This is a genomic window from Paenibacillus sp. DCT19, assembly GCF_003268635.1.
Taxonomy (GTDB): domain Bacteria; phylum Bacillota; class Bacilli; order Paenibacillales; family Paenibacillaceae; genus Paenibacillus.
On the sequence record NZ_CP029639.1, the window covers coordinates 352501 to 410171 of the forward strand.

Below are 57671 nucleotides of genomic sequence, written 5' to 3' on the forward strand. Positions count from 1 at the left end.
GCTAAGATCCATTGTCAAAAGGGAAACAGCCCAGACCATCAGCTAAGGTCCCCAAGTGTGTGTTAAGTGGGAAAGGATGTGGAGTTGCACAGACAACCAGGATGTTGGCTTAGAAGCAGCCACCATTTAAAGAGTGCGTAATAGCTCACTGGTCGAGTGACTCTGCGCCGAAAATGTAACGGGGCTAAACACACCACCGAAGCTATGGCTTGATGCTTGCATCAGGGGTAGGGGAGCGTTGTATAAGGGTTGAAGGTGTACCGTAAGGAGCGCTGGACATTATACAAGTGAGAATGCCGGTATGAGTAACGAAAAGATCAGTGAGAATCTGATCCGCCGAAAGCCTAAGGGTTCCTGAGGAAGGCTCGTCCACTCAGGGTAAGTCGGGACCTAAGGCGAGGCCGAAAGGCGTAGTCGAAGGACAACAGGTCGAAATTCCTGTACCACCGTAAGCCGTTATGAGCAATGGGGGGACGCAGTAGGGTAGTGACGCAGACTGATGGATGTCTGTCCAAGCAGTGAGGCTGATGTGTAGGCAAATCCGCACATCGTTAAGGCTGGGCTGTGATGGGGAGTGAAAATTAAAGTAGCGAAGGTCATGATCTCACACTGCCAAGAAAAGCCTCTAGCCAGGTGATGGTGCCCGTACCGCAAACCGACACAGGTAGGCGAGAAGAGAATTCTAAGGCGCGCGGAAGAACTCTCGTTAAGGAACTCGGCAAAATGACCCCGTAACTTCGGGAGAAGGGGTGCCCCGGTAGTGTGAATAGCACGAGGGGGCCGCAGTGAAAAGGCCCAAGCGACTGTTTAGCAAAAACACAGGTCTGTGCGAAGCCGTAAGGCGAAGTATACGGGCTGACGCCTGCCCGGTGCTGGAAGGTTAAGGGGAGCGGTTAGGAGCAATCCGAAGCTGTGAACCGAAGCCCCAGTAAACGGCGGCCGTAACTATAACGGTCCTAAGGTAGCGAAATTCCTTGTCAGGTAAATTCTGACCCGCACGAATGGCGTAACGACTTGGGCGCTGTCTCAACGAGAGATCCGGTGAAATTTTAATACCTGTGAAGATGCAGGTTACCCGCGACAAGACGGAAAGACCCCATGGAGCTTTACTGCAGCTTGATATTGAATTTGGGTACGATCTGTACAGGATAGGTGGGAGCCTTTGAAGCCGGAGCGCCAGCTTCGGTGGAGGCACCGTTGGGATACCACCCTGATCGTATCTAGGTTCTAACCTGGTACCGTAATCCGGTGCGGGGACAGTGTCAGGTGGGCAGTTTGACTGGGGCGGTCGCCTCCTAAAGAGTAACGGAGGCGCCCAAAGGTTCCCTCAGAATGGTTGGAAATCATTCGAAGAGTGCAAAGGCATAAGGGAGCTTGACTGCGAGACCTACAAGTCGAGCAGGGACGAAAGTCGGGCTTAGTGATCCGGTGGTACCGCATGGAAGGGCCATCGCTCAACGGATAAAAGCTACCCTGGGGATAACAGGCTTATCTCCCCCAAGAGTCCACATCGACGGGGAGGTTTGGCACCTCGATGTCGGCTCATCGCATCCTGGGGCTGAAGTAGGTCCCAAGGGTTGGGCTGTTCGCCCATTAAAGCGGTACGCGAGCTGGGTTCAGAACGTCGTGAGACAGTTCGGTCCCTATCTGTCGTGGGCGTAGGAAATTTGAGAGGAGCTGTCCTTAGTACGAGAGGACCGGGATGGACGTACCGCTGGTGTACCAGTTGTTCCGCCAGGAGCACCGCTGGGTAGCTATGTACGGACGGGATAAGCGCTGAAAGCATCTAAGCGTGAAGCCCCCCTCAAGATGAGATTTCCCAGTATGTAAGACCCCTTGAAGACGACGAGGTAGATAGGCTGGGGGTGGAAGTGCAGTAATGCATGGAGCTGACCAGTACTAATCGGTCGAGGGCTTATCCAATTAGCACGTTATAAATCGCAGACTTTCGTTTCGAATCTAGTTTTCAGAGAACAACACTCTGAGATGTAAGCTACGCGTTTGGTGGCGATGGCGGAGGGGTTCCACACGTACCCATCCCGAACACGACCGTTAAGCCCTCTAGCGCCGATGGTACTTGGACCGCAGGGTCCTGGGAGAGTAGGACGCCGCCAAGCGAATTCCCTTTGGGGTATTTTTTTTGCCCCCCTCGTAGAGAAAAAAGGGATATATATGTGGGCCCTTAGCTCAGTTGGTTAGAGCGCACCTCTGATAAGGGTGAGGCCGGTGGTTCGAGTCCACCAGGGCCCACCATAAATACAATAGTAATACCGAAGAATGGGGCCATAGCTCAGCTGGGAGAGCGCCTGCCTTGCAAGCAGGAGGTCAGCGGTTCGATCCCGCTTGGCTCCACCATTCCCTGATAGCTCAGTTGGTAGAGCACTCGACTGTTAATCGAGTTGTCACAGGTTCGAGCCCTGTTCGGGGAGCCATATGGAGAGGTGTCCGAGCTGGCCGAAGGAGCACGATTGGAAATCGTGTAGGCGTCACAAGCGTCTCGAGGGTTCGAATCCCTCTCTCTCCGCCAGATAGTTTTTAGCAAGGCCCGTTGGTCAAGGGGTTAAGACACCTCCCTTTCACGGAGGTAACAGGGGTTCGAATCCCCTACGGGTCATAACAATTTTTATTGTTTCAATGAGGGATGACAATCCCAATATGGAGGCTTAGCTCAGCTGGGAGAGCATCTGCCTTACAAGCAGAGGGTCGGGGGTTCGATCCCCTCAGCCTCCACCATATATATTTTTTCTAACGACGCGGGGTGGAGCAGCCCGGTAGCTCGTCGGGCTCATAACCCGAAGGCCGCAGGTTCAAATCCTGCCCCGCAATTATACTTTCTTACGAAAGTGATCTGGAACCGTGGTGTAGTTGGCCTAACATGCCTGCCTGTCACGCAGGAGATCGCGGGTTCGAATCCCGTCGGTTCCGCCATTTTTAAATTCCACCTTACACCGTGCCGGTGTAGCTCAACTGGTAGAGCAACTGACTTGTAATCAGTAGGTTGGGGGTTCAAGTCCTCTCGCCGGCACCATTTGTACCTTAACATCTGAGTCTGGAATAGCATGTATATTTAAGATAAAGATGGGTATACTGAATTACTCTAAGCAAGTTATGAGATGTAACTATGGCGATCGTGGCGAAGTGGTTAACGCACCGGTTTGTGGATCCGGCATTCGGGGGTTCAATTCCCCTCGATCGCCCCATTATCTCATTGGGGATTAGCCAAGCGGTAAGGCAACGGACTTTGACTCCGTCATGCATAGGTTCAAATCCTATATCCCCAGCCATTTACTTGAGTCATTAGCTCAGTTGGTAGAGCACCTGACTTTTAATCAGGGTGTCGAAGGTTCGAGCCCTTCATGACTCACTTTTATATTTTGCGGTCGTGGCGGAATTGGCAGACGCGCACGGTTCAGGTCCGTGTGGGCTAACCCCCGTGGAGGTTCGAGTCCTCTCGACCGCACCAATTATTATGCGGAAGTGGCTCAGCGGTAGAGCATCGCCTTGCCAAGGCGAGGGTCGCGGGTTCGATTCCCGTCTTCCGCTCCATATTTGCGCCCTTAGCTCAGCTGGATAGAGCGTTTGACTACGAATCAAAAGGCCGGGAGTTCGAATCTCTCAGGGCGCGCCATTATTTTTTTTCTATATCGGGATGTAGCTCAGCTTGGTAGAGCACCTGGTTTGGGACCAGGGGGTCGCATGTTCAAATCGTGTCATCCCGATTTTATCTTGTGCGGGTGTAGTTCAATGGTAGAACTTTAGCCTTCCAAGCTAATAGCGTGGGTTCGATTCCCATCACCCGCTTAGTGAAATACATGAAAGAGCTCTTGCGCTTAGCAAGGGCTTTTTATTTGTTTAAAATGATATTTCTAAAAATAAAGCCGAACGAGTTCATTCCGTATTTTTACGCTAACTATGGATCGGATCATAACGCTCGATGTAATGCTCGCCATATCACCATGGTGAACCAATAAACTGGATAGTTTGATTATTTCAATAATGTTTGTTTAAATGGAATAACTTCAACTTTAGAGATACATCTCTACATGTTTTTTTCTATATGCTTATATACCTTTTACACTATGGAGGAGGAATCGTATGAAAAAAGCGCTGGTTATTGGCGGAAGTGGGACGTTAGGGAAGGCTATTGTTGCTAAGTTAAAGGATTTACCTGTAGAAGTGATTACAGCAGGTAGACAGTCTGGTGATTATCAGGTGGATATGACTTCAACGGATAGTATTACTGCGTTATTTGAGTCCGTTGGCTCTATTGATTATGTCATTGTGGCGGCAGGTCAGACGCATTATGCCAAACTGGAAGAGTTAACGCCCGAAGATAATATGATCAGTGTCCACGGAAAATTGTTAGGGCAAGTCAACATTGTGCTGATTGGTCAGCACTACGTTAATGACAAGGGTAGCTTTACCTTAGTTAGCGGAATCATCAAGGATCATCCGATTGTGAAGGGTGCTTCAAGTGCCATGGTTAATGGTGCAATCGATTCGTTTGCAAAAGCAGCAGCTTATGAACTACCCCGAGGCATACGGTTGAATTCAGTTAGCCCTAACTTATTCGAGGAATCGGCAGAGAAGTATAAAGGTGTCTTTATCGGATTCAATCCCGTACCTGTGGAGCGTGTAGCCAATACGTTTATTCAAAGTGCACTTGGCATTGAAACGGCACAGAACTTTAAAGTATATTAACAGACTTCATCTCAATCCCGTTTCTGTATTGGACACGTAGACTAGGCTACATGGCAGGTCAGTGTGATGCACCAAACTCATTATAGTGTGCTCTAATGATTCAACCATCTCTGGATCCCAAGTGGATAACATGAAATACACCACACGATCAAAAATAAAAGGACATGAACTGGAGCGAACTCCAATGCATGTCCTTTAACGTTTACCTCTACAAAGTGTGTCTCTGATGGGTACATTAATTAATACGCTTACCTCAACCTCAACCTGAATCTCAACTCGAGCCTCAACTTACTTAGCCCTTTATTCTTACCGTATTCTTACCTTACGCTTACTCATACCTATATTCGTACTGCATATTTCATCTGTACCTTGCTATACCTGCAACTTAGTATCTCTCCAGAATAAGCTGTGTTTTCAAGCCATCTGCTGGAAGCAGCCACTGTTTGTTTTCAAGTACCTGCATTAGTTGATTACGGAGATCGGAGACGGTTGAAGCGTTATCTGTTTTGAAAGAAACCTCAACAATATTCTCTACTCCAGTGCCAGCTGCATTACGGATAGGCCATACTTCTAAGGTCATCTCCTGTCCATTCCAAGTTCCTTTGTACCGCTGGAAAGTTACTGGGCCATAGACACGGGAGTCGGTCAGCTTTTGTTTACCCCAGTTGGAGGAAGACCATTTGTTCAGCTTACCTGGTAGCTTGTCCAACAACATCTTCAATGCTTCTTGATCTGAAGGCAGGTTAATGCCGCTATTTTTAGGGGAATCTACTTTTTTGGTATTCGAGAAGCTAAGTGTTTGTTTGCCATATCCCCAATCAATCTCAGCCTCATAGTTATCATCTGAGGAATCGAATCCCTCTTGGTTAGCCAGTGTAAGAGCTGCATTTACATCTCCATTGATGATCGGGTAGCGCTTCTTGTATGTCAGTTCATAATTATTTTTATCTTCTTTTTTGCGAAAACGTACGTTCCAACCTTCTTCGTCCAGCTCCCGCGCATTGGTGTCAAAGTACTCTGTCTGAATGGCAGTTGGCGTGGAATCAAGACCAAGCGTCTGAACAACTTCAGTACGTGGAGTACCATCTGCATTCAATACCAGTTCAGGTTTAGCCAAAAACTTAACCTCATATGCAGGAACCGCATTTGCTGCAGCAGAGGCCTGTGGTGCTTCCAGTACCGTAAGTCCACTTCCCAATGTCACGATGCTTAGCATCAACGACGCCGTTACCTTTTTCCACTTTTTCAAAACCAATCACTCCCTAGGTTGAATTATTGTACAGACCCCACTTTATCGTTCGAGTATGTCGAAGTGATTAACGGGAGAAGCACATTGCGTTAACCCTGCATAGATTTGATGAATGGTGAACGATAGTTTCTCTAGGTGATCTGTTGATAACGTAATAGGGAACCTGTGATCAGCGTGTACAACGTCAGCACTTTATGAATGGCTTAACTTCATTAGGTTAGTACTGCACGCAGACTCCACTCACGTAAAACTTCCTCGAAACGATGGATCTGAACGGAGGGATGCCGATCCTTGTTATGAACCATGTACATATGGCGAGGTGCCAGTTCCCCGGGAATGGGAAGAACCCGAATGAGTCCTTGGCTCTCCTCCCACTTAACAGCCATACGTGAAGTAAATGAGATATGACCTCCTAATAGTACTAATTGTTTGATTGCTTCCAGCGAGTCCATCTCGACCGTACCACGTAATCGAACCTCATGCTGCTCCAGCCACTGATTCGTTATGCGGCGGGTATTGGATTGATTCCCATGCAGGACAAACGGCACTTGAGCAATGTGCTCAGGCTGTAGGTCTTCCTTTTGAACCAGAGCATGCTGGGGTGTGCAAATGAGAACGAGATTATCTTCGCACAACGTCTCTGTCTGAAGCATCGGACCGACAAACGGCTCAGATGAAATGATTCCTAGATCGATCTGGTGTCGTACTAACATATCTCGGATGACAGGAGCCGGTTTAACCGATAAATGAATCCGAATGCCCGGAAACTCTTGAGAGAAAGCATTCAGTATCGGAGGTAATAGGTACGTTGCAGGTACATAACTTGCTCCAATGTGCAGGGTTCCCCGGTAGAGACTGTCATATTCCCGAACGACTCGGCGAGCCTCTTGGGTGAGGGCATTGATTTTCACAGAATAATGGAGCAGCGCTTGTCCCGCCTCGGTCAGAAATGTTTTCCCACTTCGTGATTCAAATAACCGCACACCCATCTCTTCTTCTAATGACTTCATATGAAATGTAACTGTAGGCTGCTTAATGCCTAAAATTTCAGCAACGCTGGTCATGTGATGATGCTTATCAATCAGCTCAACAATTTGTAATTTGATCAGATTCAATAGATACTCACTCCTCTCATTTTTTCAAACTCGTAGTCCACTAAATAGAGAACAAACTATAGAAAACATCATTAGGTCGCCTTATATAGATTTAATCTATGAACATCAACAGAATTCATCTAAAAAGTTAATTATCATTTTACATTCCTAACATACAACTCTCGAAGGCGAACGTTAGACTGATAACAGTACTAGAAGACAGGCAGGGATGCTTATGAAATTAGAAATACGACAGGTTCAAAAATCATTCAATCGTACTCCGGCGTTATTGCCTACTGATCTCACGCTTGAACACGGACAGTTTACAACGCTGCTCGGCCCATCAGGCTGTGGTAAGACAACACTGCTACGTATGCTGGCAGGACTTGAACAGCCGGATGCGGGAGCTATATACGCGGATGGCGAGTGTATCTATTCAGCAGAGAAGCGGATTGATGTGCCAACACATAAGCGGAATCTGGGCATGGTGTTTCAAGACTTCGCCTTGTGGCCGCATATGACGGTATATGAAAATGTAGCGTTTGGCTTAAGGGCTGGTAAACAGAAGTCCGATCTGCGGCAAAAAGTAAAAGAAGCACTCGATATGGTACGCCTGCAAGGGATGGAGGATCGTTATCCTCACCAGTTGTCCGGTGGACAGCAACAGCGGGTTGCTTTTGCCAGAGCCGTGGCCGTTCGACCAGGTGTGATCTTGTTCGACGAACCACTAAGCGCACTAGATGCTGTATTACGGGAAGAGATGCGGATTGAGATGATGTCACTGGTACGAGATATGGGATTGACCGCATTATATGTGACGCATGATCAGGTTGAGGCGATGTCGATGTCGGATGAGATTGTCGTGATGGAGAAGGGACGAATATTGCAAAAAGGCAGTCCAGAAACCATCTACGCTACACCGAGCGAAGCCTTTGTTGCTTCATTTATCGGTAAATCGAACTGGCTGACGCCGAATCAATCTATGGTTCGACCGGAATATGTCTCCTGGAACAAGATCAGTCATGACGATCTCCGATATCACGGGGTCGTGCTCAGTGTTAGTTATGTAGGTGAGCGATATGAAGTTCGGGTGCAGATGGATGGGCTGGGCGTGTGGACGGCATATCGGAACAACAGAGTAGGTATAGGCGAGCAGGTAGATCTCTATGTGTCTCCTGAACGCATACATCGAATGAATATAGAGGGCGAGACAAGCTTTACGAGAAATAAGATCGCAGCAGTAAATTAAGTGATTGACCACAACTATAAAACCAACTAAGGGAGATGTAATAACATGTTTGGAATGAATACACGTAAGAAAAGCGCAATGCTGATTTTATCCGCGGTAATGAGTATCAGCTTGTTTGGATGTAGCACAGGTAATACGACTACAGGTTCAGCGGCTCAACCGGCAGGCGAGGGTAACACGGCAGCTGCTGCAGAAACAACGGATAAAACAGGCGGCAAACTGGTATTGTATAGCGCAGGGCCGCAGAAGTTGGCTGATAATATCGTAAGTGGATTTACAGCGAAAACGGGCATTGAGGTGGAAATGTTCCAAGGAACGACAGGTAAGATTCTGGCTCGGATGGAAGCTGAAAAATCAAATCCGGTAGCAGACGTAGTCATTCTTGCTTCTTTACCCTCCGCGCAGGCGTTGAAAGCAGATGGACTAACCCTGCCTTATCCAGAAGCGGCGAACGCCGATAAATTGAACAAGGATTGGTCGGATGCCGAAGGCAACTATTTCAGCAGCAGTGCATCTGCTCTGGGGATCGTCTACAACACCAAGCTCGTATCCACGCCGCCTACTTCATGGGCTGAGCTCGCTACACCTGCATGGAAAGATGCAGTGAACATTCCCGATCCAACGCTCTCCGGTTCTGCACTGGACTTTATCACAGGTTACTTGAGTGCGAATGGAGACAAGGGTTGGGATCTGCTAAGCAGTTACAAAGCTAATGGCGTAGCTATGGCAGGAGCAAATCAGGAAGCACTTGATCCAGTTATTACGGGTGCGAAGAGCATCGTAGCAGCTGGTGTAGATTACATGGCGTATTCCTCCAAAGCCAAAGGTGAGCCACTGGATATTGTGTATCCTGAAGAGGGAACAGTGATTAGCCCAAGACCGGCAGCTATTTTGAAATCAAGCCCGAATGTAGATAATGCCAAAGCATTTATCGACTATCTCTTGTCTGACGAAGCACAAAAGTTGGTTACCGATGCTTACCTGATTCCAGGACGTGAAGATATTGAAGCAACGAATCGCGCAAACGTGAAAGATATTCCACAACTCAAAGTGGATTGGACTTGGATGAGTGAGCACGGAGATGAGACGGCAGCACGCTTCTCTGAAATCTTCAAATAAGATGAATAATCAAACTATTCTACGGAGGGTCGGCGTGATTCTGGCCCTCTTTCTGTTGACGGTAAGCATTGGCGTACCTCTGCTTTTTATTTTCTGGCAAAGTATATATCCGGATGGCCAGTGGGACTGGACGGCTCCTATTCGTACAATCACAGGGCATCATTTATCCGGGTACTGCTAAATTCCATATGGCTTTGTGTCTGTGTGGTTATTGGAACAACACTGCTCGCCTTGCCGCTCGCATGGATGATGTCTAAGACTCGAATGGGTCAGCATCGCTGGGTAGACGTAATCTTGATGATCCCGTTTATGACTCCACCGTACATTGGTTCTATGGGCTGGATTCTGTTCATGCAAAAAGGGGGCTATCTCCAGCAATGGATCCCTCAGCTTCGAATTGGAGTGAGCTGTTCTTCAGTTTCTGGGGAATGGTGCTCATTATGAGCCTGCATCTATTCCCGTTCCTATACTTACTGCTTCGGGACGCATTGATCCGCATCGGCGGCAATCTGGAAGAAGCGGGAGCAGTACACGGTGCGCCTGCGAGCTATCGGTTCCGGCGTATTATTCTTCCATTGTTACTGTCTTCTTATGGTATGGGCATCATGCTAGTATTTGTCAAAACGATTGCGGAATTCGGAACACCTGCCACCTTCGGTAGAAAGATTGGCTACTACGTTATGACTTCAGAGATTCATAAGTATATCTCCAGTTGGCCGATTGACTTTGGTAGGGCAACGTCACTCGCTTCCATCCTGTTGTCAGTCTGTCTCGTTATGTGGTACATGCAGTCTACAATGTCGCGCAAGTTCACCTACCGCTTAATAGGAGGAAAGGGACAACGTTCCAAGCGCTATTCTCTCCGGGGCTGGACTGGAGTGCTCTGCGGTTTGTATCTCGCTCTACTTTTGATTCTTTCTGTAGGTATTCCGTATTTCTCCATTATTGCAGCTTCAACGATGAAGCTACGCGGAGTCGGGTTGGCTTGGGATAACTTAACGCTAGAGCATTACCGTGATCTCTTGTCGTGGGGTTCTGTTAGTTTGAAGGCGATCGGAAATAGCTTAGGGCTGTCGCTCGCGGCTTCAACGGTCGCAGTGTTCATCGGTACGGGGCTTGCGCTGACCATCGGCAAATCATCTTCATGGATGCAGCGTATCATTGATTTGTTCAGCCTGCTGCCGAACACTGTGCCGGGGATCGTCATGGTTGTCGGACTGATTTTGTTCTGGAATTCACCTTGGATGCCATTCACGCTCTATAACACCTATGGCATGGTTGTTCTCACCTATGTTGTGCTGTTCCTTCCTTATACCGTGCAATATGTAAAATCAAGCTTTACTCAAATTGACGGATCGTTATTTCAGGCAGGTCAGGTATTTGGCGGCAAGCCGCTGTACATCCTACGGCGTATTCTCGTTCCCTTAATTATTCCTGGCATGCTTGCAGGGTGGATGATGACCTTTACGATTGCGACAAGAGAACTGGTCGCCTCGTTATTAATTCTTCCGCCGTCGATGCAGACGTCGGCGACGTATATTTTTGCCCAGTTTGAACAGGGTCAGGTTTCATTAGGTATGGCGATGGCAGTCGTTACTGTAGGGATGACGGTACTTATGTTGCTAGGGATTGAAATTCTGAATTCGAAGAGAAAGTGGAATGCATCATGATCAAACTGAACGTATGGGGCGGTGCAGGGGAACATGGCCGCTCTTCGTATCTCCTTAGCGGGAGTACACAACGTCTATTACTGGATTGTGGCGTCAAAAAAGGTGGAGCAGGGGAGTACCCCCTCCTTGATAAACAGATTGTACCGAAGCTCGATGCCGTGCTGTTGTCTCATGCACATGAGGATCACTCTGTAGCCATCCCTCTGCTGTATAACCTGGGCTATCAGGGTGAAGTGTGGACAACGCGTGAGACACGAGAACAGTTGGACACGTACTTCAAGGCATGGCGAAACAATACAGAGCGTGCAGGATATGCTGTGCCCTATGCAGAGAGTGACGTGCAGTCTATCCGGTATCGTTATTTGGAACAAGAGGCAGCGCGTGGAACTTGGTTTGAGCTTATCCCTGGTGTGTGGGCGATCTGGGGGCGTACGGGTCATCTCGCTGGCTCTGTTTGGTTTGCGATTGAGATGGAGGAACGACGCATATTTTACTCTGGCGACTACACTTCTGAATCCATGCTGCTACAAGAGGATGATCCTTTAGCGACTTTACGTGGCGCCAATCGATTGTATAGCACGCAGAGGAGCAAACCGATGCGCAGTCGGGTGGATCAAACGGCATTAAGAGGCAACCTCGCTGTGGGTCAGGAAGCCGAGTTTGCAGGTGATCAAGCGATCAATGCGTCCTTATCTACGTCGTTTAGAGAAGCGGAGCAAGCGGCTCCTGCCCATGATTCGATAGCAATGGACGATAAACAGTTCTTGAGCTGGCAGTCAGCACCTAATGCTAAGACAGTGGAGGCCACTACCTCTAGCGAGAGCAGAGCCTTGTCGATACAGCCTATGAAACCGTTGGAAGAACTACTGGATCTCGCTATCATGGATGCTGCTTACGGTACAGATCGGGATACGCAGGCTGATAAGTTACAACAGTTGGATCATGCGATTCGTGGGACGATTGCGCGTGGCGGGAAAGTGCTGTTGCCTATGCCTGTGGTAGGGCGTGGGCAAGAGATCATGTTATGGGCAGAGCAACAGTACCCTGACATTCCTTTATTCGTCGAACAGGGATTGATGAAGGGCATGAAGCAGCTTCTACATTCACCGTACTGGCTGAGAGAGAGCGAAGTAGCGAACAAGAGATCGCTGACCGAAGCGATTACGGAATGCTTGAACGGAACTAGGTGGCAGATACCAGTGACGCAAGAAGAGCGGGAGCAATGGTTGGAGCAGCATGGAGCCTCGCTATGGTTTATTCCGGATGGCATGATGCAGTCTGCACTTGCCCGTTGGTATTATAGTCAGTTAGCCGGAGATCAGAACAATATGGTGCTGCTTACTGGACATGTGTCGGAGGGCACCTATGCAGGTCAACTGTCACGAGCTCCTGAAGAGCATGGGAAGTGTGAGGTACGGAAGGTTCGTTACAAGGTTCATCAAGGGTGGATGGATGCAGCCAGAATGATACGCAGACTTCCTGCAAGACACACGATTCTAGTGCACACCAATCGCGAAGAGACGGATAAACTTAGGGATCATCTTCTAAGCGATAATACGCTTAGTGAAGCTAGGTTAAGTGAAGGTGAGGAAGCTGCGCCTAATAAGATGATTCATTCGCTATCACCTGGGGATGAGCTTGTGCTGTGATTGGCGAGTGGGATCTAGATCGTTAATGAGAGATTCGTGAGATTCATGATATAAAGAGAACGCCCTTACGGGGCGTTCTCTTTATATCATGAAAATATAAAAACACGATGACAAGCATTGCTTGCTTATCATCGTGTCAGCCAATGATTCAATGCTGAATCATTACATTCCTTTGTAGCTATGGTGTACGTTGAATGGGGTGTTCCAGTTCAGAATGTCCCATCAAGCTCTCGGATGCTTCGCCATCCACTAACACATCAATACTGCTGACTTCATCGAATTGAAACATCGTTTGGGTCAGTGCATCAAGTGCAAGCAGTTCTCCACTGGATCCCAGGCTGGCTTCCTCTGGAATATGGACATCTAGCGTAAGTGCACCATCCTCAAACGTTGTGGAGAGTAGCTCTACCTGATCCCATAAGGAAATGAGATTTTCATCCGAGTTGCTCTGTAATGCTTCGAACGTCTTTTGATACTTCTCTGTTTCTTCCTTGAAATCAATGGTTTGCTTTTGTTGCTCCAGCCCCAGTAATTCTGCATCTGCGTAATAGACCTCCACAGCTTGTGAGATTCTTGTCTCTGGTTCTACTGTGGTTTCCGCTGGGCTCGGGGATTGTCCCTGGCCTTGGACACTGCTTGGTTCATTCGATCCGGATTCAGTAACAGGCTTCTGAGCACAACCGATTCCAACAATCATTAAAATGGACAAGATGAGTGCACATCCTAACTTAGCTCTCAATCGAGCACATCCCTTCTAAGTGATATTCAATATGATTTAGAGCCCGAGGTATTCCTTGATTCCATCTACAATCGCTTGAGCAGCCTTCATCTGCATGTCCTCGGATAACAGAGCAATTTCTTCTTCGGCATTACTGAGGAAGCCGAGTTCTAACAGTACCGCAGGCATCGTGGTGTTCCGAATGACCTCTAGATTACCATTTTTCACACCGCGGTCTTTAAGCCCCATAGATTGAATCAAATGTTTATGGATAACGTTCGCCAAATCCTTGCTGCTACTGCGTTGGTAATAAAATGTCTCTGTTCCTGATACTTTGGGAGCAGACTCTACACTATTGCCATGGATGGATACAAACACATCTGCATTCAGATCATTGGCGAGTTTGACACGTTCAGGGCGTGTGGGATATACATCCGTAACACGTGTCATAACCAGTTGAATGTTTTCCTCCTGTTGCAGGAGTGCTTGTACTTTCAGCCCTACAGCGAGGGTGAAGTCTTTCTCAGGTTTATTCGTAATGCTTATTGTTCCTGGATCATTTCCGCCATGCCCTGGATCAATGACGACCACTTTGCGTCCTGGTTCACCTACTGGCGTGACAATGACGGGGATGACGTTCTCACCGGAAACGTTCAGATCCACGATGAGTTTGCCAGCGACCTGCTCCTGGCTGAACTGAACACTTTTGACTTGATTCAATTCGACGACAATTCGGACTTGACCCGGATCTTTTTTGAACAGTGAATATCTTACATCGGTCACATTCGGGAATCCACTTACATCTAACTTTCCATTCATCCCTTGATCCAGAGGTTGTGCCATATTACCGAATACGGTTCTTGGTAAATCAACAACCAGCCGGTCAGGGTTCTTCAGTGTGGTAATGATCGGTTGCACATCTTGATCCATAGATACCAAGAGTTGGTTGTTTGTAAACAGGATATCTGTCACTTGGGCTAAGGTAGAGCTATCATCTTGCCCTGTATTTGTGTTGGGTTCTTGGGCAGGAGTTTTGATGGTATTCACTAAGTATACGATTTTGTCTTGGTTGTTCCACTTCACTGTTAATCCCATCTGTTCACTGACAAATCGAATCGGTACCACGACTGTATTGTTGATGATCTGCGGGGCGGTATTTAAACTTACTTCCTTGCCACCCACCATGGCTTTCTTCTGATTAACGGTTAAGGCGAGTATTTGGTTATCTTGTTGAATCTTCACTTGGCTTGCTTTCTGATTCCAGTCGACCTGGAATTTTAGATTTTCGGCAACGACCCGGATGGGAATCATCACGTTTTTATTGACGATTGTCACTTGAACATCATTAGGTAGACTTAATTGCTCACCATCCAAAAAAATCTTTGACGTGTTCGCTGCAGCATGTCCAGGACTTGGTAGTAAGAACAGCAGGAACAGGCTCATCCATAAGAGTAGCAAGGTCTTCTTCATTACACACCTCTATTATTTAGATCTAAGAGCTTGATTAAGCTTGATCCATTCTTGGAATTCTTGTCGTTTCATTTTCTTTATCGGTTTTACCTTGTTACTGGCTAACGTGTATCTGTACATAATGAACTGATCTGATGGATATTCACTGATGTAATCTAACCATGTGCCGTCCTTTTGCCACAGGATTATTGAGGTCGTGATGTAGTTCGTTGGCCTGGGTAGCTTCGTCAATTGGTCTTGTTGTGCATCGTAGATGGATATGGAGCTTCTGGAGGTATCTCCGTAAGAGAAGGCGATCTGATCCTCGGAAGGTGCCCAGGCATAAGCCGTGATGGTTTCTACGTTTTTCTGACCAGTCTGGTGTAATCGATCCTGAAGATTCTTCCACTCGCCCGTTTCAAGGTTCAGGAGAATCAATGAACTTCCTGCGCTACGTTCAGCTTGTATGGCAATCCATGTCTTCGAGTTAGAGGCAGCGATACTTGTAATCTGGAGCAGCTTGTCCTCCCAATCCGCGGACTGGATTATATATTGCTGTTTCCCTTGGGTAACGACGATGGACTGAATGACATGTTGCTCAAAAGCTGGAACGCCTTCCCGCTGAACAGAAGTTGTGGTTAAGGTAACGTTTCCTCCCTTCCAAAGGAAGGGGTTATTGCTGCTTTTTTGGAACGTACGGTTACTGGCATACACAGATGGAGCGGCCGTAGCGCTTAGAACGGAGTGGGTTTTCACAGACTCGGATATGTTCTGTTTAGCGTTCACTATAGAGGGTGCTGTGGTCGTCAATCCTGCTAAGAGCACGCCGACCAATAACCAGCCAGCTATCTTTTGCATCGCATCTTCTCCTTTATTGCCTATTGAAATGCACGCATCTCCTTTTTAATTCCATAATATCCCTACATTATATAAACGGTAAAATTGTAAAAATGTTTCTATCTGATCAATATTTAAAAGTTTGTATATCATCAATGCATCCTTCGATCAGTATGATATATATTTAATGGATCAAACGGACAAACCGATGTAGGATATGGACATAAGATTGATCACGCTTCATATTTTCATATGATGGACAATGGTTTATCGGGAGGAGAATGGAGATGAGTGAGCAAGGGGAAAGGTATCAGAGCATTCTGCAGTCTATGAGTTTACGGGAAAAGGTTGGGCAAATGTTATTGATTGGATTCCATGGCACAGAGGCTGCCGGAGATATTGAAACGTTCATTCAGCAGTACCCGGTTGGTGGCGTTATATATTTTGCACGTAATGCGGAATCGCCTGAGCAGGTAGAGAAACTTTCACAGGGACTACAGAGCATTGCTTCCGCAAGTGACCATATTCCACTCTGGATTTCCATTGATCAGGAGGGCGGCATGGTATCCAGGATTACGGAGGGGATCGCGTTAATGCCTGGACAGATGGCGATTGCTGCTGCCGGTTCCCAAGATGACGCTTATCAAGCGGCATATATAAGTGGCATAGAGTTGAGATCTATGGGGATTAACATGAATTTTGCGCCAGTCTTGGACGTTAATAATAATGCGGCTAACCCTGTCATTGGTGTACGCTCATTTGGTGAGAAGGCTGATGCCGTGGCAGAGTACGGGGTTAGAGCCGTAATGGGTTATCAGGATGCTGGAGTGGTAGCAACAGCCAAGCATTTCCCAGGTCACGGGGACACCGACACAGATTCCCATCTTGATCTACCCGTTATTCATCATGACCGAGAGCGGATGAACCAAGTTGAGCTGGTTCCGTTTCGTGCCGCTATAGCAGCTGGTGTGGGCGCGGTGATGTCGGCACATATTTATTTTCCTGCACTCGAATCAGAGCGTCTACCTGTCACTTTGTCACGATCCGTACTTCACGGGTTGCTCCGCGAGGAATTCGGTTATGAGGGTATGATTGTAACAGACTGTATGGAGATGGATGCCATTGCTGTACACTATGGAACGGTTGAAGCGGCAGTGATGGCTGTAGAGGCTGGAGCAGATCTGGTACTCATTAGTCACACGCCGAGGTTACAGATAGAGGCGTATGAGGCGCTAATCGCTGCGGTACAGCAGGAGCGAATTAGCGAAGAACGTATAGATGAGTCGGTGATACGGCTGTTGAGGTATAAGAGCAAGCATGGTTTATTAGATAATGGAATGAATGAAGACAATCGAAGTGAGGGTGCTAATCGATCTCTCGCACAGCCGGATATGCCCGCTTTGGATACTGGAACAGAGCGTAACAGTCCGCTCTATCAGGCTGTAGCTCAGCGGATCAGTGAGAGGAGCATCACACTTGTACGTGATCAGATTGGGATGTTGCCCCTGAAAATGCAGCGTACATTGGTCATCACGGTTGCATCATCGGTGACCAGTGCTGTTGATGAACAATTAAGTGAAACATCCACGTTGGGTGCTGTATTGTCGCGTTATGGGCTGGAGGTTATTGATCTGTATGTTAATGTAGAGAATGTCTCCACTTCCTCTGCGAGTATGTTACAGGCTGCGAGAGCGCAAGAAGTGGAGCAAATTATCGTGGGTACTTACAATGCCAGTAGTGCGTCTGGCGAATCACAATGTAGATTAATTGAAGCGTTGCAGCAAATCGGAAAACCGCTAGCAGTTGTAGCGCTACGCAGCCCGTATGACCTGCTTGCTCTACCTATCGTGAAGGTTTATGTAGCAGCTTACGAGAGTCGGCCGCTCGCAATGAATAGTGTTGCTCAAGCGCTCCTAGGTCAGATTCCTTTTCAGGGGAAATCACCTGTGTCGATCGAGTGAAGTGAGATAAAAACGATGATGTAACTTGAACTGATGTAGACTGTAGTGTGTGATATAGAGTGCGTGGTTATAGCTATTACACATAGCAAAAAGGACGAATCCATGAGAGTCATTTCCCTGTTACATAGATTGGGAGATGGCTAATCAAGGAGACGTCCTTTTTTGGTGATACATCAATGTAGTTTTATAAAATGAAGAACATTATTATTGCAAATGCAATGCTTTGGCTGTCTCGGCTTCTACCTCACTCATCAGAGTAGTCATATCCATGCCTGCATGATTGCCGAGCAGGATGATCGTGATGTCATCGGATAGATTGCGAGAGAACGCAGTGGCGAAGCCACCACCACTACCGTTATGGAAAACGGTACGGTTCTGATCATTTTCTTTCAGAATCCAAGCGTAACCATAGTTTTTGCTGGAGTAAGGCTTATACATTTGTTCAATCGTATCTTGGCTCAAGATCTGATCGGTGTAAAGCGCACGATCCCATTTCAACATATCGTCTACCGTGGAGTAGATCGTTCCTGATCCAGACTGCGAAACGTAATAAGGTGCAGGCACCCAAGCGTTATTTTCGGAAACAAATCCACTGATGGTATGAACTTGACGGGAGGCTTCTCCTGAGTTTTTCATTCCGAGCGGTTTCAGAATCGTTTGTTGTACATAATCAGCGTAGCTGCTGCCGGATACTTGCTCAATAACATAGGCGAGTAACACATAGCCGCTGTTGCTGTATAGATAAGCACTACCTGGTTCAAACTTCAGCGTTTTGTGCCGAATCTCCTCTACCGTTTCCTCCAGAGAAGTCCCTTCTCCTCGGCCAAATGCGGAAGGAATACCGGAAGTCTGGGATAACAACATATGTAGCGTAATTTTATCCCCTTCTGGAATGCCTGAGATGTACTTGGAGATCGGGTCTTGCACATCGAGCAACCCTTCTTCTGCTAAGTGCAGGATAGATGCAGCGGTGAATGACTTACTCAGTGAAGCGATACGAGTCTTCTGATCCGGACGATTCAATGTGTGTTCATCAGCAAGGCCGTAGCCTTGGCGCAGTAACACCTCGCCATCCTTAGCAATCAATGCCATGCCAGGAAACTCAGCTTCGCGCAGATACGTATCCACACTCGCAAGTTCAGCATTTAATACACTGACTTGATCTGTCTGTACGTTTACACTCATCTGTCCGGAGGCGGTACGTTGTACCTTGATATCTGCCTTGAGTGCATTGGCAAGTGGACGAACCGGAATCATCAATGTACCATTCACCGTCCGGGATTTAACGCCTGTAGATAGTTGAACGTGATTAACTTGAATGGAGCTGCTGCTTGCCTGATGAATGAGGGTGTCTCTTCCAACCGTAATGGTCGCTGTCTTCGTAGGCGCATCCCATTTGAGCGTACCCTTTAAGGATTGCACAACATCTCGAAGCGGTACGAAGGTTGACCCTTGAAAAATAAGCGGCTGATTCTTCCAGGTCTGTTCTTGACCATTCACTTCAATATGAACAGTGTTAGCCGCTTGAGCGGCCGAAGCGACATTCCCGGCCTGTCCCAGCACGGGGCTAGCACACAACATAAGTACGAGCATGATACGGGATAACGAGATAAATAGCTTAGAAACAGGTTGTTGCACTTGCGACTTGCGTATAATTTGAATCCTCTCCTTCCAAACGTTTCATGAATAACCAGCTTTATGAGCAATTGTAAACGATCTCGAACAAGTGGTCAAAATTAAGTATGCTCATGTTGCCATCTTGTAAATATGACACCCAATCTCCAAAATCCGAACTATTTAATATCTATGCGTAATATTTTTCGTATGTCTATCCGATAAAAAGAAGGGTGATGAATTTAATGGAGGATAGACATAATGAAGAAATTAATGAAAAACTGGTTTACCTTGACTGTCAAAAAACGGCTAATCGCTTCATTGCTCTTGTTCCTGATTATACCGAGCATTAGCGTAGGCTGGTTATCCTACACAAAGGCAGCAGAGCGGGTTAACGAAGAACTCATTCATTCTGCACAAGCCAAAACAGAAATGCTTAGTTTACAGATTAATGAAATGCTCGATATGGAGAAGGATAATGCTGCACAGCTAGCTGCAGGGGTAACGTCTAGCGATGTAATTAACAAATCGCCTGCGCTGCAAAAACAGATGGATCGCATGTCAGAAAACCATGATGAACTCGCTGTACTGACTATAGGTGCTGAGGATGGTAGTTGGATGAAATCGCCTGACCCAGGTGCACAGATATACGATCCGCGTGAGCGAAGCTGGTACAAACAGGCTATGGCTGGATCGGAGCCTATTATCTCTGACACATTCCAATCTGCGACAACAGGGGAGTGGGTTGTGACGGCGGCGGCCAAACTAGCTGATGGTAAAGGGGTATTTGGTGCCAATGTAAGTCTCAATCATTTGAAGGAATCGGTAGATAACATACATATCGGTAAAGAAGGTAAGCTGTACATGCTGGATAATGGAGGAAAGTTCCTCTTCCATTACAATATTGAATCTGGGGTACAGTCTGATGCAAGTTATATTAATGAGATGTACACGCAAGACCGGGGTACCGTGAAATACACCTATGAAGGTCAGGAATTGCAAGCTGTATATTTCACAAATCCAGCGACGGGGTGGAAGATTGTTGGCGAGCTGGTTCCTTCTGAAGCGGCTGAAGCAGTAAGACCCATTTTGATTCGGACGTACATGGTTGTAGGCGGTTCGCTCTTGATCGGTACTATTTTGCTGATCTTTATCATCCGTAGCATCCATCGTCCATTGACGCAGCTTACCCAAGCAGCTTCGCAGGTGAGTGCAGGGGATCTTACCGTTCATATCGGCATGAAGCGGAATGATGAATTTGGTCAGTTAGCGAATAGCTTTGACACGATGACCTCGTCTCTGCGTGAAGTTCTTGGCGAAGTTCACGGCACATCGAGTCAATTGGCAGCTTCATCGGAAGAGCTGATGGCGAGTTCAGAACAGACATCCAAAGCGACGGAGCAGGTGGCTGAGCTGATGCAAGGCGCGGCGGAAGGAACGACGAAACAAAATCACAGTCTGTCGGCTACAGGGCAACTAATTGGAGAGATGTCCTTAGGTGTTAAGGAAATTTCAACGAGTGCCGAAAGTACTGCGCGAATCGCACTGGAAGCATCTACAAAATCCGAGGCAGGCATGGTTACAGTAGATGGAGCGGTAGCATATATGCACCAAGTCAATGATGAGAGTAAAGCAGTGGAGGCTGTGATTGAGGATCTGCGTGCCAAAAATGATGAGATCATTCAGATTGTTACGGAGATTACGGCAATCGCTAAACAGACGAACATTTTGGCGTTGAATGCAACAATTGAAGCGGCACGAGCAGGTGAGCAAGGTCGCGGCTTCGCCGTTGTTGCTAATGAAGTGAAGATACTTGCCCAGAGCTCGGGAAGTTCGGCTGAGCGTATTAATGAGTTAATGCAGGAAATGCAAGAGAAGACCAATGCCGTACAGTCAACCTTTGCCCAAACAGGCGAAAGTATGATGAAGAGCTCGCAGATGATTACGGAAGCGGGAGGAGCCTTCCAAGATATTCGGGATGCTGTTCAGCAGGTGGCGGCACAAGCAGAGGAAGTATCGGCTGCGTCCCGTCAGATTGATGGTGGAATGGGGCATGTAACCAAAGCGGTGAATGACACGATCCTTCTGTCGGATCAGATTGCCTCAGGAACCGAGGATGGTTCAGCCGCTGCGCAGGAGCAACTGGCAACGATGGAAGAGGTTGCGGCGTCCTCTGCGGCTCTATCCCGTATGGCAGAGGATCTTCAAAGCATGATTGAGCGTTTCAAACTATAGAACGTGTTGTAGAAAAAGATGTTTAAGGCTGTGGGGTTGTAACCCTGCAGTCTTTTTTTGTTTTCCAGCTTATAAGTTGAAGTGGGGACATACTTCCGGGTACATGTTCTGACCAATAGCTTACTTCTATGAGTAAGGGTGTTTGTTGACTTTGTATAAACTTAATTATATTATATCTATAAATAAACAAACGTAATTAATTTTTGTCTATAATACTGTGTGATCAATTTGGTTTGAACCAGTCTAAGCGATAAAGTAATAAATTCATTCTTATGAGTTTAACGATAGAGGATAAGGGGAGAGTTCTTCCATGAAATCAACGGACGTTATATTGCAGACCGCTTCATTAGAAGAGATCAAGCGAGGATACTTGAAGGAAGCATCGAGTTATGCGTGCATCTGCTGCGGATACAGCACAGAAGTAGGCATCATCTATCCCGAAGACGGCGTGTTGTATGAGGCAGAGCGTTACATTCGAGTTCATTTGGAGAAAACGCACGGATCGGTATTTGAATATTTGCTGGAGCAGGACAAAGCGATAACCGGATTATCGGATGTGCAGCGTAGCTTGCTCGCTCAATTCTATGCAGGGAAGAAAGACGCTGAAGTGCAGGAGGCGCTTGGGATCGGCAGTGCTTCCACTATTCGCAACCATAGATATATGTTGAAGGAAAAAGAGCGGCAAGCGAAAATTTTTCTGGCATTGATGGAGCTTCTCAAAAGTAAAGATACCCATGCACCGGCTGAATTCGTGACACCTGTGAACAAACAAGTAGGTCAAATGAATAGAGGATCATTCGATATATCGGATCAGGATCGAGCCAAGGTGTTAACTAAATATTTCCCCGAGGGTACGGACGGCATGTTAACGACGTTCCAGATGCAGCAAAAGCATAAGTTTATTGTGCTGACTGAAATCATCCAACGATTCGAAACTGGGCGAACCTACACGGAAAAACAAGTCAAAGTGCTGTTAAAGCAGGTCTATCATGATGATGTTGAGATCCGTCGTTATCTCGTTGACTATGGATTTCTTGGCCGAGAAGCGGATGGCAGTCAATATTGGCGGGAAGTTGATCAAGTTGATGGAGCACAGAGCAGCACGGGTGCAGCATCCAATGATGCACATTCAACAACAGTTGAAGAGAATAAAGTGAAGAAAGGGGAGTTGGAACGTATGAATCGCCGCAAAGAACTTCAAGAACAGGCCAAAGAGGTTAAAATTGAGGCAGGTGTATATCAAATTCGCAATGAACAAAATGGTAAGGTGTTTTTGGATAGCACCCCTAATTTGAAAACGATGAATGGACAGAAGTTCATGCTTCAGATGGGAACTCATCTTAATCGATCATTACAGGCAGAATGGAATGAGTATGGGGAGTCTGCCTTTACGATCGAAGTGGTGGAGAAGTTGAAGAAGCAAGATAATCCGTTTTTTGATACAAAAGATGCGCTGGCGAAGCTGTTGCAGGCATGGATGGAGAAGCTTCAGCCATATGGGGAGCATGGTTACCATGGAGACAGTAAAAATAGCTGATCCAACCCAGGCATAAATTGAGGCAACAGAGACAAGGTATAAATGGAAGTGAAAAAGGTAGAACATGTATCTATATGATGTAACATGTGAACCTGTTGTTTTATAGATCGTCTTATGGATTGTTCTATCCAAAGGAAAATGCCCCGCTTGGCTAACTCTAGCCGGCGGGGCATTTTGTATTGTAACACTCCATTATGAAGTATTCATAACACCATAACTTTAACGATGCCAAGCGAATGGATCAGAAGGATTATAGTTTGAATTGGTCAACCAGCTTCTGCAGTCTGTGCGCTAAGTGTGCAAGAGAGTCAGCTGAGGATGAAATCTCTTGCATTGAAGCGACTTGTTCCTCTGTTGCTGCGGATATATTCTCTGTACCATCTGCATTTGCTTCAGAAATAGAGTGAATGTGGTCGATGGATTGAACCACTTCTGCTGTACTTGCAGCCATCTGCTGTGAAGCAGCAGCGATACTCTCCAGCTGGTGATTGACTACATCTACGGCTTGATTGATCTGTGCAAAAGCTTCATCGGCAGAGCGAACTGCACGAATACCGCTAGCCACATCCTGTTGCCCAGCTTGGGCATCCTTGTTCGCCTGCTCAATCTCCTGTCTAATGGAAGCAACGCGCTCAACAATACGTTGGCCAGACTCGCTGGATTGTTCTGCGAGCTTGCGAACCTCACTAGCAACAACGGAGAACCCGCGTCCATGCTCACCAGCTCGTGCGGCTTCAATAGAAGCGTTCAGGGCAAGTAAGTTGGTCTGAGCTGCAATATCGGTAATCACCAAGACCATTTCGCCAATGGAGGTAGAATGGTGTCCCAGTCGTTCCGCTGTTTTGGTCATATTATCGACAAAGCGGCTTACCGAATCCATTTCAGTGACGACAGTTTGAATGGAGGCATTGCCCTGCTTAGCTAGTTCGCTAGCCTGCAAAGCAGCTTCGGACACTTGCTGAGTGCTGTCAGTCACCTGTCCAACGCCCCCGGCAAGTTCATTCATCTGCTGAGAAGTATGCTTCAGACGGCTGGCTTGTTTCTCAATGCCTGTTGCGGATTCTTCGGTAATCAGTGCAACCTGCTCTGTTGCTTTGGTTGTCTCGGATGCGTTCACGGCAAGCTGGTTAGATGAGCTGGTTAATTCATCAGCAGTCTGTCTTACATCTTGAATTACGCTGCGCAGAGATTGGCTCATTTTGTTGAAGCTGGTGCTCAGTTTACCGAATTCATCTTGTCCAGTAACGGGTACCTCTATTGCCAAATTACCATCACTAATCTCATTAGATGCCTGCACCAGGCGATTCAGTGGGCGTGTGATCGATTGTACGATCCAGTAAATGATAATGGAGCTTACGGCAACGGCAATGGAAACGACAATTAGCGTGGTATACAGAATAGGACGAACGGAGGCAGTGACTTCATCACTGTCAATAACACCTACAACTGTCCAGCCGGTTGTTTCATTCGTTGTGAAGAATGCATGCTCCTTATGACCTTCTAATGTATACGTGAGAGAACCATTTTTCTGATTAAAAATGTCTTGGAATGGAGCGGTTGTTCCTTCTGTCCCTGGCTCCACGGTAGGGTGAACGATGATTTTATTGGCGTTATCAATGATGTACACATAACCTTTGGTACCAATCTTGGTGTTGTTAACGGTCTGCGACAAGCCTTCAAGCGAAAGGCTGACAGAGACGACGCCATGACCATCTGCTGTGGTCTGAGCTACTGAGGCAACAACGTTACCTGTGTTGCTAGAGATATATGGTGTGATTACGGTTGGAATATCTTTGTTCTGTGTTGCGGCTTGATACCACGGCCGTTCACGAGGGTCATACCCTGCCTTATTGACCGCGGTTACGGGAGAATTGACATACACCCCTTGATCTGTACCGATCGAGGCAAGCTCTACGTCATCGTGAGTTTCTTTATATGCATCAAGTAGGGTACGAATGGTTTCTGTTTCGTCCCCTTGGGTGGGGCCTACATTGCCTGCATCCATCTGGGAAGCCAGGAAATCGACATTTTTTCGTGTAGCACCAATGATCTCATCAATGGTCTGGTTAAGCACATTCACACTGCTCATGGCACTTTCGTACATCTTTTCTTCCACTTTACCTTCAGCAGTCTGGAACGAGATGATGCCTAGGCTGATCGTTGGAATGAGTAGGACAATCGCAAATGACAGAATCAGTTTCTCTCTCATTTGTATAGCCCTTTTGACAACAACCTCACGTTTCTTCTTCATACATATTCCCCTCTAAGCAACACCCGCAATAATATGGATCAACCTGTTTGAGCAAAAACAGCGACAACCTACGTTGTTATTGTTTTGGATCACGACATAATCAAGCTTAAGCTTGTCCCATCATAACTTAGGTGATCATGTAATATATATTCGGCTGCATAGGTCGTTTGGATTAGGTCTTTTTGAGTACTTTTGCATAAAAAATTTTACCTCTCCCGAATCTTTCATCTTGTGGTATATTTCTAGGTTAATGTGTGAAAAACACCTATACACCAACAGGAATAGGAAGGGGTTGTACCCGAATTGAGTAAAGCAGTCATGGTCGAGGCTGAGTCATCACCTGCAGCAGATGTGCAGGATACAGCTTCTTTTATGCAAGGAGTTAAAGACTGTATCCCAACATTGTTAGGCTATTTAAGTATTGGATTTGCCGCAGGTGTTATTGAAATGACAGCGGGTCTAAGTTTAGCGGAAACGGCCCTGCTCAGTCTGATCTTATACGCAGGATCTGCCCAATTTATTGCTGCTGGTATGCTAGCATCGAATGGGTCGGCAGCTGCAATTATATTTACGATATTTTTTGTTAACCTTCGTCACTTGTTGCTCAGTGCAGCAGTGTCCCCGTATTTTCGCCATCTGACTCCACTCAAAAATATGTGGATTGGCTCTCTGCTCACCGATGAGTCGTTCGGTGTAGCCATGACTCGTGCGATTGGGCGCGAGAGATTAAGTGAGCGCTGGATGCATGGACTGAATATTACCGCGTACCTGAACTGGTTCGCAGCGAATATGGCGGGAGCGTACTTTGGGCGCTGGATTACGAATCCAGAGCGGTTAGGGCTTGATTTTGCATTACCTGCTATGTTCATCGGTCTGATCGTGCTTCAACTTGTACAACGGAAAAATAAAAAGCTACATATTAATGTCGCTATCATCGCAGTGGTATGTGTTATTATCGCGAGCATGGCGTCACTAGGCAGCATGAGTATTATTGTAGCCGCAGTCATTGCGGCAACCATAGGAGTGGTGATGGAAAGATGGAAGTAAGATGGGATGTATTCTGGATCATTATGGGCTCGGCATTGTTAACGTTTATCCCCCGTGTGCTGCCCTTGATGTTGTTCAGTAAAATACAGATTCCAATGTGGCTGCTACGCTGGCTTGAATACGTACCAGTGGCTGTTATGGCTGCTCTAATTGGACAGGAACTCTTCATGTCTGGCAACAAACTCGTACCGATTACACACAATCCAGCGTTATGGGCAGCCTTGCCCACGCTTATTGTTGCGATCTGGACGCGAAGTCTGCTTGGAACCGTCCTTGTTGGTATTGTTGCGATGATGATTTTGAGGTATTGGATGGGGTAATGCTGCTATAAAATTTCCAGTGATTAGGAGTAAACCTTCGGCTTAATCGGTTAATAATGCTCATATAGAAGTGTTTCACATGAGAGAACATTATGCTGAGGAGCGAAGGGAGCGAACTCGATGGGAACGATAAGGCGCAAAGTGTTAATCACAGGAGCGGCTGGTGTGATAGGTAGAAGCCTACTTACGGGACTAAGAGCACTGGAAAAGTATGATATCGTCGCTGCTGATCTGCAGCAGGACGATGAGGCAGGCATTGTGAAACTAGATGTTACGGATGCGGAGAGAATCAAGGAACTCACCCAAGGTGTGGATACAATCCTGCATATCGCGTGGGCAAAGGATGAAGAGGATTTTCTGGGTAAAGTACTGCCGATTAATGTGACTGGGGCATATCATCTGTATGAAGCTGCTCGGTTGAATGGTGTGAAACGTGTCATATTTGCAAGTTCAAACCATGCAACAGGGTTCTATAAAACAGGCGAGGATATTGAGGTTGATGATCCGTATCGGCCAGATAGCTTCTATGGGCTCAGCAAGTGTTACATAGAGTTGTTGGGACGGTATTACGTGGATAAGCATGGCTTGTCTTCATTTAATATCCGAATTGGCAACTTCTCTGGGACACTCATCCACATTCCGAACGTTCCGCACATATCTGGATTTCGCCACGGGATATGGTGCAGTTAGCCCATTGTTGTGTTGAGGCAGATACAAATCTTACGTACCTTAACCTATACGGAACTTCAGCGAATACAGATAATTATTACGATATCGGATACCTTAAAGAGAAAATAGGATATATTCCCTTGGATGATGCGGCAGATCTATGGGAGGAAGCTAAACGTCATGGTGCACCTGATAAGCAGGATGAAACAGCATATCAAGGCGGCGGTTATACAGCGAAGGAGCAAAAGGGAACCTAGACATATGTCTAGGTTCTTTCTTATTTTAAATATGAAAACGCTATTTTCTATTGAACGGGAAAGGGATAAAATGGGGAATGAGATAGTCCGATGTTCATTTCTATTATTATTCGAAGGAAGGAACGGTATCAATGACGAGTACACATTCATCCGTTATATTGTTTCAGGGAGATTCGATCACAGATGGAGGAAGATCCCGTAATGATGACCCCAATCATTTTCTCGGTCACGGGTACGCCTATCTAATTGCAAGCAGATTGAGTGTAGATCTGGCGGCTAGACAGCCGCTTTTCTACAATAGAGGTATTAGTGGTGACCGCGCATCCGACTTGTATGCACGCTGGAATGAGGATACGTTCAGCTTGAAGCCGAATCTAATTAGCATTCTGATTGGTGTTAACGATGCTTGGCGTAGCATGAATGGTGAAGCAAGCGGGTTCACCGATCGTCTGGGACGAGCGTATCGGCACCTTTTGGAAGAGACACGTGAAGTGATGCCGGATACGGGGCTGGTGCTTTTGGAGCCTTTTATTTTACAAACAGGAGCAACCATAGAAAATTGGGATCGTTGGCAGGAGCGAATTGGTGAATATCAGCACTTGGTTCGTGAGCTTGCCCATGAGTTTAATGCTATATTTGTACCGCTTCAACAGCAGTTCAACGATGCACTTCAGCAGGCAGAAGCTGCTTATTGGTTATGGGACGGCGTTCATCCAACAGCAGCAGGACATGAACTGATCGCTCGCCAGTGGTTGGATGTAGTACAGAACAGCCCGTTGAAAATACAATAATAGAGGTAGTTATCTTCATCCCATCTTCTTGGTACTAAAAACCGCCCTTTTTGAACACGCAATAATATCGTGAGCGGAGGAAGGCTGTGCGCACTTTCTTCGCTTATTTGCGATTCGGTATGGGGAGGCGGAAATGAGTAGTTCTATTTAAAAATTGGAAGGTACTCCCTAAAGAGTGTTAAAATGATCATAAGCATATCAAGCAATAGCTCAAATTGAAATCGGTTACAGTGGTAAGGAGGCTTTTCTCATGACCGTCCATCCTGGACTGAACTGGACGACGAAGCAGATTGCGGAGGCATTGGAACAGGGAACTTCGAAAGCTTTGGAAAGCGTTTCCGAATGGAAAGGCAGGATTGCGAATACACGTAATGATCAGGAATACAATGATTTCTGGAAGGACATTGAGACGTATGCGTTAAGGGCAAGTTGTGAGCCTATGCCTGAATTATCGTTTACCCTTTTGCGCCAATTCAGGGATGCTGGGGAACGAAAGGCGTATGAAGCAGCTTATTTTGAACGTCGTGGGCGAATCGTGGCTCTTGGTGTATTAACGGCTTCGGCTACGTCGAAAAATTCTACATACGTATCTCTGCTGGAGGATCTGATCTGGAGTGTGTGTAATGAACATACCTGGTGCCTGTCTGCCCACATACCCCCTGGAGAAGAAGCGAATGCTTACACATGGATTGATCTGTTTGCAGCGGAGACTGCTCAAATGCTCGCAGAAATTATTGTCATGCTGGGTGGCATTATCGATGAGCGAGTAGAGCGACGGGTTCGCTCCGAGATGGAGCGCCGTATTTTCGCGCCGCTATATCGCGAGGATCGAACGTACGGATGGGAACGTGCAGAACATAATTGGTCGGCGGTATGTAGCGGTGGCTGTGGGGTGGCTGCACTCCTTCTGCTGGAGGATCAGTCGCTTCGGGTCAAGGCAGTAGAGCATACTCTGCAAGCAATGGATGCCTTTCTGCATGGATATGGCGAGGATGGCGGGTGTGCGGAGGGGATTGGTTACTGGGTATATGGGTTTGGCTTCTATACGTATTATGCAGAGATGTTGAGAACCTTCAGTGCAGGTACACTCGATATGTTATCTGAATCCAAGACGAGAGCCATTGCGTTATTTCCGCAGCATATCCATCTGTCTGCAGGTACATTTGTTAATTATTCAGACAGTAATGAACGGGAGGTTATTCCGTCAGGCTTGTTATCGAGGTTAGCTAAGCGAGCGCAAGGGGAAGTCAACTGGCGGTTGTCCATTCCTCATTTGACAGATGATCCATGTAGGCGCTGGGCTCATGTCGCACGTAATCTGTTATGGACGGACAGGGCTGTACTTGATAATCATCGTGAGCAGGCTGGGCAGCCCCCGTCTCAGACATTTATCGTACTGGAGGATCTATCGTGGATCATGGGTAAAGCTCAACTGATGCATGACGAAGAGATGGCAGGCATCGAGGTTGCTTTTTCGGTGAAAGGTGGGCATAACGACGAACCCCATAACCACAATGATCTGGGACATTTCATTCTTCATGCAGCGGGTGACAATATTCTCTGTGATCCAGGTGCAGGTGCGTATACCCAGGCTTATTTCAGTCCTGGACGGGAGAGTATTCTCCAGATCGGTTCTCAGGGACATAACGTACCGATCATTGAAGGAATGGTGCAACAATCGGGAAGAGAAGCTGAGGCAAAGATGCTTGAGATGAAGCATACATCACCGCATAGCGCAGCCATCATGTTCGACCTCACGTCAGCCTATAGGAAAGCACCTACGTTGGATCGGTATACGAGACATTTTAATTGGAGTTGTCCTCCGGCGGCTCAGGAGGCTGAGCTGTGGGTAGAGGATCATTTTACATGGAAGTCCGTCCAAGATCCCGATTATATAAATATGGATATAGATGATGTGGCACGAGCAAGTGAGCTGAATCTGTATGCTGAAGCAAGAATAAATGGAAATCCAAATGTAAATACAAATGTGACTGGAAAGGCAAGTGTGAGTGCAAGTGGAGATGAGGGCGCCAATGAAGATGTAACTTCAAATGCTAGTAATAGCGCTTATGCTTGTGTATACAAAAATGTGATTCAGCGCTTAGTCAGCCACGTTGAACCTGTGATCCATGCTGGTGTGGTTCAATGGAAGACCGATAAAGTCGTGGTGAGCATGACCTATGAATCCGAACACAGCTCAGACCGTTGGGTTGCTCGACTTGAAGTGGTGGATACCGTTGACCATGATCATCTTCCCCTGAGGCTATATGTTACCGAGCTTGTATTGGAACGTACACCGAATCAGGGTATGGAAACGACAGCTCCCTCTGTGCAGGAGACCTGGTGCAGAATGAAGTTCATCACTCGGCCTAGCGTGTAGAGGGAATGGGTTGGGCGTTGTTGGCGCTGATCGCTATGGAGTGCATTTGAACATGGAAGGGTAGGGCATGCACCTGTTGAAGTAGCCCTATTTATAGACGAAAAAGATTGATTAGAGGAGGATACAACGTATGACAGAAACGGCTAATTGGGTAGAAGAAGCATGGCGGCAAGGGGCAGCAAAAGTACTTCGCAATGCAGAGCGGATTAAAGATACCTTTCCGCATATCGCTCCGCAAGGCAGATATGATCAGAATGACCCGGAGTGGTGGACGGCTGGCTTCTGGCCGGGACTACTCTGGCTGGTCCATGAAGCAGCGCCGAATGCTGAGGCGGCTGCCTCCTTGGCGCGTATTGCTGAAAGCTGTGAGCGCCAATTGGAGGGTTGTCTTCGTGATCCGGACTCTGTCGATCACGATCTAGGGTTCATCTGGCTGCTTAGTGGCGTAGCCAACTACAGCCAGACAGGCAGCGCAGATGGCAAGCGGCGGGGCTTACTCGCCGCCAATCTACTTGCTGCCCGCTTCCATGTGCGCGGTGAGTTCATCCGCGCATGGAATTTCAGCTCGTCAACGATGGACACGCGCGGCGTAGCCATCATTGACAGCATGATGAACCTGCCGCTGCTCTACTGGGCGTCAGAGCAGAGCGGCGATCCGCGCTTCCGCTGGCTGGCGGAAGCACATGCGGACACCGTAGCGCGTGAATTCGTGCGCGCGGACGGGTCCATCTGCCACGTGGTGGAGTTCGATCCACACACGGGGCAGAAGCTTCGGGAGCATGGCGGCCAAGGCCATGCTCCGGGTTCCGCCTGGGCGCGGGGCACGGCCTGGGCGTTGCACGGGTTTGCGCTGTCTTTCCGGCATACGGGCGAAGCCCGCTATCTGGAGACAGCGGAAGGCGCGGCCGATTTCTACCTCGCCATGCTTGGCGAAGAGATCGTGCCGATGTGGGATTTCCGCGCACCTGCGGAGCATCAGGTGGCGTGGGACTCGTCCGCTGCGGCCATTGCCGCGAGTGGACTGCTCGAGCTCGCGAAGCTGTCGCCACGCGGAGCGGAATACGCTGCGGCAGGGGAGCGCATCGCTCGGGGCTTGTACGAGCGCTATAGCTCAGGTGAGTCTGCAGCAGAAGAAGGCTTAATTATGCAGGGAACCGTGCATTATCCAGAGGGACGGGGCATTAATGTCCCAATTATCTATGGTGATTATTTCTATATGGAAGCACTGGCGAAGCTGCAAGGACGTCCCGGATTTTTTTAAATTCGTTTAATTCCTCCCAACAGCCTTTTGCAATTATTCATCAGCCATGATTGATCATAACGACCTAATTTATAATAGAAAAACACAGTGGTTGAGTGTGCAAAGTAGAGTTTTCTGTAGAATCTACAAAAATTCTTACATGAGCACATCTCATCACTGTGTTGTTTGTTTATGCCGCAAATATAGAGAGCATAGTAGATCGCTTAGCTTTCAACGGAGTAGCATGCATAGTAATATCCTTCCGTTCATTTCATATTGGTTCAAATTCAGTCTGTAAATTATCTAGCTACTAGATTAACCGTTGGAGTCGTTACAGTCTCCGCTCAGGTACCTCTCTACGTTTAAAGGCTACGTCTCAAAATCACAAAATCAGCTGATGATTGATCCGGGTAACGCTGCGGGATGATCTCCTGCACTTTGAATTCCGGATAATCGTACAGATAATGGAACAGATTGCGATCTTGGATCGTATCCACGCCAGTGTTGCCTGTATCTTTCAGCCGGGTATAGAGGACAACCCACTCTCCAGATGCATGCAGGATATCATACAAAGTATTACGAAAATCCTGTTCATCTGTAATGTGGTAGAGCACATCGAGACAGATGGTCAGATCCGCCTGAAGAAAACCACGGTTAATCCATAGACCAGGTGTATATAACATGAAGCTCTTGGAGGTATCACTTGCAAACTTGGCAGCACATAAACGAACGGACGATGCTGCTACGTCCATACCGAGATACGTTCCATAGTTCATGTATTGCAGCTGATTACCATCTCCACATCCAAACTCAATTACGCTGGTGATGCCTTCTCGCTGGATAAGCTCATTCACAACCTCAGCCTTAAATTCAGCCAGCACGCCGTAAGACCCTCTCCCTGATGTTTCCCCTGAGCGATACGTTTGCTCCCAATATTCAATATAGTCGAAAGACTTCGTCATCGTTGTCCCCCAATCATCCATCAATTTCAATTGCCGCTATAATAGCGTATGCGGGAACTTATCCTATATGATCTTGAGTGCTTTTTGCGTCGGAATAAGAATTAATTTCCACTAATTTTCCTGAAAGTCTAAACATCTGGAAAGAACCTGCCGACATTAAACGTAAGGAAAAAAATGATTACAATCGGGGGAAATGATGTTAAAGCCAAGATTGACCAAGTATATGGTGATGATGCTGGTACTGGTACTGAGTATTTCCAACGTAGGCCTGGCCGCTGCGGCAGATAAAGAGCTATCCAAAATTGTATTGTCTAAAAATGAGTTGTCGCTCGAAGTGGGTGATTCGACTTCAGTGACGGCTACAGGGGTATATAGCGATAATACATCGCAAAGTGTGACAATCAGTTCGGATTGGAGCAGTAGTGATGGTGCGATCGCAACGGCGAATAACGGTACAATTAGCGCCAAAGCTGAGGGTGATGCAACAATAACCGTGTCCTATCAGGGCAAACAACAAACGATTCATGTCAACGTGACGAAAAAGGTCAAAGCGTTATCCAAGGATGTGCAGACGCTGGATCTGCGAATTGGAGCTTCGAAGAAGATCAATCTAACAGCAACATACAGTGACAACACTGTAGAGGAAGCAGCAGCGAAAATTGCGGAATGGTCCTCTAGTGATGACAAAGTAGCGACTGTAGTAAATGGAGAGGTTACCGGCCAAAGTGCAGGTACAGCCGTGATCACAGGTAAGGTTGGTAAACAAAGCGTAACGGTAGATGTTAACGTTGAAGTGGTTAAACGTGTAGATGCGAATAAGAAACAGATCAATCTGTTATTGAATGGTCAAGATGATGTAGAGCTAACAGCAACATATCCAGACGGTTCAACAAAAGTCGTGACTGAGCTTGCAGAGTGGACTACGAGCAACGAGAAGGTAGCAGATGCAATTAAAGGTAAAATTAAAGGTTACGCTGCTGGTTCAGCTAAAATCACAGCAACTTACGGTACGAAGTCCGTAACAATTGATGTTGATGTTGATCTGACGAGCAAACTGAGCGCAAGTAAACAAAGTGTGTTCTTGCGTGTCGATAGCACAAACCCAGAGAGCAATAGTACAGCAGACATTGTACTAACGGCTTCTTATCCGGATAGTGCGGATAAGCCGGTCACAGATCTTGCTACATGGACATCCAGCAATGAGAAGGTAGCTACCGTATTCAAAGGCAAAATTACGGCTGTGGGCAGTGGTTCAACTACGATCAAAGCGACACACAGCGGTAAAACGGTAGAGATTGCAGTGGATGTAGATACAGCGAGATACCTCGATATCGATGGTGTTGAGGACAAGGTTGCTATGAGCCTTGCGGATAATACCAAAACCAAGAATCTTGTCGTAAAAGCAGAATATATCGACGGAAGCAAGGAAGAAGTAACGAAAAAAGCAACGTGGACTTCCAATAATGCAGATGTCGTTTATGTATCTAACGGCGAACTGATCGCATACAAATCCGGTACAGCGACCATTACCGTTGCTTATGGAGGCAAAACCGTTAAATTCACGGTCAATGTTGATGTAGCGGACAAGTATGAGATGGAGAAGAAAAAAGCCTCCGTCGCAGTGGGTGGCACGTTCGCTGCTAAAGTTTTCGCCGTGTTCGGTGAAGTCTCCAAGGATGTATCTGAGGATGCAACATGGAGCAGCAGCAGCGACAAAATTGCTGAAGTTGACAGCAAAGGTAATGTAACGGGTGTAGCAACGGGTAAAGCGACGATTACAGCCAAAATCGAAGGAAAAACGTTGACGTTGCCAGTGGAAGTTGGCATGGCTAGTGATCTGGAAGCGGATGAGAACTTCGTAGTATTGTCTGCGAAAGAAACAAAACAAATCGAGCTGACTGCTACGGATGAGGATGGATTGACGAAAGACGTATCCTCTGAAGCCACTTGGAAATCAAGCAATGCACGTGTGGCTGATGTGAAAAAAGGCGTTATCACAGCGAACAGCAGTGGTAAAGCAAACATCACAGCAGAGTACGGTTCCAAGAAAATCACCATTCAGGTTGAGGTTGACGTAATCTCACGTATTGAAGCATCCGTGCCAGCACTTTCTCTGAAATCAGGAGACACTGAAAACCTGACGGTTACCGTCCTATTGAGTGATGGTAGCGAACGTGATGTAACGGATAAAGCAGAATGGAAAACAAATAACTACAAGGTTGCACAGGTGAGCAAAGGCGCTGTAAAAGCGATCGGTTCAGGTAAAGCTAAAATTACAGCGAAGTATGGCAGCAAATCGGTTACGATTGCGGTGGATGTGGATACCTTGAAATATCTGCAAACTGATAAAGTTACGCTGACGATGAAGCCAGGTGACAAAGCGACCGTAATCGCAACAGCAACATTTGCAGATGGTAGTGAAGCGGACGTATCCAAACCAGCGTTGTGGAAGTCTTCTCGTATTGCGACAGCATCGGTGAAGGACGGCGTTATTCAAGCGAATGGTAAGGGGAAAGCAACAATTACGGTTACCTATGCTGGCGTGAAAACGAAAGTGACGATCGTTGTTGAAGCGAAGTAATCTCTTCTTAAAACCGAGGTAAATAACAGTAGGGCATGTTGTATGAAGTACTAGCTACAACATACTAAGATAACAAAAGAAAAACGGTGATACCTGTTCTTGTGAGCGGGTATCACCGTTTTTTATTGTGCTAATGTTTATAAAAATATTATAACGAGCGAGCTATTCGTCATCACAAGTGAGCAGTTGAATTACATGAAATGAGGCAGAACGAATGCGCCGTATGCAAAAGCAATGACAATCAGAATAGCAGGGTGAAGCTTGGTTTTGGTCATGACCCATAGCGAGATTCCAGCAATAATTAAGGTTTGCCAGATGCCGATCGACTCGGTGGAGACTTGGCCGAACTCCCATGTGAGCAGAATCATGAGCACGGCAATGACGGGCTGTACTAACAGCGTCATGCCTTTGACCTTTGAAGAGGTACGGTATTTGTTAAGCAAGCGTAGCAATAGAATTAATGCGACGGCCGAAGGCACAATCGTAGCGAAGCTGGCAATGAATGCACCAAACCAGCCAGCAACCTGATAACCAACAAAGGCGGCAATCTTGGTAGCGATGGGCCCTGGGAGTGCATTACTAATGGCAAGCACATCACCAAATTGCTCTGTCGTCAGCCACTTGTAGTGATTCACGATCTCTTCTTGCATAAGCGGAATGGAGGCTGGACCGCCCCCGTATCCTAATATATTAGCTACAAAAAATCCCCAAAATAACTCCCACCATGTCTGTAGCATCGTCTAGGACACCCCTTATCGGCGTTGTCCTTCGACTTGAAGCGCTGAACCACATCGAAATGGAAGAACCCATAGACTAGAAAGACAGCGATAACGATACCGGGTGAATGTCTAGTAACAACAAGAGTACAAACGCAATGACCCCAAATAGGAGGGCAAAGGTTTTGCCGAGTCCTTTCCACGCTTTCATGGCGAACTCATAAGCCATCATGCCGAGCATGACAAAAATGACCGGACGCACAGCCGCCACCATGCCTGCGACGACTTTGGATTCTCGCAAGGCATACATCGAGCCAAGCAGTGCAATAATGGCAATACTTGTCGGCAGTATATGGGCTAACACAGCTATAATCGCGCCCAAGAGACCTTTGGTTTTATAGCCTAAATATGCAATCATTTTGGTCGCAATGGGACCTGGGAGAGCATTAGCGATAGCTAAGATTTCCCCGAACTCCTCATCACTAACCCATTTATAACGTGTAACGGCTTCATAACGAATCAAGGGAATTACCGAAGGGCCACCGCCATATCCCAAAATTCCGGTTCGCATCATCCCTGTGATGAGACCGCTATAAACTTTCCAACTCATGCTGTTATCCTCCTACAGTCTCATGCCCATCCGGCTTTTATAACGTTTTAACAATAGTTGTGACTCTACTTTGACAATTCCCGGCATTTTATAGAGTTTCTCTAGTAGAAACTGCTCCATCTCTTCCATATCAGCAAAAATACCATGCATATGCAGAGTACTTGGGCCTGTCATATGGTATAGGCTGGTCACCGCTGGTTCTTCATCCAGCTTCTCCGCTACCTCGTCCAGAAAAGGAGGTTCTACGTCCACATTGAAAAAGGCTGAGACCTGTAGTCCAACCTTGCCGGGGTTGATGACAACCGTGAACCGTTCAATAACGCCTTTTTCGGATAGCGCATTAATTCGTGCCTGTACGGCTACGCGAGATAAACCAATCTGTTGTCCCAGATCGGTATAAGACATCCGACTGTTGTGATGCAGAGCAGCCAATATTTTACGATCTATTTCATCCAGATTGTGCATTTGGGGGATTTCTCCACCCTTAGAAGAGCGTTTCTCTGCCATGATTGACCATCCTTTTCTATCGCTAATTACAGTTAGAACATGAAATGAGCATTTATACATTTTGTACGTAGCACTCTTAATTTTAATGACGAAACGTAATTTGAGTCAATATATTTATAATAAATAAGGATTATACCTGATAATTCACTTTCACTTTGTAAAATTGACCAAGTTTACCTTCTAGATAGAGTGAAAGCTACCTCAAAAATAGAAAAAAGACTGCCTAAGGAACGAACCTTAACAGTCTACAATGTGTACTTTAGTATATTCGTAGCTACATAATAGCTCTATACGATCGACGTGCGCTCTGCAAGCATAGTATTCGCTAGTTATGCTGGTCACGCATGATTGTGATTCGCCAGTCGTGCTCGAATGTTAACGTTGTATTTACCTCAGCGCAGCATCTACTTCAAATGCACTATTCAATCCAAATCAGTCGTTCATCCTCGCGCTACTTCGTTGTTGCCCTTGGCAGAACAAGGGTGACGGTTGTCCCTTCACCTGGCTCGGAGGATACCCTCAGTGTTCCGCCAGCTCCGCGCGCACGTTCTTCCATGCTGAACATGCCAACGCCGTTCCCCAACTTCGTTCCGTTGAAGCCAATACCTTGATCCTCAATGATGACCACAGTTGCATCCTCAGCATCTTCAACGGTTACTTGTGCTTCGGATACATCCGCGTACTTCGCAATGTTGGTTAACGCTTCTTGAATGATTCGGTACATCGCGATCTCACGGTTCATATCCAGTCGTCTACGTAGATTGCACTCCAGCTTGACTTCAATTCCGTAGTGGCGATTGTAATTCTCTATGTAGGTGCGAATCGCGGGTACAACCCCCAGATCATCCAATACAGAAGGTCTGAGCTCCCAAGCCATACCACGAACATCCTCCATAATCCCGGTCACTTGTTTTCGCAGGGATTCGACGCCGGGATGTGGCTGATCTGCGAGCAGGCGATCCATCTGAATGACAAGAGAGAATAGACTTTGACCGATCCCATCATGGAGCTCGCGTGAGATCCGTCGCCGTTCCTCTTCCTGAATGTTCATGACCTGAGACATCATCGTCTGCAGCTCACCCTCCACACGTTTAAGCTTAGTGACTTCACTTCGTACCGCTAAATATTGATAAGGCTGTCCTTCATTATCGAGAAAAGGCACGATGGTGGTGTTTACCCAATAATAGTTCCCGTCTTTGGCACGGTTACGTATCTCGCCATGCCATACCCTGCCGGAGGATATCGTATCCCACAGGTTCTTCATAAATGTTTTGCCATGATAACCCGAATTAATAACACGATGATCCTGACCTATCAGCTCACTCCGATCATACTTCGAAATCTCGCAGAATTTATCGTTTACATATTGAATTTTCCCTTTACGGTCAGTGAGCGCGACGATGGAGGATTCATCAAGAGCAAACTTCAGATCACTGAGTTGATGCAATGAACCTTTCAGCCTGCTGCGAAACTGGTCATCAGTGATATGGTTATCCAATTCACGCAGTAATTGCAGAACAGGCTGGTCGGCAAGTCCACTGAGTCTATTTTCATGTTCGCTATTCAAAGTTCAGCAACCCCTTTTTCATTGCAAACTTCACGAGTTCAGGCCGGGTACGGAGACCGAGTTTCTCCATGAGATTGCTTTTGTGGGATTCCACGGTTTTGACACTAATCACGAGATGCTCAGCAATTTCCTTGTTGGCATACCCTTTGGCAATCCATGACAAAATCTCTTTCTCTCGCTCGGAGAGCGTGTCATACGGGCCGGCATTTTCTTGTTTTGCTTTATCGAGGTATTCACTCATGAGTCGTTTCGTTGCACTTGGATACAGGTATGCACTACCGTCTGCAACCGAGCGAATGGCGGCGAGCAACTCTTCATGTGGGGCGCTCTTGAGGATATATCCAGAGGCTCCAGCATGAATAGCACGGAACAAATATTCTTCATCATCATGCATCGTCAGTATAAGAATGGCGACGTCTGGCATTAACTTTTTTAATTCAGCCGTGGCTGTTAATCCATCCTTGCCTGGTGGCATGCTGAAATCCATTAAGACCACATTGGGCTTCAGTTGCTGGGCTTTGGCAATGGCTTCATCCCCGTCGGCTGCATCTCCAACGATCTGAATATCATTTTTACCGTCCAACAAGGCGATGAGCCCGGAACGTACGACCACATGGTCATCAACGACCAATAGTTGAATCACATCATTTTCCCCCTGTCCGCATGCATATGTCTGCCTCTATCATACCAAAAAAGAAAGCCACTCAGAGAAGGAATCTCAGAATGGCTTATCTATAAAATGAATAAATAAAGGCTGTGCTCGACCTTAACAGGTGAAACAAGCCTTTGTGCATAGATTCGATGTCGCAAGTTATCCGTGAATGAGCGATTCTAGCTCACGTGCCAGTTGCTCCACTTCATGGATCATATCTGCTGTAAATGTGCAAGACATTCGGTTACCTACGAGCAATACGGCTTCAGGCAACTTGCCTGACTGGAAGACAGGTACCGCAATAGCACATACGAGCCGTTCAGCAAGCATAAGCGGACACCGCCCGGGTGTATGGTCTGTATTCGATTGTGCATCTGACAGCGTGGTTCGCCCAGTTCGCAGTGCTGTACCGACAAGGTCTTGTCCGGGACGCATTTCCATGCGCTGTACACGTTCGTTGCTGGCACCGGACGTATATTTCCAGCGAAGCAGCGTTCCAGACAAACAGGCGAGACCGCAAAAATCGCTGGATGTGTTGAGGCGCAAGCGGTCGATCATCTCCTGAATGCCAGATGGATGTTCATCATGCATGAGAGACACTTCCTTTTAGGGTCATACCGTAGATTCCGGTCGAATGAATTAACGTTAATCAAATAGACTGAGTCATTAATGATAAGTAGATGTATATGCGTTCCTACGTTCATTTCTATTGTAGACCTTTTCCTTCTCCGTGTAATTCAGGGAAAACCCCTATTTGTTTTCTGGATTTTACTGATCATCCTTGCCCAAGTGCCCTCAGGCCAGACCTACTGCGACATACAATGCAACTCAGACTGTGGGTTTAGTGCCTAGTGTGACTTTTCTCACAGCAAATTCAGGGAATTTATCCGTAAGGTTCAGGTAATCCCCGATAACCTTTATGCTCTTTTCGCGGTAAGATAGATGCATAAGGAAACACGAGGGGGACGATTGGTATGGGTACGGTATTCGTAGAAAGAACAACCCAAGCGACGGAACGAGAACAGACGGAGGGAAGCAAAATGACACAGAGGGAAACTGGCGGAATTCTTTCGTTCGTAACAGCCGAACAATGGGCATCGATTGAAGCTATGATGCAATCCAAGCGGGTGAAGTCGGGGTATAGTCTCTTTCTGGAAGGCGATGAAGCCGGATACCTGTACTACATTCGTTCGGGACGTGTGAAGCTGACAAAATCCACGGAGGATGGCAAAGAGATTATTTTGTCTATTCAACAAAAAGGCGATCTGATCGGAGAATTCGGTGGCATTGGTGGTCAGATGCACAGCTACAGTGCTGAGATGACAGATAAAGGAGAACTCGCGATTATCTCGCTGAGCGAGCTGGAGAGTGTGCTTAGTAAAGATGGCGATCTTGCGCTGAAATTCCTGCAATGGATGGCGCTCGCACAGCGTATTACCCAGTCGAGGTTTCGTGATCTGCTGCTCTATGGTAAAGCAGGTGCGCTGGCATCGACCCTTATCCGAGCTAGTAATTCGTACGGAAAGATGACGCCAGATGGCATTGTTCTGGAGATGAAGCTGAATCATACAGAGCTTGCAGAAATGATTGGCGCGACTCGCGAAAGTGTAACGCGGATGCTGGGTGCTTGGAAAGAGCAGGGTACGCTGGATACACTTGAAGGCAAACTGATTATTCGAGATTTGGCTGCGTTACGCAGTATGTGTGGGTGTCCTACAGTCCCGAGCTGTCCAGCAGAGTTGTGCAGAATGTAATGTAACACAAGAATAACTGTTTATCTTCATTGGCGATTGGGGTCGTTACGGAGAACGGTTGTTGTATGTAGAAAGAGGGTCAGCCTGTTGTGGGCTGACCCTTTCTGCTATGACTTCGCCAGAATGGAATATAGGAAGGAGTCATGATATTTGCCTTTGTAGTACCAGTGTTCTCGCATCAGACCTTCGCGTTCCATGCCGATGTGCAGCATGACCTTCTCTGAAGCGCTATTCTCTGGACGACATTTGGCGAAGATGCGATGTACGCCAAGTGTATTGAAACCAAATTCCAATATCGCACGTGCGGCTTCCGTTGCATAACTTCGGCCTTGATAGCTCGGGTTCAACACATAGCCTAGTTCCGCGTTGGTGTCCATGACATGAATACCAATACCACCAATTAGTGTACCTTCTTGTTTCAGACATATGGCTAGTTCATAGCCTTCTCGTGGCTCTATTTGTTGTAGCTCAATCACATACTTCACATAACTTTGAGTATCTTCTTCTGTATTCGGTCCCCATGCCGTATGTGTGGTAACCTCGGGTAGCGAAGTATATGTATGAATGTGCTCCCAATCTGAATCTACAATCTCACGAATAATTAATCGTTCTGTTTCTAGTTGCATCATGTCACCATCCTTAACTATTGTAAAATAACCGTGATTCCTTGGTGCTCCAAATTTTCAATAATCGCCTCATATAATGGTCTATTCCCTATTTCCACCTCAAAATCCTCTTCTCCTAAACGTTCGTTCTCTGCCCGCATCCAGTCAATCTCCCGATGCCATGCGTTAATATCCAGATATGATCTGGCGACTCGATGATTAGCCCACTTTAGGGTAAAAGGGGTGATTGCTCCGAATCCACCATAAGTACAATCGATGAACGAGTTGAAATCCGATCCATAATAGCCACCTGGTCCATTCATGGCTTCACCTAGTGCACAGAAAAAGGAAGCGTAACTAGTAACATACGTACCGTCCATCTGAAATGTTTTTGTCTGATCTTCTTTTATGTCGTTAGTTTCCTCAACGATTTCTGTTGCTATATTCATATTGTTATGGCTCTTCACCACACTTAGCCATGCTCTTCTTCCATTCTCATCGTAGGTAGCCCACTGGTTAAGCGCTGAAGGGAGCGATGTTCTCCATTGATCCCAGATCTGAAGTTCTTGCGCTGAGATCAGACGATGGATGGATACGTTCAACTTGAGATCTGAAACCAGGGTAGGAAAACCGAGTTTATGATACTTTATTGTGTCATGAATGAAGAAACCATAGTAGCCTATCGTGTGGTCATCTTTATTCAACATTCCGACATAGGCATATCTTGATAGGGGTTCTTTTTTTTGCAAAATGTACTGTTGGAACTCATACGAAAATACGAAATGCTTCAATATAATTTGGTGGTAACCCTCTTCGAGGTTGATCACTGTACCATCTAGGCCGACGATATCTGTACAATGTCCTATGATCAGATCGGTTGAATCATCTAGAAGCACGAATGGAAAAGTCATGATCGTATAACCTCCTTAACTGGTATGAATACATTCTGCGTATACAGTTTATGATGGGAATGGTTTACAACCCAAGCATATCACAATACGATAAGACACAAAAAAAGCCCCTGACTGATTCTATACGAATCGGTCAGGAGCTATATTGAGCATAACTGTTGCATTCTAATCTATTGTGGCTGTTTACATTCCACTGCTGGATAAGCTGCTGATAGCTTACGGATGATTTCCTTTTGCCATTTCACATCACCAATGTTCATTGCCAGGTTTAGAAGATCCAGATAATCATCAAGCTGCAGTGTCGTTTTTTGCTGAGTCGTATCCATTCGATGTTCGTTCCCCTTTATCTATATGATCGTTAATTCATGTACAGTAAACAGAAGAGAGACAAGTTCAAGAATGATAATCATTATCAAACGTATAATATCATTATGCATGGGTTGAAGGTAAAATGCAATGGCAAGTGCCTTGGTTTTTAGTTTTTTTGATAAAAATATGAGCTACAACGCCCTTCGTATCCGTCTATCAACGAAAAACAGCAACCGGAGATTCACGGCTGCTGTTGCGATTTTTTCATGGTACCGGTGTACTTCCTGTTTTGTTTATCGAGCTGATTCTTGTCCAATGATTTTTTGATAACTTGCGATATCCAGTCTGCGGCCAAATTTATAACCTACTTCTTTGAAGTGGGCACATTTCTCATACCCTAGACGCTCGAACAATCGGATACTCCGTTCATTCTCTGTGCATATCGTTGCTACAAGTACATGGAAACCTAATGTTTTTGCTTGTAATTCAAGTGCCGATAAGGCTTTTGTACCAATCCCACTTCCAACATTGTCAGGATCTATGTAGATCGTTACTTCTGCAGTACTATCATAAGCCTGTTTGTTTTTGTGTTGAGTAAGCAACGCATAGCCTATGATCACATCCTGTTCTTCAATAACATAGGTTTGGTAGCGAGGGTGGCCATTCATTACATTTCTGCGCATCTCATCCAAAGTTAGTTCTTCCGTGTGAAAGGAAACGGTCGTATGGGTTACATAATAATTATAAATGGCTTGTAGTTGTGCCAAGTGTTGTTCTGAAACGTCTATTAGCTGCATCTCTCCGAACGCTCCTTCTATACCATGATTGAATAGTTGCATCTTATCATAACGTAGAGAGTTTACAGCTATATATTTTTGGTCATTAAAATTTCCAAAGGCTCGCCTTCAAGCAATAAACCTCCCGCATCACGATACCCTAACTTTCGATACAGATGCTGAGCACCTTCATTGGCTAGAGTAGAGGTCATGACCAGTTCAAACCCGAGGTTCTTCATCTCATTTTCCCAGAAAAGAATGGCTTGCTTCCCGAATCCTCTGTTGCGATAGGGTTCATCAATCCAGATCATGTTCATAAAAGGGGTATTGTCCCAGAAATAGCTGTGTCTCATCCAGCCAATGAGCTGATCCTCTTCATTTTGCAGCATATAAATCTCATTGCTTCTGATCTTGGGCAAAATGAAGCTGTCTACGATATGACGGTCATGTTCTCGAATATATTCATAGTGCAATGCAGTTGCTGCAATAATTCTCATTCTACGTCCTCCACGAGATAATGATCTAATGTAAATATTATACATGCGTTCATCTACATGAGGAAGCAAAGATGTTGTTATACATAGAATAAAGTGAATAGATTACCTATGTTACGGGAACTGTATAGGGTAATTATGTAGAAGATGCAGATGAGGAGGCAGCGATCTATGAACCAGCGGCAAGCAGACTGTGACAGTTCTTCGATGAGACAAATGTTAAAGGCGGATCTTCATCGTGTGGCGGAACGCATGAATGTAACATTATCCCGTTTTGACAATGATCATGCTTGCTTGCTGGGACAATTCGCTGAGATTCGAGCCGAGATCAAACAGATCGAGGTGTTAGCCTCTTCATTTTACCTGGATTGTTACCTGTCTCCGTTCACTGAAAAGTTTGCCGAGCTCTCAGCCAGCGTGCAGCATCTATCTGATCGAAGATACGGAGCACTCATTGTAATTGAACGTGAAACTTCACTGGATTCCATCATTCATTCGGGAGTCGCTGTAGATGCGAGAATAACGCATGCCTTATTGGAGTCGATCTTTATACCTGGTGCACCATTACATGATGGGGCTGTGCTGATTCGGGGCAACCAGATTGTATCCGCAGGAAATGTATTACCGTTGTCACAGGTTGAAGTGCATGAGCGTAAAATGGGAACTCGCCACCGGGCAGCTATAGGGCTTAGTGAGCTCACAGACGCTGTGGTACTTGTTGTCTCAGAGGAGACAGGGCAAGCATCCTTTGCAATCGGTGGGGATTTGCATCCGATTAACGTCATTGAAGTCCTTTCCTGACTTTCCCGACGAACAGCGAGAATCTAAAATCATGCACACCTTTTTCCCTGTTCAGGAGAGAAAGGTTTTTTAATGAGAGGCTAATGCCTTACATCGTGATGTGATTTTGCACAAACTTCGTATTCATATGTACAATAGAGAGTGGTCAACAGACAGATCTATAGCGATTCAGGTCGCTAAATTGGTTAGAGGAGCGTTATAAATATGAATTGGTTTGAAGCAATGGAGCATCACGATTATGAGCAATTGGTTCTGTGCCAAGATAAAGCCTCCGGGCTAAAGGCCATTATTGCAATACACGATACGACACTTGGACCTGCACTGGGCGGCACACGGATGTGGACATATGCATCAGAAGATGCAGCCATTGAAGATGCCCTGCGACTCGCAAGAGGGATGACATATAAGAACGCAATATCAGGTCTAAATCTGGGTGGTGGCAAAGCGGTCATTATCGGCGATCCACGGCGTGATAAGAATGAAGCGATGTTTCGAGCATTCGGAAGATATATTCAAGGGTTGAATGGACGTTACGTTACCGCAGAAGATGTGGGGACAACCGAGGAAGATATGAACCTTATCTACCAAGAAACAGATTATGTTACGGGCATTTCTCCAAGCTATGGTTCGTCAGGCAATCCATCTCCTGCAACGGCGTGGGGCGTATATCGGGGGATTAAAGCAGCAGCAAAGGAAGCATTCGGCACTGATCTTCTGGAAGGCAAAACGATTGCTGTCCAAGGTGTAGGGAATGTAGCCATGCACTTATGCCAATATTTGAACGAGGAAGGCGCACATCTGATTGTGACGGATATTCATAAGGATTCGGTAAAACAAGCCGTGGACCGTTTCGACGCTAAGGCTGTCGACCCAGCAGACATCACTGGAGTAGAGTGTGATATCTATGCCCCATGTGCATTAGGTGGCACAATTAATGATGACACCTTGAAAGTGCTCAAGGCTAAAGTGGTGGCAGGCTGTGCCAACAATCAGTTACTTGAGCCGAGACATGGTGATCAGTTACACCAGATGGGCATTGTATACGCACCGGACTACGTCATTAATGCGGGTGGTGTGATCAACATTGCCGATGAATTAAATGGATACAATGCGGAACGGGCATACAGTAAGGTGAGCCAGATCTACAACACGCTGGAGAGCATCTTTGCCTCGTCCCGTTCGGAAGGTATCCCGACATATGTAGCAGCCGATCGTCTTGCTGAACGCCGAATTGAGATGATGAAGAACACACGCAGTACGTTTCTGCAAAATGGACACAACGCGTTAAGTTCCCGCAGATTGCGTGGATAATACACAGTAAGTAACATGATAAGGACTCATTAAACTGTCTGATACCGGGAAACCCTCCTTCACATGAATCAATGTGGAGGAGGGTGGCTCGTGCATATGGACAGTTTTTTGATTTCTTTTACGACAGATAGTAGACATGCACATCAAATTCCCACTCCAATATACCGATAATGAATGTACATCGTTCAGATGGTTCATGAAAGTGGGGGAAATCGTAAATGGGGAAGAAGAAACAAGGCTTGTCTTATCGAATTAGAAATATCTCGCTGAAGGTTAAGCTACCGATCATGTTAAGTTTCTTAGTGGTCTTGGTGCTTTTGGGAACAACCACAGCAACGTATTTCGTCTCATCCAAACTTTTGGTTATGAAGAGTGAGGGAGAAATTAACGGAATGGCCGACCGCCTTGGGGAAGGGTTGTGGACGGCCGTACAGCTTCAACAGCAGATGAGTCATGCAATTTCCGTACATAATACGTTCAAAGAGCTGCTGGAGCTGCGGAACACGAACAGTATGACGGATGAAGAATTTTTCTCGGATGCTAATCCGTATTTTAACAAAGCTAATACGATTCTAACGAACAGTGTATCGGATACCGAAGAAGCAAGACCTAATCTGTACTTGCTGGATCAGAAGGGGATCATGGTGGCTGCAACCCAGACAGATGTCATTGGTCAGCCCCGAGATGATCGGGAATATTTTCAGAAATCCATTACGGGTGAATCGTTCATCAGTGATGCGATAGTGTCCAAGCAAAGCAAACAATTGGTGATCATCTTCTCAGAGCCGGTCAAAGATGATGAAGGCAATACCATTGGTGTGCTTGCTATGACCATGGACACCAGCTTTTTCCTAGGACAACTGGGTGATATCAAAATTAATGGCGAAGGCAAGATTGAAGTGCTCAGCCGCAGTGGCACAATCATGTACGATTCACTCGATCAGACCTTGATAGGAGAATCGCTTGCAGAAGATCAGAATGTGCAGGCACTTCTTCAAGAAAAGGCGACGGACGAAGTGAAGATTACGACAGCGACAATCGATAATACGTATTATCGTGTCAACCAGATCCCCGGTGCGGATCTTCTCGTTATTGTTATTGATAGCTATGACGATATTAAACGCCCGGTGCAAGATATGCTTCAGCAGATGTTATGGCTTACGTTGCTTGCCATTGTGATAGCCATCGGAGTGGGCATGTTAATCTCTCGCAATATTACGAAGCCGATTATCAGACTTACAGGTTTGTTCAAACAGCTTGCCCAGGGGAATCTGACGGTGAAGGCAGAGGGCAGGTACCACAGCGAGTTCAAAGATCTTGCAGATAGTTTCAATAGCATGGCTGAACAGAACAAGAACCTGATTACGAATATGGGAAAATCTATTACGGTTCTACAAACGAGTACAGAGGAGCTAGAGGATACCTCCAAGCAAACTACACGATCCATTGATGAGACATCCGCTACACTGATGGGAATAGCACAAGCGATGGAGGCTCAGTCGGAAGATACCGAGCAGATCGTAGGGAAATTCAACAGCTTCGGCGATAAAGTGACTGCTATGAATGGTAGTGCACAGGATGTGAAGTCGAGAGCGGATGAGATTGAAAGTGTATTCCATAATGGAAGCGAAGTCGTGAATGAACTGATGCGGATCAATGAGATGAATGAACGGGAAGTAGAGAAAATCTCTGAGATTACGGTCAAGCTTCAGAACAGCTCAGGCAGTATCAGCCATATTACAGAAGCGATTAGCCAGATCGCCAAACAGACCAACCTGCTCGCATTGAACGCCTCTATTGAAGCTTCTCGGGCTGGAGAGCATGGTAGAGGATTTGCGGTTGTAGCAGAGGAAATCCGTAATTTGGCAGAGCAGAGTTCTAGACAGTCGAAAGAAATATCGAGCATTATTACACAGAATCTGGCTGATGTAGCTGAGAACAATCAAAGTGTTGCGGAGATCCATACGATCTCGTCCAGACAGGATGAGCTGGTTATTCAGACTCGTCAGGCATTTGACGTGATTCTGGAGAAGGTGACGGAGATTAACCATCAGATCGCTTCGATGGCAGGACAGATGCAGGAGATGATACAGAACAAAGACGATGTGCTGGAGTCAGCGCATAGCCTGTCGGCATCAGGGGAGCAGGTATCTGCTTCGGTTCAAGAAGTCACAGCAACAATGATGGAGCAAGCGGCAACCGTGCAACAGTTGGCGAATATGGTGGATACCATTGATCAGTTAACACGTGATTTGGCTGATGCTGCTGGTAAGTTCAAGGTTGAGTAAGTAACGGAAGTAAAAGCTAAAGCGTTAAAAGAAGAGCATTATGATACACAAATGAACTCCAAGAAGTCCCTTGTGCCAACAAAGATGGCAGATCAAGGGGCTTTTTTGGATAAATACATTAATAAATGGTATATAATTGGAATATTAATCTAAAAAGTAGTATAATGTTTATATATAAAAATTGTAAATATGGGTGATTACGGTTATCTATACAGAAGGAGGTCTGAGATGAGACGACATTGGATGTGGCTGATGCTTACAGTTCTTATCACGAGTGTGTTAATGGTGGGATGTACGTCATCTGCAACGACTGAACCGAGTACAGAATCAGCAAAAGAAACGATAACAACACCTACCGAAGTGGATATTGAGGTTCCAAAGGCTACGGATCAGGATGAGCAGGCTGCGCTACAGACAGCGAAAGACTATAAGACTACTGAATTTGAAGTCAATGAAAATGATGAGAAAAGCGCAACGACGATGGAATCTGCCCTAGCCAGGGGAGAACTGATCAAGCCGTTCCTGACCGAAAAGTACTTCGAAAAACAGATGGCTGATCGCAATATCGTTTTGCCTCTTATGGTGGCTTATAAAGAACAGGTGAAGCTGCGTGGAGAAAATATGAATTTCACGTTGAAGGAAAATAGAGGCGATTCTCTTCTCGTATCATACACGCTGGATCTTATTTTCATAGATGAACAGGATAAAGAAGTGCGCAAAATACCGCTCGAAGGCGAGCTAACTTTCCTGTTTGAGAACAAGCAGTGGCTCATTGTAGACGATACCTACAACATCAGGGAGCTTCAGGAATTGGTCTATGATTATGGTAAATAATTGATGAGAAGAGATTCAGAAGATAAGGCGGGGGGCGATTCGGATGAATCGCCTTATTTACGTTGAACAAGAATGGCTTTCGAAGTAGAGGAGGATTAGACCTGAAAGATCGGGGAGATGGCAGGGGGTGCCGATTGAGTAGGTGTGGCGGGTTGCTGAGTTAAGATCGGGGCATTGTCCCAAACGGAGCTGGGCAATTCACGTCGTAATACGGGGGCAACCTCTTGGGAGAATCGCTCTAACTGCTCCAGTTGCTCGCTATGGCTGAGTCCATCGACACTAATACTGAGCACCTGATGTCCGTAGGCTGCGTGATAATTCACAATTTTCTCAATAACCTGATCGGGACTACCAATCAAGACAGGACCATTCGCGATGTTATCCTCCAGATCCTTGAAGGGAGACTGGTTATGCTGCGCAGAAGCAGTAGCATGGAATGCATTGTAATAGGGTTTGTATCTGCGAATGGCTTCTTCTCGCGAATCGGCGAGGTACAAGCTGCCAGCTCCAGATCCAATCACGGCTCGTTGGGCATCATGACCATAATGATCGAGGCGTTCTCGATAATGATCAATGAGCGCTTTGTATTTCGCCTGAGGGTGGAACGAGTTAGAGGTGAATAGCGGCTCACCGTACTGCGCTGCCAGCTCAGTGGATAACGTGCTCGATGCGCTACCATGCCAGATCGGAATGGCTTGCTGTAGTGGTCGGGGTTGAGTGGTTACTCTGTCTAGTGGCGGGCGGTATGTGCCTTCCCAGGTCACATCCTCCTCTGTCCATAGGCGCTTGAGCAGACGATAGCGTTCACCCAATGAATCCCACTGCTCTTCTTCTGTGATGCCAAACAGCGGGTAATGCCGTGGATCATTGCCTTTCCCGATAATCATCTCCAGTCTGCCGCCGGATAACTGATCCAGTGTGGCATAGTCCTCCGCAACACGCACAGGATCAAGTACACTGAGTACCGTAACGGTCGTTAATAGACGGATGCGTGATGTAGCCGCGGCAACTGCCGTCAACACGACAGGTGGAGATGAGGAGAGGAAAGGTGCGCCATGTCGCTCGCCAATTCCGTATGCATCGAATCCCAGACGTTCTGCCAACTTGGCTTGCTCCAGAATATTCTGGAATTTCTGCTGTGCCGTAAACGCTTCTCCAGTGATGGCATTGGGCAGATTCATCATGAGGCTAAATAACGCAAATTTCATCTGACCCTCTCCTTGAGTGAAGTAAGAAACGATTGTATTATTGCTTAATCCAATCTGAATAGTATGATATGTAAGTTGATATAACTGTACCATGTTGTCCGTCTTTCTTCTAATGGATTTTTTCTATAAGCAAATTTTCGCTGAGGTGTATCATTTACGATCATGCTTTTTATGTTGCTAAAATGAGTCTAAATAAACGAGCCGTTCATCATTATGGCGATGAACGGCTCGTTTCGTGTGCCCATAGAGAGGCAGTGAGTCATTAATCTTGAATGTGGCGTGTGTTCTTTTCCGTAAAATAGTACAGGAAAGCGAGAAGTGGCATAGCGATTCCAATGATGGATGTTAGCGCCCAGCCCCCATAGGCATAAGACCAACTTCCGATGGATGAACCAGCAGCCCCGCCGATAAAAAAGATCGACATGAAGATCCCGTTGATTCGTCCTCTCGCTTCATTCCCTAAAGAATAAATGACGCGTTGCCCAAGCACGAGGTTGCCAGATACGGCCATATCTAAGGTGATAGCTGCAATGAGCAATACAATCAGAGCTGTTGTGGAGTTGCTTTGGAATAGATAAGTTACCGCAAATGACAGTAATGCAATCACCATTGCAGTACCCGTAAGGATCCGCGTTAACCCACGATCGGCCAGTCTCCCCGCAATTGGTGCTGCAATCGCACCGCCCACACCGGCTAATGCAAACCAGGCGATACCTTGCTGTGACATATTGAAGTCATTGGCAAGCCGCATAGGGACTGTCGTCCAAAACAAGCTGAATGCACCAAACAGACTAGCTTGGTACAGTGCCCGGCGACGTAATGGAGGGAGTTTTTTCAACAAAGTACCTAGAGAAATGATGAGTTGTCCGTAACTTAAATTAGGCTTCGGCTGACGTACAGGGAGAGTGCGGGACAGAAGGATGGTCAATAGCGCAATCATGATGGCGGAGAAGATAAATACGGCTTGCCAGCCCCAGATGCTCGTAATAAAGCTTGCTACAGGGCGAGCGAGCATGATGCCGAGCAGAAGACCGCTCATGACGTTACCCACGACGCGTCCACGTTGCTCTTCGGAGGTCAGATAAGTGGCGTACGGGACTAGAATTTGAGCTACGACAGATCCTACGCCAATGAATAGCGATACCATTAGGAATAGACCAGCTTGAGGGGCGAATGCGGCAATGATCAGAGCTAGAACCAATACGATTAAGGAAAGTGTGGTTAAACGTCGATTCTCAATAATGTCGCTGAGCGGAACGATAAATAACAATCCAATTACGTATCCCAACTGGGTTAAGGTGACAATTAGCCCGGAAGCGGCAGAAGATAATCCGGTTGTCATGCTGATCGGACCTACTACGGTCTGAGCATAATAGAGATTGGCTACGATTAAACCACACGCGGAAGCAAGAAGCAGCACAATCCAGGGCGAGAGCTGAGATTGAGCTGAGGTTGTTGAAGCTTGTTTGGTTGGCATGTTTATCATCCTCCGGTATTAAGATGTTGGAATCAGTTTGTATCAGCATAGTGCAATAACTAATTAGTGAACGATTCGTACACTTATTGTTGATAAATATATACTAAACGTTTAGTATTGTAAATAGGCGTTTTTCAATGAACTATGATTTTAGTATGATATATCTAGAGTGCACCAAGGAGGAGACTAATATGACTGGCAAGAGAGGGCGGCCTCGTAATGTTGAAACACAAAATGCAATTTTGACGGCGGCATATGAACTGCTTTTGGAGCACGGATTTGCAGCGGTTACGATTGAAAAAATTGCAGAGCGAGCACAGGTTAGTAAAGCAACGATATATAAGTGGTGGCCTAATAAAGGTGCGGTCATTATGGATGGGTACATGCATGAGGCGACGGCGAGGCTACCTGTACCTGATACAGGTTCTGTATTTGAAGATATACAGCTACACGCGTCGAATTTGGCTCGGTTTCTGACCAGCCGTGAGGGAAAAGTCATTACGGAGATTATTGGTGAAGGCCAGTCCGATCCAGGACTTGCGGTGGAATACCAAACTCGTTACATTCAGCCAAGACGACGCGAGGCATGGGGGATTATTGAAAAAGGTGTGGAGCGCGGAGATCTGAAGCCAGACTGTGACATTGCGTTATGTATCGACCTGGTATATGGCTCTATCTTCTACCGAATGTTAGTTTCGGGTGAGCCGATGGAGGATGGTTACGTTAATCGTGTAGTAACTTCATTATTCGACGGCATAAGAAAATAAGTTGACATGGATATCGAATTGCCACGGTTTTTATTGACCGATGTAAAAATAAGGATTAAAATTGTGTATATCATATAAATTCAAATTTTTGGATTTATTATTGTGGAGGTGGGAGGTATTGGAACCTACAACTACGATACGATCCTATATTGAGGATCACATCAGGAAACAGGGGTATACGCTGCAGTATTTTGCCGATTTATCTGGTGTAAATGCTGGAACACTTAGTGCAATAATCAAAGGCACAAGACCCATCGCGATGGCTCAACTGGATCTCATTACGCAAGGCATGAATCTAGAGCCAGGTCACTTCTATGAACTGTATGGAGCAGAATGCTTCGTCGAATCTTCCCCACACTGGAGAAGACTGGAGCCATTCTTGCAACGCTGTGCCGAATTGGACAAGCTGGATTGCATTCATAGAGTGATACAGCAGGTTACGGATGATCGGTCGTATATATCGGAACTGTTTGAGATGGCTGAGGGCATGTTCGAGCGAGGGCAGAAGCAAGCTGCACTGATGTTATATGAATGTGTGGCTGAATGTGAGAAATACCAGCACTCGGAACGACTTGCACTATGTCATTATCGTATTTTCACCCTCTCGCTGAGTCAGGATCAGAATCAAAACCTGAGAGCTGCCGTGCTGTTCGAACCGTATATTAATCGGCTGGATGAGGAGCGACAACTTGACGCCATTAAGGATCTGGCGAATACATATTCTGCGCTCCGATATTGGGAAAAGTTATTTTTACACGCCGAAGAATTGGAACGTAAGACAGAATTCCTGCAATCGTATAAAAAGAAAAGTGAAGACAAATTCAACCGTATAACAGTGTATCCATTATTTGTATACAAGGCGTATTCTAATCTACTAAAGGCAACCGCTTCCGAGAGAATGGGTAAGTACGAAGAGGCTTTACGGTATACCAAGTCCTTTGCTGAGACCGTGAAGGATGTAGAACCTGATGACGAAGCGCTTGAATATATTCATAAATTTAAAAGTTGGGAAGAGGCGAACACTTATCTTTATCGGTTACTAATGGGGGATCAGAGTGTATTGCCAACCTATGTTGAATTTATTGAGGAAAACCAAGCAGAGTTGTTGCCTGCATTAGTTAGCATTATGGAGGCGGCCAACAAATATGGCATGAATATTGATCATATTCTTCTAAAATTTGATTTTCAAATCAACTCGGTTGAAATGCTAACGCAAGGATACAGCAAACAGGTTAAATCCGACCTTTATACAACCTTTTTGGTTGAATTAGCGATATATCATCTTACACGTGGTAGGCATGAAAAAGGTTTGAGGCAAATAATGAATTGTCTCAAGTCTGCTATCGAAATAAATAATCAATCAGATATTATTCATTGTGTAGCTCTATATGAGAAATACAGAAATAAAGCAACAGATGAAATTCAGAATCAATACAAATCCTTATTAATGGAGGTTCAGAATAGTTATGAAAAAAAAGACTATCCTTTATATAATCTTGCTTAGTTTTATTATCATCAACGGCAGTTTGTTTTCAACCGTTGATACAGTACACACCTACACGACCGCATTTATTCATGGGACAGGTGATTTGTAATCGGTAGGTGATGCAATAAATAGCCAAATAAAATTTAATGAAATAGTGTAGTCTTTTCGAGGACTGCACTATTTATTATGTATGAATCCTGTGCACTAAAGTAAGGACAATGTTTTATGACAATAGTTGTTGTTCTAAACAGATTAAATAAGAGATGTCTAAACAAGAAAAGTAGATATGCCCAGCATTTATTTTATGATATTATCATCTTAACGTTTATTAACCTGACATATAAATAATTAGTATAGTATTTTCAGTCAAAGTATTTGATATCTCGTTGAATGTTTAAGTTAAGAAAAAGCTACTTGATATTAGCCATAATGCAAATTATACAGAATATTAATGTTAATTGTGAGAGTCTCTACAGAGTATAAGCTATTTATCCTGATTTAGAGATTTGGGATATATAATTTTGGGAAGGAGGTACAATTATTTGTTCAAGTTTCGCATAACCACGTATTTTGAATATACTGCCCCAGACTAGTTAAAAATGGTTTGAAAATTTAAGTTTTGTTTTTAAATCTGTAATTCCTGGCGATATTGCAAATATATAATTTATTACATAGGGGATATATTATGTTACTATCAATAGTTCATTTAACAGATATACACTTTTCAATTAATCAGACTAATAGTGTGTTGGAAAAGAAGAGTCAACTAATTAAAGCTATTATTTCAGAGTTAAGGGGTTCTAAGTACGCAGTTTTAATAGTATCAGGAGATATAGCGAACTTTGGTATAGAAGAAGAGTATGGAGAGTATGCTCTCCCTTTTTTTATAGAATTAAGAGAATCCATAGTTAAAGAAATTGATAAAATAGTAGTTGAATACTTATTTGTTCCAGGAAATCATGATTGCGATTTTTCAGAGAAAGAGAAAATGGAGGTCAGGGACACCCTAATAAATTCTATTCTACAAAATAATACCTTAGCTAATAAGAGTGCTTACATTGAGCAAATTAAAACACAAAGTAATTATGAAGCAATAAAAGAAATTTTTCATGATCAGTGGATAAGTATCAGTTATATAAACAGTAATCAAATTTTTGAGAAAGTTAGTTTAACTGTTAACGATATCAAAATTGCTTTTAATTTGTTTAATTCTGCTTGGATTTCTACAATAAATGAAAAACCAGGACATATGTATTACCCGGTATCACTGATTGAACAACAAGTTTCTTCGAAGTTAGGTGATATTAACTTTTCTGTACTGCATCACCCTACACACTGGTTAACGCCTGACAACAAAAGAGAGATGGATAACTTACTAACAAAAGTCTCCGATTTTATTTTAACAGGTCATGAGCATGTTTCTTCTAAAATTATTGCCACAGACTGGTCAAATAGAGCTATACATCATATTGAGGGAACTGCACTTCAGGAACTAGGTCAGCCTAATGTAAGTGGATTTAATATGATTCATTTTGATTTGAAGGAAATGGAGTTTTGTGTAAATAGCTATGTCTGGAATTCTAACTATTATAGCCCTTCAAAAGAAACTTTAATATGGGAAAAATGGGCAAAAAATACAACTGCGAAAGCTTATGACCATGCGTTGAGACTAAATGATAGTTTTGAAGATTTCATTAATGATATTAATGTTCAAGTTACTCACCCTAGAGTGAATGAGTTGCGTTTGAGTGACATATATATTTATCCCAATATTGAAGAAATAATGTATGATGATGATGCAAATATTTCAACTCGTATGTCAATAAATGAAATATCAGATGTTATCAAATCAGAAAAGAATTCACATCTATTTATAACTGGAGAAAAAGACTCAGGAAAGACAGCTCTCGGGAAAATGCTATTTCAGTATTTTCATAATGATAAATACTTCCCTCTTTATATTGAGGGGAGTTTTCTAAACAGGCTCTATACTAATAATATTAATAAATTGATTCAAGAATCTGCAAAAAAATATATTCTGATGAAAATATTTATATTCAATTAGAGAAGTCGAAAAGAGTACTTATTATAGATAATTGGAATAAAACTAATTTGAATAACGAAACAAAATCTAATTTTTTGTCAGAGTTAAACAATTACTTTAAACAAGTTATTATTTTCAGTGAATCAGATAACAAAATTAGTGATTCTATTAGATTATATTCTAAAAATCCGGAGTTCTCTATAAAACATTTTGAAATAATGAGTTTTGGGCATGTTAAACGTAATGAATTTATTGAAAAATGGGTTAGCCTCGGGCAGAGGGATATATTAGAAAGTAATGATTTACTTAAAGAGATTGATAGAATTAATAGAGCAATAAAACCTATTATTATGCAAAGCTATGTTCCAAAGTTTCCAATTTACCTCCTCGTTATTATAAAAACAATTGAGGCTGGAAAACCTCATAATTTTGAAAAAAGTTCGAATGCTTATTATTTTGAAGTCTTAATTAAAGACTCGCTAACAAGTTTAGAAATAGAAAATAGTGAAACTGATAAGGTATACCAATATTTAACTGATCTAGCTTTTGAAATGTATCAACAACCTAATAACTCTTTAGAACTTGAAGAGTGGAGAAACTATCACAGAAATCATCTTGATTACTATGATATGACGGATGATCAGCTAAGTTTTAAAGAAATAAGATCAAAGCTTGAAAATGAAAAAATAATAATGAATACAACTAACGGATATGAATATAAATATTCCTATATGTATTATTTTTTTGTTGCTCAATATTTCGCAAGGAAAATTAATACTGAAAATGTAAAAAATATAGTAAGTGAGATGTGTAGAAATATCCATGAAACAGATAATGCAAATATTATTATGTTCTTAACTCACTTATCGAAAGACGAGTATATAAAAAATGAAGTACTGAGCGCAGCAAGGAAGATATTTAATAATTTGCCATATCTAAGGTTGGAGGAGGATATTGCTCTTATAAATGATCTT

The 57671-nt window shown here is 45.4% G+C and carries 42 protein-coding genes, 17 tRNA genes, 2 rRNA genes and 3 pseudogenes (2 of these 64 only partly in view); 43 read left to right on the top strand and 21 right to left on the bottom strand.

Annotation, left to right across the window (positions count from 1 at the left end):
• The 20 genes from DMB88_RS01585 to DMB88_RS01680 form a co-directional block, all read left to right on the top strand.
• A 23S ribosomal RNA gene (locus DMB88_RS01585) occupies positions 1-1923 on the top strand; it begins 1002 nt to the left of the window's first position.
• Between the two features lie 77 nt (positions 1924-2000).
• A 5S ribosomal RNA gene (gene rrf, locus DMB88_RS01590) occupies positions 2001-2117 on the top strand.
• A gap of 59 nt (positions 2118-2176) precedes the next feature.
• Positions 2177-2253: transfer RNA gene (locus tag DMB88_RS01595), tRNA-Ile, on the top strand.
• A 26-nt stretch (positions 2254-2279) separates the two neighbouring features.
• A tRNA-Ala gene (locus tag DMB88_RS01600) sits at positions 2280-2355 on the top strand.
• A gap of 1 nt (position 2356) precedes the next feature.
• Positions 2357-2432 (top strand) — tRNA-Asn (locus tag DMB88_RS01605).
• 3 nt (positions 2433-2435) lie between these two features.
• Positions 2436-2527: transfer RNA gene (locus DMB88_RS01610), tRNA-Ser, on the top strand.
• Positions 2528-2542: 15 nt separating this feature from the next.
• A tRNA-Glu gene (locus DMB88_RS01615) sits at positions 2543-2614 on the top strand.
• Between the two features lie 43 nt (positions 2615-2657).
• Positions 2658-2733: transfer RNA gene (locus DMB88_RS01620), tRNA-Val, on the top strand.
• Between the two features lie 19 nt (positions 2734-2752).
• A tRNA-Met gene (locus tag DMB88_RS01625) sits at positions 2753-2825 on the top strand.
• Between the two features lie 25 nt (positions 2826-2850).
• Positions 2851-2928 (top strand) — tRNA-Asp (locus DMB88_RS01630).
• 24 nt (positions 2929-2952) lie between these two features.
• Positions 2953-3028: transfer RNA gene (locus tag DMB88_RS01635), tRNA-Thr, on the top strand.
• A 96-nt stretch (positions 3029-3124) separates the two neighbouring features.
• Positions 3125-3200, top strand: a tRNA-His gene (locus tag DMB88_RS01640).
• Positions 3201-3209: 9 nt separating this feature from the next.
• A tRNA-Gln gene (locus tag DMB88_RS01645) sits at positions 3210-3284 on the top strand.
• 7 nt (positions 3285-3291) lie between these two features.
• Positions 3292-3364: transfer RNA gene (locus tag DMB88_RS01650), tRNA-Lys, on the top strand.
• Positions 3365-3376: 12 nt separating this feature from the next.
• Positions 3377-3463, top strand: a tRNA-Leu gene (locus DMB88_RS01655).
• A gap of 8 nt (positions 3464-3471) precedes the next feature.
• Positions 3472-3546: transfer RNA gene (locus tag DMB88_RS01660), tRNA-Gly, on the top strand.
• A 5-nt stretch (positions 3547-3551) separates the two neighbouring features.
• A tRNA-Arg gene (locus tag DMB88_RS01665) sits at positions 3552-3628 on the top strand.
• Positions 3629-3645: 17 nt separating this feature from the next.
• A tRNA-Pro gene (locus DMB88_RS01670) sits at positions 3646-3719 on the top strand.
• 11 nt (positions 3720-3730) lie between these two features.
• Positions 3731-3801: transfer RNA gene (locus DMB88_RS01675), tRNA-Gly, on the top strand.
• Positions 3802-4095: 294 nt separating this feature from the next.
• On the top strand, positions 4096-4701 hold the full coding sequence (locus DMB88_RS01680; protein WP_128099944.1) for a short chain dehydrogenase: 606 nt from the start codon (positions 4096-4098) through the stop codon (positions 4699-4701).
• Positions 4702-5086: 385 nt separating this feature from the next.
• Here the strand turns inward: DMB88_RS01680 and DMB88_RS01685 are convergent, their stop codons facing one another.
• Together DMB88_RS01685 and DMB88_RS01690 are read right to left on the bottom strand one after the other, a co-directional pair.
• Complete coding sequence (locus DMB88_RS01685) at positions 5087-5950, bottom strand: CYTH domain-containing protein (protein WP_128099945.1); 864 nt, start codon at positions 5948-5950, stop codon at positions 5087-5089.
• Between the two features lie 212 nt (positions 5951-6162).
• Entirely contained in the window at positions 6163-7065 is a 903-nt protein-coding gene (locus tag DMB88_RS01690) for a LysR family transcriptional regulator (protein ID WP_128099946.1), read from the bottom strand.
• Between the two features lie 214 nt (positions 7066-7279).
• Between DMB88_RS01690 and DMB88_RS01695 the strand changes: the two genes are divergently transcribed.
• The 4 genes and pseudogenes from DMB88_RS01695 to DMB88_RS01710 all read left to right on the top strand — a co-directional run bounded on the left by DMB88_RS01695 (position 7280) and on the right by DMB88_RS01710 (position 12731).
• A complete protein-coding gene (locus DMB88_RS01695; protein ID WP_128099947.1) occupies positions 7280-8293 on the top strand; it encodes an ABC transporter ATP-binding protein in 1014 nt (337 codons plus the stop codon).
• A gap of 45 nt (positions 8294-8338) precedes the next feature.
• On the top strand, positions 8339-9412 hold the full coding sequence (locus tag DMB88_RS01700; RefSeq protein ID WP_128099948.1) for an ABC transporter substrate-binding protein: 1074 nt from the start codon (positions 8339-8341) through the stop codon (positions 9410-9412).
• 1 nt (position 9413) lies between these two features.
• Positions 9414-11082, top strand: a pseudogene (locus DMB88_RS01705) (ABC transporter permease).
• The gene (locus tag DMB88_RS01710) at positions 11079-12731 is read left to right on the top strand and encodes an MBL fold metallo-hydrolase (RefSeq protein WP_254438414.1); all 1653 of its coding nucleotides are present in this window, start codon (positions 11079-11081) and stop codon (positions 12729-12731) included. The pseudogene DMB88_RS01705 and the gene DMB88_RS01710 overlap by 4 nt, the downstream one beginning before the upstream one ends.
• A 178-nt stretch (positions 12732-12909) precedes the next feature.
• Here the strand turns inward: DMB88_RS01710 and DMB88_RS01715 are convergent, their stop codons facing one another.
• From DMB88_RS01715 to DMB88_RS01725, 3 genes are read right to left on the bottom strand one after another with little or no spacing between them, the layout of a single operon-like run.
• Positions 12910-13470: a GerMN domain-containing protein gene (locus DMB88_RS01715; protein WP_128099949.1), complete on the bottom strand. Its 561-nt coding sequence runs from the start codon at positions 13468-13470 to the stop codon at positions 12910-12912.
• Positions 13471-13506: 36 nt separating this feature from the next.
• A complete protein-coding gene (locus DMB88_RS01720) occupies positions 13507-14919 on the bottom strand; it encodes an N-acetylmuramoyl-L-alanine amidase family protein (RefSeq protein WP_128099950.1) in 1413 nt (470 codons plus the stop codon).
• Between the two features lie 12 nt (positions 14920-14931).
• Entirely contained in the window at positions 14932-15756 is an 825-nt protein-coding gene (locus DMB88_RS01725) for a TolB-like translocation protein (RefSeq protein WP_128099951.1), read from the bottom strand.
• Positions 15757-16022: 266 nt separating this feature from the next.
• Between DMB88_RS01725 and nagZ the strand changes: the two genes are divergently transcribed.
• On the top strand, positions 16023-17696 hold the full coding sequence (gene nagZ / locus DMB88_RS01730) for a beta-N-acetylhexosaminidase (protein ID WP_128099952.1): 1674 nt from the start codon (positions 16023-16025) through the stop codon (positions 17694-17696).
• Positions 17697-17900: 204 nt separating this feature from the next.
• On the opposite strand, the gene DMB88_RS01735 is transcribed toward nagZ, so the two are convergent.
• Positions 17901-19334, bottom strand: a complete 1434-nt coding sequence (locus tag DMB88_RS01735) for a serine hydrolase domain-containing protein (RefSeq protein WP_128099953.1) — start codon at positions 19332-19334, stop codon at positions 17901-17903.
• Between the two features lie 237 nt (positions 19335-19571).
• Between DMB88_RS01735 and DMB88_RS01740 the strand changes: the two genes are divergently transcribed.
• Together DMB88_RS01740 and DMB88_RS01745 are read left to right on the top strand one after the other, a co-directional pair.
• Positions 19572-21545 carry a methyl-accepting chemotaxis protein gene (locus tag DMB88_RS01740; protein WP_128099954.1) on the top strand — a complete coding sequence of 658 codons (1974 nt, stop codon included), beginning with the start codon at positions 19572-19574 and terminating at the stop codon, positions 21543-21545.
• Between the two features lie 310 nt (positions 21546-21855).
• The gene (locus tag DMB88_RS01745; protein ID WP_128099955.1) at positions 21856-23082 is read left to right on the top strand and encodes a DUF2087 domain-containing protein; all 1227 of its coding nucleotides are present in this window, start codon (positions 21856-21858) and stop codon (positions 23080-23082) included.
• Positions 23083-23332: 250 nt separating this feature from the next.
• Here the strand turns inward: DMB88_RS01745 and DMB88_RS01750 are convergent, their stop codons facing one another.
• Positions 23333-25333, bottom strand: coding sequence for a methyl-accepting chemotaxis protein (locus DMB88_RS01750; protein WP_128099956.1), 2001 nt, complete (start codon positions 25331-25333; stop codon positions 23333-23335).
• 318 nt (positions 25334-25651) lie between these two features.
• On the opposite strand from DMB88_RS01750, the gene DMB88_RS01755 reads away from it, so the two are divergent.
• The 6 genes and pseudogenes from DMB88_RS01755 to DMB88_RS01780 all read left to right on the top strand — a co-directional run bounded on the left by DMB88_RS01755 (position 25652) and on the right by DMB88_RS01780 (position 32058).
• Entirely contained in the window at positions 25652-26380 is a 729-nt protein-coding gene (locus DMB88_RS01755; protein WP_254438602.1) for an AzlC family ABC transporter permease, read from the top strand.
• Positions 26371-26700 carry an AzlD domain-containing protein gene (locus tag DMB88_RS01760; RefSeq protein WP_128099957.1) on the top strand — a complete coding sequence of 110 codons (330 nt, stop codon included), beginning with the start codon at positions 26371-26373 and terminating at the stop codon, positions 26698-26700. Before DMB88_RS01755 ends, DMB88_RS01760 begins: the two co-directional genes overlap by 10 nt.
• Before the next feature lie 129 nt (positions 26701-26829).
• Positions 26830-27626: pseudogene (locus DMB88_RS01765) on the top strand (NAD-dependent epimerase/dehydratase family protein).
• A gap of 131 nt (positions 27627-27757) precedes the next feature.
• The gene (locus DMB88_RS01770; RefSeq protein WP_128099958.1) at positions 27758-28417 is read left to right on the top strand and encodes an SGNH/GDSL hydrolase family protein; all 660 of its coding nucleotides are present in this window, start codon (positions 27758-27760) and stop codon (positions 28415-28417) included.
• A 250-nt stretch (positions 28418-28667) separates the two neighbouring features.
• On the top strand, positions 28668-30797 hold the full coding sequence (locus DMB88_RS01775) for a heparinase II/III family protein (RefSeq protein ID WP_128099959.1): 2130 nt from the start codon (positions 28668-28670) through the stop codon (positions 30795-30797).
• Between the two features lie 130 nt (positions 30798-30927).
• Positions 30928-32058, top strand: coding sequence for a glycoside hydrolase family 88 protein (locus DMB88_RS01780; RefSeq protein ID WP_128099960.1), 1131 nt, complete (start codon positions 30928-30930; stop codon positions 32056-32058).
• Between the two features lie 341 nt (positions 32059-32399).
• Here the strand turns inward: DMB88_RS01780 and DMB88_RS01785 are convergent, their stop codons facing one another.
• Positions 32400-32999, bottom strand: coding sequence for a class I SAM-dependent methyltransferase (locus DMB88_RS01785; protein ID WP_128099961.1), 600 nt, complete (start codon positions 32997-32999; stop codon positions 32400-32402).
• A gap of 193 nt (positions 33000-33192) precedes the next feature.
• On the opposite strand from DMB88_RS01785, the gene DMB88_RS01790 reads away from it, so the two are divergent.
• Positions 33193-35580, top strand: coding sequence for an Ig-like domain-containing protein (locus DMB88_RS01790; RefSeq protein WP_254438415.1), 2388 nt, complete (start codon positions 33193-33195; stop codon positions 35578-35580).
• A gap of 191 nt (positions 35581-35771) precedes the next feature.
• Here DMB88_RS01790 and DMB88_RS01795 read toward each other — a convergent pair whose 3' ends face one another.
• The 6 genes and pseudogenes from DMB88_RS01795 to DMB88_RS01820 all read right to left on the bottom strand — a co-directional run bounded on the left by DMB88_RS01795 (position 35772) and on the right by DMB88_RS01820 (position 40223).
• Positions 35772-36317 carry a chromate efflux transporter ChrA gene (locus tag DMB88_RS01795; protein WP_128099962.1) on the bottom strand — a complete coding sequence of 182 codons (546 nt, stop codon included), beginning with the start codon at positions 36315-36317 and terminating at the stop codon, positions 35772-35774.
• Positions 36275-36906, bottom strand: a pseudogene (locus tag DMB88_RS01800) (chromate transporter). The gene DMB88_RS01795 and the pseudogene DMB88_RS01800 overlap by 43 nt, the downstream one beginning before the upstream one ends.
• 12 nt (positions 36907-36918) lie before the next feature.
• A complete protein-coding gene (locus DMB88_RS01805; protein WP_128099963.1) occupies positions 36919-37413 on the bottom strand; it encodes a chromate efflux transcriptional regulator ChrS in 495 nt (164 codons plus the stop codon).
• Positions 37414-37864: 451 nt separating this feature from the next.
• On the bottom strand, positions 37865-38980 hold the full coding sequence (locus DMB88_RS01810) for a PAS domain-containing sensor histidine kinase (RefSeq protein WP_128099964.1): 1116 nt from the start codon (positions 38978-38980) through the stop codon (positions 37865-37867).
• Positions 38973-39623, bottom strand: coding sequence for a response regulator (locus tag DMB88_RS01815; RefSeq protein ID WP_128099965.1), 651 nt, complete (start codon positions 39621-39623; stop codon positions 38973-38975). Before DMB88_RS01815 ends, DMB88_RS01810 begins: the two co-directional genes overlap by 8 nt.
• 168 nt (positions 39624-39791) lie before the next feature.
• Positions 39792-40223 carry a GAF domain-containing protein gene (locus DMB88_RS01820; RefSeq protein WP_128099966.1) on the bottom strand — a complete coding sequence of 144 codons (432 nt, stop codon included), beginning with the start codon at positions 40221-40223 and terminating at the stop codon, positions 39792-39794.
• A gap of 383 nt (positions 40224-40606) precedes the next feature.
• On the opposite strand from DMB88_RS01820, the gene DMB88_RS01825 reads away from it, so the two are divergent.
• Entirely contained in the window at positions 40607-41386 is a 780-nt protein-coding gene (locus tag DMB88_RS01825) for a Crp/Fnr family transcriptional regulator (RefSeq protein WP_128099967.1), read from the top strand.
• A 107-nt stretch (positions 41387-41493) separates the two neighbouring features.
• On the opposite strand, the gene DMB88_RS01830 is transcribed toward DMB88_RS01825, so the two are convergent.
• The 5 genes from DMB88_RS01830 to DMB88_RS01845 all read right to left on the bottom strand — a co-directional run bounded on the left by DMB88_RS01830 (position 41494) and on the right by DMB88_RS01845 (position 44484).
• On the bottom strand, positions 41494-42012 hold the full coding sequence (locus DMB88_RS01830; RefSeq protein WP_128104263.1) for a GNAT family N-acetyltransferase: 519 nt from the start codon (positions 42010-42012) through the stop codon (positions 41494-41496).
• A gap of 17 nt (positions 42013-42029) precedes the next feature.
• Positions 42030-42902, bottom strand: coding sequence for a barstar family protein (locus tag DMB88_RS01835; RefSeq protein ID WP_128099968.1), 873 nt, complete (start codon positions 42900-42902; stop codon positions 42030-42032).
• Between the two features lie 170 nt (positions 42903-43072).
• Entirely contained in the window at positions 43073-43228 is a 156-nt protein-coding gene (locus tag DMB88_RS30090; RefSeq protein ID WP_164848578.1) for a hypothetical protein, read from the bottom strand.
• A gap of 276 nt (positions 43229-43504) precedes the next feature.
• The gene (locus tag DMB88_RS01840) at positions 43505-44008 is read right to left on the bottom strand and encodes a GNAT family N-acetyltransferase (RefSeq protein ID WP_128099969.1); all 504 of its coding nucleotides are present in this window, start codon (positions 44006-44008) and stop codon (positions 43505-43507) included.
• 68 nt (positions 44009-44076) lie between these two features.
• On the bottom strand, positions 44077-44484 hold the full coding sequence (locus DMB88_RS01845) for a GNAT family N-acetyltransferase (RefSeq protein ID WP_128099970.1): 408 nt from the start codon (positions 44482-44484) through the stop codon (positions 44077-44079).
• Positions 44485-44652: 168 nt separating this feature from the next.
• Here DMB88_RS01845 and cdaS point away from each other — a divergent pair, with 168 nt between their 5' ends.
• From cdaS to DMB88_RS01865, 4 genes are all read left to right on the top strand, one after another.
• Positions 44653-45282, top strand: a complete 630-nt coding sequence (gene cdaS, locus DMB88_RS01850; protein ID WP_128099971.1) for a sporulation-specific diadenylate cyclase CdaS — start codon at positions 44653-44655, stop codon at positions 45280-45282.
• 204 nt (positions 45283-45486) lie between these two features.
• Positions 45487-46593 (top strand): Glu/Leu/Phe/Val family dehydrogenase, encoded by a 1107-nt coding sequence (locus DMB88_RS01855; protein WP_128099972.1) that lies wholly within the window; start codon positions 45487-45489, stop codon positions 46591-46593.
• Positions 46594-46811: 218 nt separating this feature from the next.
• Positions 46812-48881, top strand: coding sequence for a methyl-accepting chemotaxis protein (locus tag DMB88_RS01860; protein WP_128099973.1), 2070 nt, complete (start codon positions 46812-46814; stop codon positions 48879-48881).
• Positions 48882-49109: 228 nt separating this feature from the next.
• On the top strand, positions 49110-49715 hold the full coding sequence (locus DMB88_RS01865; protein WP_128099974.1) for a hypothetical protein: 606 nt from the start codon (positions 49110-49112) through the stop codon (positions 49713-49715).
• A gap of 95 nt (positions 49716-49810) precedes the next feature.
• On the opposite strand, the gene DMB88_RS01870 is transcribed toward DMB88_RS01865, so the two are convergent.
• On the bottom strand, positions 49811-50923 hold the full coding sequence (locus tag DMB88_RS01870) for an LLM class flavin-dependent oxidoreductase (RefSeq protein ID WP_128099975.1): 1113 nt from the start codon (positions 50921-50923) through the stop codon (positions 49811-49813).
• Positions 50924-51185: 262 nt separating this feature from the next.
• Positions 51186-52400 (bottom strand): MFS transporter, encoded by a 1215-nt coding sequence (locus DMB88_RS01875; RefSeq protein WP_128099976.1) that lies wholly within the window; start codon positions 52398-52400, stop codon positions 51186-51188.
• A 191-nt stretch (positions 52401-52591) separates the two neighbouring features.
• Here DMB88_RS01875 and DMB88_RS01880 point away from each other — a divergent pair, with 191 nt between their 5' ends.
• The 4 genes from DMB88_RS01880 to DMB88_RS01895 all read left to right on the top strand — a co-directional run.
• A complete protein-coding gene (locus DMB88_RS01880; RefSeq protein ID WP_128099977.1) occupies positions 52592-53167 on the top strand; it encodes a TetR/AcrR family transcriptional regulator in 576 nt (191 codons plus the stop codon).
• A 118-nt stretch (positions 53168-53285) separates the two neighbouring features.
• Positions 53286-54671, top strand: coding sequence for a helix-turn-helix domain-containing protein (locus tag DMB88_RS01885; protein WP_128099978.1), 1386 nt, complete (start codon positions 53286-53288; stop codon positions 54669-54671).
• A gap of 667 nt (positions 54672-55338) precedes the next feature.
• Entirely contained in the window at positions 55339-56718 is a 1380-nt protein-coding gene (locus tag DMB88_RS01890) for a metallophosphoesterase family protein (RefSeq protein WP_128099979.1), read from the top strand.
• Between the two features lie 47 nt (positions 56719-56765).
• Positions 56766-57671: the 5' portion of an STAND family AAA ATPase gene (locus DMB88_RS01895; RefSeq protein ID WP_128099980.1), read on the top strand. It continues 795 nt past the right edge of the window; 906 of the gene's 1701 nt are visible here — the first part of the coding sequence; it begins with the start codon at positions 56766-56768; its stop codon lies off the right edge, out of view.

Coding starts and splice junctions, on each gene's coding strand:
- DMB88_RS01680 (WP_128099944.1), top strand. CDS start 4,096: ATGAAAAAAGCGCTGGTTATTGGCGGAAGTGGGACGTTAGGGAAGGCT.
- DMB88_RS01695 (WP_128099947.1), top strand. CDS start 7,280: ATGAAATTAGAAATACGACAGGTTCAAAAATCATTCAATCGTACTCCG.
- DMB88_RS01700 (WP_128099948.1), top strand. CDS start 8,339: ATGTTTGGAATGAATACACGTAAGAAAAGCGCAATGCTGATTTTATCC.
- DMB88_RS01710 (WP_254438414.1), top strand. CDS start 11,079: ATGATCAAACTGAACGTATGGGGCGGTGCAGGGGAACATGGCCGCTCT.
- DMB88_RS01720 (WP_128099950.1), bottom strand. CDS start 14,919: ATGAAGAAGACCTTGCTACTCTTATGGATGAGCCTGTTCCTGCTGTTC.
- DMB88_RS01725 (WP_128099951.1), bottom strand. CDS start 15,756: ATGCAAAAGATAGCTGGCTGGTTATTGGTCGGCGTGCTCTTAGCAGGA.
- nagZ (WP_128099952.1), top strand. CDS start 16,023: ATGAGTGAGCAAGGGGAAAGGTATCAGAGCATTCTGCAGTCTATGAGT.
- DMB88_RS01740 (WP_128099954.1), top strand. CDS start 19,572: ATGAAGAAATTAATGAAAAACTGGTTTACCTTGACTGTCAAAAAACGG.
- DMB88_RS01745 (WP_128099955.1), top strand. CDS start 21,856: ATGAAATCAACGGACGTTATATTGCAGACCGCTTCATTAGAAGAGATC.
- DMB88_RS01750 (WP_128099956.1), bottom strand. CDS start 25,333: ATGAAGAAGAAACGTGAGGTTGTTGTCAAAAGGGCTATACAAATGAGA.
- DMB88_RS01755 (WP_254438602.1), top strand. CDS start 25,652: ATGGTCGAGGCTGAGTCATCACCTGCAGCAGATGTGCAGGATACAGCT.
- DMB88_RS01760 (WP_128099957.1), top strand. CDS start 26,371: ATGGAAGTAAGATGGGATGTATTCTGGATCATTATGGGCTCGGCATTG.
- DMB88_RS01770 (WP_128099958.1), top strand. CDS start 27,758: ATGACGAGTACACATTCATCCGTTATATTGTTTCAGGGAGATTCGATC.
- DMB88_RS01775 (WP_128099959.1), top strand. CDS start 28,668: ATGACCGTCCATCCTGGACTGAACTGGACGACGAAGCAGATTGCGGAG.
- DMB88_RS01780 (WP_128099960.1), top strand. CDS start 30,928: ATGACAGAAACGGCTAATTGGGTAGAAGAAGCATGGCGGCAAGGGGCA.
- DMB88_RS01785 (WP_128099961.1), bottom strand. CDS start 32,999: ATGACGAAGTCTTTCGACTATATTGAATATTGGGAGCAAACGTATCGC.
- DMB88_RS01790 (WP_254438415.1), top strand. CDS start 33,193: ATGATGTTAAAGCCAAGATTGACCAAGTATATGGTGATGATGCTGGTA.
- DMB88_RS01795 (WP_128099962.1), bottom strand. CDS start 36,317: ATGCTACAGACATGGTGGGAGTTATTTTGGGGATTTTTTGTAGCTAAT.
- DMB88_RS01805 (WP_128099963.1), bottom strand. CDS start 37,413: ATGGCAGAGAAACGCTCTTCTAAGGGTGGAGAAATCCCCCAAATGCAC.
- DMB88_RS01820 (WP_128099966.1), bottom strand. CDS start 40,223: ATGCATGATGAACATCCATCTGGCATTCAGGAGATGATCGACCGCTTG.
- DMB88_RS01825 (WP_128099967.1), top strand. CDS start 40,607: ATGGGTACGGTATTCGTAGAAAGAACAACCCAAGCGACGGAACGAGAA.
- DMB88_RS01830 (WP_128104263.1), bottom strand. CDS start 42,012: ATGCAACTAGAAACAGAACGATTAATTATTCGTGAGATTGTAGATTCA.
- DMB88_RS01835 (WP_128099968.1), bottom strand. CDS start 42,902: ATGACTTTTCCATTCGTGCTTCTAGATGATTCAACCGATCTGATCATA.
- DMB88_RS30090 (WP_164848578.1), bottom strand. CDS start 43,228: ATGGATACGACTCAGCAAAAAACGACACTGCAGCTTGATGATTATCTG.
- DMB88_RS01840 (WP_128099969.1), bottom strand. CDS start 44,008: ATGCAGCTAATAGACGTTTCAGAACAACACTTGGCACAACTACAAGCC.
- DMB88_RS01845 (WP_128099970.1), bottom strand. CDS start 44,484: ATGAGAATTATTGCAGCAACTGCATTGCACTATGAATATATTCGAGAA.
- cdaS (WP_128099971.1), top strand. CDS start 44,653: ATGAACCAGCGGCAAGCAGACTGTGACAGTTCTTCGATGAGACAAATG.
- DMB88_RS01855 (WP_128099972.1), top strand. CDS start 45,487: ATGAATTGGTTTGAAGCAATGGAGCATCACGATTATGAGCAATTGGTT.
- DMB88_RS01860 (WP_128099973.1), top strand. CDS start 46,812: ATGGGGAAGAAGAAACAAGGCTTGTCTTATCGAATTAGAAATATCTCG.
- DMB88_RS01865 (WP_128099974.1), top strand. CDS start 49,110: ATGAGACGACATTGGATGTGGCTGATGCTTACAGTTCTTATCACGAGT.
- DMB88_RS01870 (WP_128099975.1), bottom strand. CDS start 50,923: ATGAAATTTGCGTTATTTAGCCTCATGATGAATCTGCCCAATGCCATC.
- DMB88_RS01875 (WP_128099976.1), bottom strand. CDS start 52,400: ATGCCAACCAAACAAGCTTCAACAACCTCAGCTCAATCTCAGCTCTCG.
- DMB88_RS01880 (WP_128099977.1), top strand. CDS start 52,592: ATGACTGGCAAGAGAGGGCGGCCTCGTAATGTTGAAACACAAAATGCA.
- DMB88_RS01890 (WP_128099979.1), top strand. CDS start 55,339: ATGTTACTATCAATAGTTCATTTAACAGATATACACTTTTCAATTAAT.